At 72.7% G+C, this 55,413-nt stretch carries 54 protein-coding genes (2 of these 54 only partly in view); 18 read left to right on the top strand and 36 right to left on the bottom strand.

The window, feature by feature from the left end; genetic code table 11:
- The 18 genes from ABZ887_RS16745 to ABZ887_RS16660 form a co-directional block, all read right to left on the bottom strand.
- Positions 1-1,168: the 5' portion of a ketosynthase chain-length factor gene (locus ABZ887_RS16745; RefSeq protein ID WP_361289239.1), read on the bottom strand. Its footprint begins 41 nt before the window's first position; only the first 1,168 of its 1,209 coding nucleotides appear in the window; the start codon lies at positions 1,166-1,168; the stop codon falls past the left edge of the window.
- Positions 1,165-2,439: a beta-ketoacyl-[acyl-carrier-protein] synthase family protein gene (locus tag ABZ887_RS16740; protein ID WP_361289236.1), complete on the bottom strand. Its 1,275-nt coding sequence runs from the start codon at positions 2,437-2,439 to the stop codon at positions 1,165-1,167. Before ABZ887_RS16740 ends, ABZ887_RS16745 begins: the two co-directional genes overlap by 4 nt.
- Positions 2,436-2,765, bottom strand: coding sequence for a TcmI family type II polyketide cyclase (locus ABZ887_RS16735; protein WP_361289233.1), 330 nt, complete (start codon positions 2,763-2,765; stop codon positions 2,436-2,438). Before ABZ887_RS16735 ends, ABZ887_RS16740 begins: the two co-directional genes overlap by 4 nt.
- Positions 2,766-2,911: 146 nt before the next feature.
- On the bottom strand, positions 2,912-4,369 hold the full coding sequence (locus tag ABZ887_RS16730; RefSeq protein WP_361289230.1) for an FAD-dependent monooxygenase: 1,458 nt from the start codon (positions 4,367-4,369) through the stop codon (positions 2,912-2,914).
- Between the two features lie 62 nt (positions 4,370-4,431).
- Positions 4,432-5,382: a hypothetical protein gene (locus tag ABZ887_RS16725; RefSeq protein ID WP_361289227.1), complete on the bottom strand. Its 951-nt coding sequence runs from the start codon at positions 5,380-5,382 to the stop codon at positions 4,432-4,434.
- A 5-nt stretch (positions 5,383-5,387) separates the two neighbouring features.
- Positions 5,388-7,157 carry a biotin carboxylase N-terminal domain-containing protein gene (locus tag ABZ887_RS16720; protein WP_361289224.1) on the bottom strand — a complete coding sequence of 590 codons (1,770 nt, stop codon included), beginning with the start codon at positions 7,155-7,157 and terminating at the stop codon, positions 5,388-5,390.
- 1 nt (position 7,158) lies between these two features.
- Positions 7,159-7,731, bottom strand: coding sequence for a flavin reductase family protein (locus tag ABZ887_RS16715; protein WP_361289221.1), 573 nt, complete (start codon positions 7,729-7,731; stop codon positions 7,159-7,161).
- 38 nt (positions 7,732-7,769) lie between these two features.
- Complete coding sequence (locus tag ABZ887_RS16710; RefSeq protein WP_361289218.1) at positions 7,770-9,485, bottom strand: FAD-dependent monooxygenase; 1,716 nt, start codon at positions 9,483-9,485, stop codon at positions 7,770-7,772.
- 160 nt (positions 9,486-9,645) lie between these two features.
- Positions 9,646-10,566: a MarR family transcriptional regulator gene (locus tag ABZ887_RS16705; RefSeq protein ID WP_361289330.1), complete on the bottom strand. Its 921-nt coding sequence runs from the start codon at positions 10,564-10,566 to the stop codon at positions 9,646-9,648.
- A gap of 166 nt (positions 10,567-10,732) precedes the next feature.
- Positions 10,733-12,202 (bottom strand): MFS transporter, encoded by a 1,470-nt coding sequence (locus ABZ887_RS16700; protein ID WP_361289215.1) that lies wholly within the window; start codon positions 12,200-12,202, stop codon positions 10,733-10,735.
- A 66-nt stretch (positions 12,203-12,268) separates the two neighbouring features.
- Positions 12,269-12,934 (bottom strand): hemerythrin domain-containing protein, encoded by a 666-nt coding sequence (locus ABZ887_RS16695; protein ID WP_361289212.1) that lies wholly within the window; start codon positions 12,932-12,934, stop codon positions 12,269-12,271.
- Between the two features lie 151 nt (positions 12,935-13,085).
- Positions 13,086-14,390, bottom strand: a complete 1,305-nt coding sequence (locus ABZ887_RS16690; protein WP_361289208.1) for a cation:proton antiporter — start codon at positions 14,388-14,390, stop codon at positions 13,086-13,088.
- Positions 14,391-14,663: 273 nt separating this feature from the next.
- Positions 14,664-15,254, bottom strand: a complete 591-nt coding sequence (locus ABZ887_RS16685) for an NAD(P)H-dependent oxidoreductase (RefSeq protein ID WP_361289205.1) — start codon at positions 15,252-15,254, stop codon at positions 14,664-14,666.
- Positions 15,251-15,661 (bottom strand): nitroreductase family deazaflavin-dependent oxidoreductase, encoded by a 411-nt coding sequence (locus ABZ887_RS16680; protein ID WP_361289202.1) that lies wholly within the window; start codon positions 15,659-15,661, stop codon positions 15,251-15,253. The genes ABZ887_RS16685 and ABZ887_RS16680 overlap by 4 nt, the downstream gene beginning before the upstream one ends.
- A 100-nt stretch (positions 15,662-15,761) precedes the next feature.
- Positions 15,762-16,748, bottom strand: a complete 987-nt coding sequence (locus ABZ887_RS16675) for an ester cyclase (RefSeq protein ID WP_361289199.1) — start codon at positions 16,746-16,748, stop codon at positions 15,762-15,764.
- A complete protein-coding gene (locus ABZ887_RS16670) occupies positions 16,745-17,116 on the bottom strand; it encodes a dehydrogenase (RefSeq protein WP_361289196.1) in 372 nt (123 codons plus the stop codon). The genes ABZ887_RS16675 and ABZ887_RS16670 overlap by 4 nt, the downstream gene beginning before the upstream one ends.
- A gap of 366 nt (positions 17,117-17,482) precedes the next feature.
- Complete coding sequence (locus ABZ887_RS16665; protein WP_361289193.1) at positions 17,483-17,761, bottom strand: hypothetical protein; 279 nt, start codon at positions 17,759-17,761, stop codon at positions 17,483-17,485.
- A complete protein-coding gene (locus ABZ887_RS16660; protein ID WP_361289190.1) occupies positions 17,761-18,384 on the bottom strand; it encodes an OvmZ protein in 624 nt (207 codons plus the stop codon). Before ABZ887_RS16660 ends, ABZ887_RS16665 begins: the two co-directional genes overlap by 1 nt.
- Positions 18,385-18,783: 399 nt before the next feature.
- Between ABZ887_RS16660 and ABZ887_RS16655 the strand changes: the two genes are divergently transcribed.
- Entirely contained in the window at positions 18,784-19,365 is a 582-nt protein-coding gene (locus ABZ887_RS16655) for a TetR/AcrR family transcriptional regulator (RefSeq protein ID WP_361289187.1), read from the top strand.
- 10 nt (positions 19,366-19,375) lie between these two features.
- Here ABZ887_RS16655 and ABZ887_RS16650 read toward each other — a convergent pair whose 3' ends face one another.
- Positions 19,376-19,984 carry a ScbR family autoregulator-binding transcription factor gene (locus ABZ887_RS16650; protein ID WP_361289184.1) on the bottom strand — a complete coding sequence of 203 codons (609 nt, stop codon included), beginning with the start codon at positions 19,982-19,984 and terminating at the stop codon, positions 19,376-19,378.
- A gap of 373 nt (positions 19,985-20,357) precedes the next feature.
- Complete coding sequence (locus ABZ887_RS16645) at positions 20,358-21,155, bottom strand: response regulator transcription factor (RefSeq protein WP_361289181.1); 798 nt, start codon at positions 21,153-21,155, stop codon at positions 20,358-20,360.
- A 465-nt stretch (positions 21,156-21,620) separates the two neighbouring features.
- On the opposite strand from ABZ887_RS16645, the gene ABZ887_RS16640 reads away from it, so the two are divergent.
- From ABZ887_RS16640 to ABZ887_RS16625, 4 genes are all read left to right on the top strand, one after another.
- A complete protein-coding gene (locus ABZ887_RS16640; RefSeq protein ID WP_361289178.1) occupies positions 21,621-22,577 on the top strand; it encodes a ScbA/BarX family gamma-butyrolactone biosynthesis protein in 957 nt (318 codons plus the stop codon).
- 27 nt (positions 22,578-22,604) lie between these two features.
- Positions 22,605-23,534, top strand: coding sequence for an NAD-dependent epimerase/dehydratase family protein (locus tag ABZ887_RS16635; protein WP_361289175.1), 930 nt, complete (start codon positions 22,605-22,607; stop codon positions 23,532-23,534).
- 228 nt (positions 23,535-23,762) lie between these two features.
- The gene (locus ABZ887_RS16630; protein ID WP_361289172.1) at positions 23,763-24,722 is read left to right on the top strand and encodes a D-2-hydroxyacid dehydrogenase family protein; all 960 of its coding nucleotides are present in this window, start codon (positions 23,763-23,765) and stop codon (positions 24,720-24,722) included.
- Positions 24,723-24,844: 122 nt separating this feature from the next.
- On the top strand, positions 24,845-25,147 hold the full coding sequence (locus ABZ887_RS16625) for a chaplin (RefSeq protein WP_361289169.1): 303 nt from the start codon (positions 24,845-24,847) through the stop codon (positions 25,145-25,147).
- Positions 25,148-25,224: 77 nt separating this feature from the next.
- Here the strand turns inward: ABZ887_RS16625 and ABZ887_RS16620 are convergent, their stop codons facing one another.
- The 8 genes from ABZ887_RS16620 to ABZ887_RS16585 form a co-directional block, all read right to left on the bottom strand.
- Complete coding sequence (locus ABZ887_RS16620; protein ID WP_361289167.1) at positions 25,225-26,091, bottom strand: tyrosinase family protein; 867 nt, start codon at positions 26,089-26,091, stop codon at positions 25,225-25,227.
- The gene (locus ABZ887_RS16615; protein WP_361289163.1) at positions 26,075-26,554 is read right to left on the bottom strand and encodes a tyrosinase family oxidase copper chaperone; all 480 of its coding nucleotides are present in this window, start codon (positions 26,552-26,554) and stop codon (positions 26,075-26,077) included. Before ABZ887_RS16615 ends, ABZ887_RS16620 begins: the two co-directional genes overlap by 17 nt.
- A 124-nt stretch (positions 26,555-26,678) precedes the next feature.
- On the bottom strand, positions 26,679-27,203 hold the full coding sequence (locus ABZ887_RS16610) for a hypothetical protein (RefSeq protein WP_361289327.1): 525 nt from the start codon (positions 27,201-27,203) through the stop codon (positions 26,679-26,681).
- Between the two features lie 188 nt (positions 27,204-27,391).
- Positions 27,392-27,976, bottom strand: a complete 585-nt coding sequence (locus ABZ887_RS16605) for a vitamin K epoxide reductase family protein (protein WP_361289160.1) — start codon at positions 27,974-27,976, stop codon at positions 27,392-27,394.
- Positions 27,976-28,476, bottom strand: a complete 501-nt coding sequence (locus ABZ887_RS16600; RefSeq protein WP_361289157.1) for a DUF5949 family protein — start codon at positions 28,474-28,476, stop codon at positions 27,976-27,978. Before ABZ887_RS16600 ends, ABZ887_RS16605 begins: the two co-directional genes overlap by 1 nt.
- 156 nt (positions 28,477-28,632) lie before the next feature.
- Positions 28,633-28,923 carry a hypothetical protein gene (locus ABZ887_RS16595; RefSeq protein ID WP_361289154.1) on the bottom strand — a complete coding sequence of 97 codons (291 nt, stop codon included), beginning with the start codon at positions 28,921-28,923 and terminating at the stop codon, positions 28,633-28,635.
- 127 nt (positions 28,924-29,050) lie between these two features.
- Positions 29,051-29,722 (bottom strand): hypothetical protein, encoded by a 672-nt coding sequence (locus ABZ887_RS16590; protein WP_361289151.1) that lies wholly within the window; start codon positions 29,720-29,722, stop codon positions 29,051-29,053.
- Between the two features lie 179 nt (positions 29,723-29,901).
- Positions 29,902-30,141, bottom strand: a complete 240-nt coding sequence (locus ABZ887_RS16585) for a chaplin (protein WP_359222408.1) — start codon at positions 30,139-30,141, stop codon at positions 29,902-29,904.
- A 250-nt stretch (positions 30,142-30,391) separates the two neighbouring features.
- Between ABZ887_RS16585 and ABZ887_RS16580 the strand changes: the two genes are divergently transcribed.
- From ABZ887_RS16580 to ABZ887_RS16540, 9 genes are all read left to right on the top strand, one after another.
- Complete coding sequence (locus ABZ887_RS16580; protein WP_361289148.1) at positions 30,392-31,489, top strand: DUF3344 domain-containing protein; 1,098 nt, start codon at positions 30,392-30,394, stop codon at positions 31,487-31,489.
- A 57-nt stretch (positions 31,490-31,546) separates the two neighbouring features.
- Positions 31,547-32,680, top strand: coding sequence for a glycosyltransferase (locus ABZ887_RS16575; protein WP_361289145.1), 1,134 nt, complete (start codon positions 31,547-31,549; stop codon positions 32,678-32,680).
- The gene (locus ABZ887_RS16570) at positions 32,677-34,098 is read left to right on the top strand and encodes an exopolysaccharide biosynthesis polyprenyl glycosylphosphotransferase (protein ID WP_361289142.1); all 1,422 of its coding nucleotides are present in this window, start codon (positions 32,677-32,679) and stop codon (positions 34,096-34,098) included. Before ABZ887_RS16575 ends, ABZ887_RS16570 begins: the two co-directional genes overlap by 4 nt.
- 2 nt (positions 34,099-34,100) lie before the next feature.
- The gene (locus ABZ887_RS16565; protein WP_361289139.1) at positions 34,101-35,396 is read left to right on the top strand and encodes an O-antigen ligase family protein; all 1,296 of its coding nucleotides are present in this window, start codon (positions 34,101-34,103) and stop codon (positions 35,394-35,396) included.
- A gap of 80 nt (positions 35,397-35,476) precedes the next feature.
- The gene (locus ABZ887_RS16560) at positions 35,477-37,096 is read left to right on the top strand and encodes a lipid II flippase MurJ (protein ID WP_361289136.1); all 1,620 of its coding nucleotides are present in this window, start codon (positions 35,477-35,479) and stop codon (positions 37,094-37,096) included.
- 85 nt (positions 37,097-37,181) lie between these two features.
- Complete coding sequence (locus ABZ887_RS16555) at positions 37,182-37,871, top strand: polysaccharide deacetylase family protein (RefSeq protein WP_361289323.1); 690 nt, start codon at positions 37,182-37,184, stop codon at positions 37,869-37,871.
- A 1-nt stretch (position 37,872) separates the two neighbouring features.
- A complete protein-coding gene (locus tag ABZ887_RS16550) occupies positions 37,873-39,012 on the top strand; it encodes a glycosyltransferase (protein WP_361289133.1) in 1,140 nt (379 codons plus the stop codon).
- On the top strand, positions 39,009-39,650 hold the full coding sequence (locus ABZ887_RS16545; RefSeq protein ID WP_361289130.1) for a lipopolysaccharide biosynthesis protein: 642 nt from the start codon (positions 39,009-39,011) through the stop codon (positions 39,648-39,650). The genes ABZ887_RS16550 and ABZ887_RS16545 overlap by 4 nt, the downstream gene beginning before the upstream one ends.
- A complete protein-coding gene (locus ABZ887_RS16540; protein ID WP_361289127.1) occupies positions 39,647-40,768 on the top strand; it encodes a GNAT family N-acetyltransferase in 1,122 nt (373 codons plus the stop codon). The genes ABZ887_RS16545 and ABZ887_RS16540 overlap by 4 nt, the downstream gene beginning before the upstream one ends.
- Here the strand turns inward: ABZ887_RS16540 and ABZ887_RS16535 are convergent.
- Complete coding sequence (locus ABZ887_RS16535; protein WP_361289124.1) at positions 40,765-42,258, bottom strand: glycosyl hydrolase; 1,494 nt, start codon at positions 42,256-42,258, stop codon at positions 40,765-40,767. The genes ABZ887_RS16540 and ABZ887_RS16535 overlap by 4 nt on opposite strands.
- 161 nt (positions 42,259-42,419) lie before the next feature.
- On the opposite strand from ABZ887_RS16535, the gene ABZ887_RS16530 reads away from it, so the two are divergent.
- Positions 42,420-43,775, top strand: a complete 1,356-nt coding sequence (locus ABZ887_RS16530) for an ATP-grasp domain-containing protein (protein ID WP_361289121.1) — start codon at positions 42,420-42,422, stop codon at positions 43,773-43,775.
- Complete coding sequence (locus tag ABZ887_RS16525; protein ID WP_361289118.1) at positions 43,775-45,034, top strand: FAD-dependent oxidoreductase; 1,260 nt, start codon at positions 43,775-43,777, stop codon at positions 45,032-45,034. Before ABZ887_RS16530 ends, ABZ887_RS16525 begins: the two co-directional genes overlap by 1 nt.
- A 48-nt stretch (positions 45,035-45,082) precedes the next feature.
- On the opposite strand, the gene ABZ887_RS16520 is transcribed toward ABZ887_RS16525, so the two are convergent.
- The 3 genes from ABZ887_RS16520 to ABZ887_RS16510 form a co-directional block, all read right to left on the bottom strand.
- Positions 45,083-46,015, bottom strand: a complete 933-nt coding sequence (locus tag ABZ887_RS16520) for a chaplin family protein (protein ID WP_361289115.1) — start codon at positions 46,013-46,015, stop codon at positions 45,083-45,085.
- Positions 46,016-46,195: 180 nt separating this feature from the next.
- A complete protein-coding gene (locus tag ABZ887_RS16515; RefSeq protein ID WP_361289112.1) occupies positions 46,196-46,423 on the bottom strand; it encodes a chaplin in 228 nt (75 codons plus the stop codon).
- A 296-nt stretch (positions 46,424-46,719) separates the two neighbouring features.
- Positions 46,720-47,136, bottom strand: a complete 417-nt coding sequence (locus tag ABZ887_RS16510; RefSeq protein WP_361289109.1) for a rodlin — start codon at positions 47,134-47,136, stop codon at positions 46,720-46,722.
- 269 nt (positions 47,137-47,405) lie between these two features.
- Between ABZ887_RS16510 and ABZ887_RS16505 the strand changes: the two genes are divergently transcribed.
- Positions 47,406-47,822 carry a rodlin gene (locus ABZ887_RS16505; RefSeq protein ID WP_361289106.1) on the top strand — a complete coding sequence of 139 codons (417 nt, stop codon included), beginning with the start codon at positions 47,406-47,408 and terminating at the stop codon, positions 47,820-47,822.
- Positions 47,823-48,054: 232 nt separating this feature from the next.
- Positions 48,055-48,468 (top strand): rodlin, encoded by a 414-nt coding sequence (locus ABZ887_RS16500; protein WP_361289103.1) that lies wholly within the window; start codon positions 48,055-48,057, stop codon positions 48,466-48,468.
- 80 nt (positions 48,469-48,548) lie between these two features.
- Here the strand turns inward: ABZ887_RS16500 and ABZ887_RS16495 are convergent, their stop codons facing one another.
- From ABZ887_RS16495 to ABZ887_RS16480, 4 genes are all read right to left on the bottom strand, one after another.
- Positions 48,549-50,459 (bottom strand): AMP-binding protein, encoded by a 1,911-nt coding sequence (locus ABZ887_RS16495; protein ID WP_361289100.1) that lies wholly within the window; start codon positions 50,457-50,459, stop codon positions 48,549-48,551.
- A 139-nt stretch (positions 50,460-50,598) separates the two neighbouring features.
- On the bottom strand, positions 50,599-52,122 hold the full coding sequence (locus ABZ887_RS16490) for a von Willebrand factor type A domain-containing protein (protein WP_361289097.1): 1,524 nt from the start codon (positions 52,120-52,122) through the stop codon (positions 50,599-50,601).
- A gap of 157 nt (positions 52,123-52,279) precedes the next feature.
- Positions 52,280-53,143 carry an ABC transporter permease gene (locus ABZ887_RS16485; protein WP_361289094.1) on the bottom strand — a complete coding sequence of 288 codons (864 nt, stop codon included), beginning with the start codon at positions 53,141-53,143 and terminating at the stop codon, positions 52,280-52,282.
- On the bottom strand, positions 53,140-55,413 hold the 3' portion of the coding sequence (locus tag ABZ887_RS16480) for a CocE/NonD family hydrolase (RefSeq protein WP_361289091.1). Its footprint extends 372 nt past the window's final position; the window shows 2,274 of its 2,646 coding nt (coding positions 373-2,646); the start codon falls outside the window, past its right edge — the gene reads right to left on this strand; its stop codon occupies positions 53,140-53,142. Before ABZ887_RS16480 ends, ABZ887_RS16485 begins: the two co-directional genes overlap by 4 nt.

The following is a 55,413-nucleotide window of genomic DNA, read 5'->3' as shown; positions in this document are numbered from 1 at the left end:
CGCGGGCCAGCACCAGTGCCGTGCGCACCTCCGTCTGCCGCGGCTCCCCCACCACCAGGTCGAGGTCGTAGCCCGCCTCCGGCGAGACGTTCACCGTCGCCGGCACCACCCCGTCCCGGGCGGCGAGCAGCGCCGTCGCCACGTCCAGCGGCGCCGCCCCCGAGTACAGCCGCCCGGTCATCGTCTTCGGCGCGGTCACCGGCACCCCGTGCGGCCCGAACACGTCGCTCAGCGCATCGGCCTCCACCCGGTCCAGCTCCGGCACGGCCGCCGCGTCGGCGAACACCACGTCGACGTCGGCCGCGTCGGCGCCCGCGTCCGCGAGGGCCAGCTCGATCGCCTTGCGCAGCCCCGGCGGCCGCCCGTTCCCCGGCGCCGGGTCGAACGTCGCGCCGTACCCCGCGATCTCGCCGTACACCCGGGCGCCCCGCCGTACGGCCGTCTCCTCGGCCTCCAGGATCAGGATCGCCCCGCCCTCGCCGGCCACGTGCCCGGCCGCCGCGGAGTCGAACGGCAGGTAGGACCGGTCCGGCTCCTCCGACGTGGAGAGCCGGTCGCTGGCGAGCTGGGCCACCCACCCCCACGGGCAGATGGACGCGTCGATCGCCCCGGAGACGATGAGCTGTGTGCCCTTGCGGATCTGCCGGCGCGCGTGGGCCAGGGCCTCAAGGCCGCCGGCCTGGTCGGAGACGACGACCCCGCTCGGGCCCTTCATCCCGTTGCGGATGGAGATCTGGCCGCTGTTGACGGCGTAGAACCAGGCGAACGACTGGTATGCCGAGACGAACTGGCTGCCCTGGCTCCACAGCTTCTGCAGCTCGCCCTGCCCGAACTCGAAGCCGCCGGAGGAGCTGGCGGTGACGACGCCCATGTCGTAGGCGGGCAGGTCGGCCGGGCTGACGTCGGCGTCGGCCAGCGCCCAGTCGGTCGCGACGAGCGCGAGGCGGGTCATGTGGTCGGTCTGGGCGAGCAGCCGGCTCGGCAGGTGCTCCCCGGCGCTGAACCCGGGCACCTCGCCGGCGAGTTTCGCCGGGTACCCGGACGGCTCGAACCGCGTGATGCGGCCGATCCCGCTCTTCCCGGCGCGGGCGGCGGCCCAGTAGTCCGCCGTACCCAGGCCGTTGGGCGCGGCGATGCCGAGCCCGGTCACCACGGTCCGTGCGCTCATGCGGCCGCGCTCCTGTCGGGTCGGGCGAGCACCATCGCGCTCTGGAAGCCGCCGAACCCGCTGCCCACGGTGAGCACCGCGTCGGTGCGGTGCTCGCGGGCGGTGAGCGGCACGTAGTCCAGGTCGCACTCGGGGTCGGGGGTGTGCAGGTTGGCCGTCGGGGGCACGACGTTGTGCTCCATGGCGAGGACGGACGCGGCGATCTCGATGGAGCCGATCGCGCCGAGCGAGTGCCCGACCATCGACTTGATCGAGGAGACCGGGGTCCGGTAGGCGTGGTCGCCGAGGCTCTTCTTGAACGCGGCGGTCTCGTGCCGGTCGTTCTGCTTGGTGCCGGAGCCGTGCGCGTTGATGTAGTCGATCGCCTCGGGGGCGAGCCGTGCCTCGTCGAGGGCGACCGTGATGGCCTCGGCCATCTCCGCGCCGTCGGGCCGCAGTCCGGTCATGTGGAAGGCGTTGCAGCGGGAGGCGTACCCGGCGATCTCGGCGTAGATGTGCGCGCCCCGCCGCTTCGCGGCCTCCAGCTCCTCCAGGACGAAGACGGCCGACCCCTCCCCCAGCACGAACCCGTTGCGGGTGCCGTCGAAGGGGCGGGAGGCGTGCTCGGGGTCGTCGTTGCGCGGGGTGGTGGCCTTGATGGCGTCGAAGCAGGCCAGGGTGATCGGGGAGATCGGGGCGTCGGTGGCGCCTGCGATCATCGCGCAGGCCGAGCCCTCCCGGATCAGCTCGACGGCGTGGCCCACGGAGTCCAGGCCCGAGGTGCAGCCGGTGGACACGACCGTGGCCGCGCCCTCCGCCCCCACCGACCAGGCGACCTCGGCCGCGAAGGAGCTGGGCACCAGGTAGTTGTAGAGGTGCGGGACGGCGTAGGTGTGGTCGACGAGGTCGAGCCGGCCGCCGTCGCTGACCACCCGGTACTCCTGGTCGAGCCCCATGGTCGCGCCGACGGCGCTGCCGATGGTGACCCCGACCCGGTAGGGGTCGGCGCCGGACAGGTCGAGCCCGCTGTCGGCGAGGGCCTCCCGCGCACTGACGACGGCGAGTTGCGCCGCCCGGTCCATCCGGCGTATCTCCTGCGGGCTCAGTCCGTGCTCCTCCGGGTCGAAGTCGACCTCGGCGGCGACCCGGGACCGGAAGGAGGACGGGTCGAAGAAGGTGATGCCGCGGGTCGCGGTGCGGCCCTCGCTGAGCAGGTTCCAGAAGTTCTTGGTGCCGACACCGCCGGGGGCGATGACGCCGACCCCGGTGATGACCACTCGCCTGGCGTTCACGCCCGGCCCTCCCAGTCGTAGAAGCGCGTGGCGACCGCGTCGGCGGGAGACCGCCAGGTGGCGGGGTCGTACGCCTGGATGAACGGCTTCAGGTCCTCGCTGATCCGCACGAACCGCGGGTCGCTCTTGGCCTCCTCGATCAGCTCACCGCCGTTGTCGGTGTCGAAGTGCTGGAGGTGGAAGTACAGCCCGCGGTAGGCGAAGAGCTCACGGCGCCGGGTGCCCATGAGGTGCGGCATCTCGCTCCGGTCGAACTCCCCGAACAGCCGGGCGACTTCCTGGCTGCTCCCCGGTTCCATCCGGGCCACGATCAGAGTGCTGTGCATGAAAACTCCTCAAGGAAGAGCGCCCCGTCAGGGACGCGCGAACGTCTCGATGGGCGCCGGCGACAGCGCCCCGAAAGGGGTGCGGGGAACTGGGCGACCAGCCACGACGGCGGGGCAGCCGCACGACGACAGATCCCGGCACCGCCTCAGCTCGCAGGCCCGAACCACTTCTCCAGGGCCATCGGCAGATCCGCATGACTCCCCGGCGCCACCCACGCCACATAACCGTCGGGCCGCACCAGCACAGCCGTGGTACCGCCCAGCGAGCCCTCGGCCGCCACCGCCGTCACCACGTCCACCCGGTCCCGCCAGGCCCAGGCCCGCTCCCGCAGCCTCTCGTTGTCGGCGAGGTCGAGCAGCACCCCCCGCCCGCCGCGCAGCGCCTCCGTGCTGGAGGCCACCCGCTTGTGCCCGGTGAGCGGCACGTTCGGCAGCCGCCGCCCGAGCAGCGCGCCCGCGCCCCCGTCGACGTCGTAGTGGATCTCAAGCCCGGACACCATCGCCGCCAGGTGCCTGCCGACCTCCGGATACCGGATCAGCTCGTTCAGAACATCCCGCAGCGGCTGCACCTCGGGCCCGGACAGGAACAGCAGCCCCTGTGCCCGGGTGTTCATCATCAGCCGCTCCCCGACCGGGTGCCGTTCGTCGTGGTACGTGTCGAGCAGCGCCTCGGGCGCCCGCCCCCGCACCACCGCCCCCAGCTTCCAGCCGAGGTTCACGGCGTCCTGGATGCTGGTGTTCATGCCCTGGCCGCCGGCCGGGAGGTGGATGTGCGCGGAGTCGCCGGCGAGCAGGATCCGCCCCCGCCGGTACTCGGTGACGAGCCTCGTGCCGTCGCCGAACGACGACACCCACACCGCCTCGGCGTGCGCGATGTCGTCGCCGGTCAGACGCTGCCAGGCCGCCGCGGCCTCCGCCCAGGTCGGCGGCTTCTCGCGGCGCTGCGGCGGGGTGCCGCGCTCGCAGATGATCAGCCGGGTGATGCCGCCGGGCAGCGGACCGACCATGACCATCCCGCCGGGCAGGGTCTCCCCGATCATCCGGGGCTCCAGCTCGATGCCCTTCACGTCGGCGAGGTACATCTCCAGCGTCGACGGTGTCCCCGGGAAGTCGAACCCGGCGGCCTTGCGGATGGTGGAGCGACCGCCGTCGCAGCCCACGAGGTACTCGGCGCGCAGCCGGTGCACGCCCTCGGGGCCGCGCACCTCGACCTCGACGCTGTCCTCCTTCTCCTTGACGGACAGCACCTCGTGGCGGCGCCGGATGTCCGCGCCGAGCCGGCCGGCCCACTCCTCCAGGACGGTCTCGGTGACCGACTGCGGGATCGTTTTGGCGGCCTGGTGGGCGCCGTCGAGGACACCGAAGTCGACCGGCAGGCCGCCGAAGTGGCCCACGTTGCTGACCTCGATGTCCCCGAAGCGGGGCAGCAGTCCGCGCTGGTCGAAGACCTCCATGGTGCGGGCGGTGAAGCCGAGGCCGCGCGACTCGCCGGTGCGCGCGGGCAGCTTCTCCAGGACGATGACCTCGGCGCCCGCGAGCCGTAGCTCGCCCGCGAGCATCATGCCGGCCGGCCCGGCGCCCACGACGATGACTTGTGCGTCCATGACACTCCTCGGGAACGGTTCCGTACGGCCCCGTCGGGGAGACCGTCGGCGAAGACGAACTGTCAGCGGTACAGGCGCCCGATCGCCCGGTTGGCCGCGTGCGCGGCCGCCGCGTGCCGCGGGTCGGGCGCCAGCGCCTCGTGCCGTACGGCGACTTCGGCGAGCTTGATGGCGTGCTCGTCGCCGATCCGGACGGCCTCGGCGAACAGGTCGGCCGGGTCGGAGGCGTCCGGCAGCGGGGCCGCGGGCCGGGGCACGGCGTGGAACCAGTCGAGCATCGTGCGGCTGACGGCCCGCGCCACCCGGTACGACGGCCACCGCTGGTCCTGCGGCAGGTGCTCCACCACCAGCCGTACGGCGGCGGGCCCGGTGACCGAGTGGATCAGCGGGATCGGGTGCGGGAGGGAGAGCGTGGCGTAGATCCCGGAGAACTCGGCGACGAGCTCGTCCAGCGCCCGTACGACGCCACCGCCGTCGCCCTCGCCCTCTCCCTTGCCCACCTGGACCACGACTCCGCCCTCCGCGTACCGGGCCGCCCAGTACCCCAACCCCTGGGCCAGCTCGGCCAGTTGCAGGCGGTGGTCGGGCCCGGCGGTGACCACCGCCCGGACCGCGTGGGCGGTGCGGATCACCCCGTGCGTGAGCACCCCGGACATGCCGGGCAGCAGCCGGGGCCACCAGCGGGCCAGGACGTCGGTCCACGCGCCCTCGGCCAGCTCGCGCTCGAACAGGGTGGTCCAGTCGGCGACCCGGCCGAACGCGCCGAGCGCCTGCCGCCAGTCGGCCTCGTCGGCCGGGTCGAGGGTGAACCGCCGCTCGGGCACGTCGTGGAAGGTGTGGCTGCGCAGATGGCCCTCCACCCAGCCGGGCACCTCCTCGGCGTACCCCATGTGGGCCAGGGCCTCGGCGGCCATCGGGGCGTGGTTGACGAAGCTGCGCCCGTGCTCGTACCCCACGGAGCGCAGCCGCTCCAGGGCGCCGTTCATGGCGTCGGTGTAGGTGAGTGCGGCCAAAGCGATCAGTCCTTGATGTCGCAGACCGTGGCGCCGGCGGCGAGGGCCTGCCCCACCTCGGCGGCGATCCCGGTCACGGTGCCGGAGCGGTGCGCGGTGAGCGGCTGCTCCATCTTCATGGCTTCGAGTACGACGACCAGGTCGCCCTTCTCGACCGGCTGCCCCTCGGCGACGGCCATCTTGACGACGGTGCCCTGCATCGGAGAGGTGAGCGTGTCCCCGGAGGCGGCGGGCGCCGAACCGCCGGCGTTGCGGCGGCGGGACCGGGGCGCGGCGGCGGCCCCCACGAGCGGCCGGTCCGGTACCCGGCCCAGCACCGTCGGCAGCGAGACCTCCAGCCGGTGCCCGCCGACCTCGACGACCACCGTCTCCCGGCCGGCCTCCGCCGTCTCGGAACCGGCGGCCGGGGCCGCCGTGAAGGCTTCGATGTCGTTGACGAACTCGGTCTCGATCCACCGGGTGTGGACCGTGAACGGCCCCTCGGCCGGGGCGAACGCCGGATCGCGTACCACCGCCCGGTGGAACGGGATCGCCGTGGCCATCCCCTCCACGCGGAACTCGTCGAGCGCCCGCGCGGCCCGCTGCAGCGCCTCCGCGCGGGTGCGGCCGGTGACGATCAGCTTGGCGAGCAGCGAGTCCCAGGCCGGGCCGATCACGCTGCCCGACTCCACGCCGGCGTCCAGCCGTACCCCCGGTCCGGACGGCGGCTCGAAGGCCGTCACCGTGCCCGGCGCGGGCAGGAAGCCCCGGCCCGGGTCCTCGCCGTTGATGCGGAACTCGAAGGAGTGGCCGCGCAGTTCGGGGTCGCCGTAGCCGAGTTCCTCGCCGTCGGCGATCCGGAACATCTCGCGGACCAGGTCGATGCCGGCGACCTCCTCGGTCACCGGGTGCTCCACCTGGAGGCGGGTGTTGACCTCCAGGAAGGAGACCGTGCCGTCCTGCCCGACGAGGAACTCGCAGGTTCCCGCGCCGACATAGCCGGCCTCGCGCAGGATGGCCTTGGACGCCCGGTACAGCTCGGCGGTCTGCTCCGGCGTCAGGAACGGTGCCGGAGCCTCCTCCACCAGCTTCTGGTGGCGGCGCTGCAGCGAGCAGTCACGGGTCGATACGACGACCACGTTGCCGTACCGGTCCGCGAGGCACTGCGTCTCGACGTGCCGCGGCCGGTCCAGGTAGCGCTCCACGAAGCACTCGCCGCGGCCGAAGGCGGCCACCGCCTCACGCACCGCCGACTCATAGAGCTCCGGCACCTCCTCCAGGGTCCGGGCGACCTTCAGCCCGCGCCCGCCGCCGCCGAAGGCCGCCTTGATGGCGATCGGGAGACCGTGTTCCTCGGCGAACGCCACGACCTCGTCGGCGCCCGCGACGGGATCCGGGGTGCCGGCCACCAGCGGGGCACCGGCGCGCTGGGCGATGTGCCGGGCCGCCACCTTGTCACCGAGGTCGCGGATGGCGGACGGCGGCGGACCGATCCAGGTCAGGCCCGCGTCCAGGACCGCCTGCGCGAACTCGGCGTTCTCGGACAGGAACCCGTAGCCGGGGTGGACGGCGTCCGCCCCGGTCTCCCGGGCGGCCCGCAGGACCTTCGCGATGTCCAGGTAGCTGGTGGCCGGGGTGTCACCGCCGAGGGCGAAGGCCGCGTCGGCGACCCGGACGTGCAGGGCGTCCCGGTCCGGGTCCGCGTAGACGGCGACGCTCGCGATCCCGGCGTCCCGGCAGGCTCTGGCCACGCGTACGGCGATTTCGCCTCGGTTGGCGATGAGCACCCTGCGCATGTCAGGACGCCTGCCGGGTGTGCTGGAAGCGGTCCGCGCCGGTCTCCAGCGGGCCCAGGGAGCCGTCGAAGAAGATCAGCGGCTCCAGGCCGTGTTCGGGGACGCCCAGCTCCACCACCTCGCCGATGACGATGTCGTGGTCGCCGGCGCTGTGCACGTCGACCGTGGTGCAGGTCAGATGGGCGAGGGCCTCGCTGAGCACGGGCAGCCCGTCCTCGGTGAAGTGGTGCGGGACGCCCTCGAAGGCCGTGGCGGTGCCCGTGGCCCGGCGCCCGGCGAAGTGCCGGGCCAGCGGCTGCTGCCGGCCGGACAGGAAGTTCACGGTGAACCCGCCGCTCTGCTCCAGGAGCGTGTGCAGCCGGGACTGCTGGTGCAGACAGAACAGCACCAGCGGGGGTTCCAGCGAGACCGAGGTGAACGAGTTGACGGTGGTGCCGTCCGCGTCGCCGTCGGGGCCGGTGGTGATGACCGTGACGCCGGTCGTGAACAGGCCGCACACGCGGCGCAGATCCAGCGGTTCGACGGGCCGGGTCTCTTCTTCGGCGCGGGTCAGCGACCGCGCTGCTGCGGACATGCGCATGCCTTTCTGGCGTTGTCTGGCAGTGGCAGTGGTCAGAGGAGCTTGCGGACCTTCGCGCCGGCCTTGAGGATGCCGAGCAGGAACTCGCGGCCGACGCTGTTCATCTCGGCGGGGGCCTCGACGGAGGCCCAGTACAGGAAGCGGGCCATGGTCAGCGTGGACGGGTAGATGAACCGCCGCTCCTCGTCCTTCCATCCGAAGACCGGGTTGACGACCGGGGAGTCCTTGAGCAGTCCGAAGACGATGTCGGCGGCCTCGTCGCCGGTGAGCGCGCCGGCCTCGTACTTCTCGCAGGTCTCGGCGGTGCTCTCCAGGATCCGCTTGAAGGAGTCGCTCTGCGGCCACCACAGGCCGGGGTGGGCCACCTTCTCCAGCTCGTCGAAGTGGCGGGTGTCGTGGTCCTTGAAGTGCTTGAGGCGGGCCCGGGTCAGCCGCATGGTGCCGGGGGTGATGAAGGAGCCCCAGACCCGGAAGACCGCGTTCCAGAGCCGGAAGTGGGAGAACGCGATGAAGGAGCTGTTGACCAGGTCGTCGTTGTACTGGAGCAGGCCCTGCTCGACGCGCTCGACGTAGGCGAAGCGCTCGGCGGAGAAGTCGCCGTCCTTGAGGGCGGGGATCAGCCGGGAGGTGAGCGCGTCGACGACCTCCATGGTGTTGGACAGACCGCGGGAGAACAGCGGGTCGAGGAAGCCGGCCGCGTGCGACATCAGGCACCAGCGGTCGCCGATGGTCTGCTTCGAGCTGTACTGCAGCCGGTCGGTGGAGATCCACTCGCGGACCCGGGTGGCGCCGTCGAACTGCCGCTTCACCGCCGGGTACTTGTCGAGGAAGGACTGGAACTCCTGCTCCGGGGTGAGGTCCTTCGGCTTCGGGTAGGTGCGCTCGTCCATCGTCAGGCCGACGCTGCACAGCGGGTTGCGGGACTTGGGGTGGTTGTCGAAGGGGATGATCCAGAACCAGCCGCGCTCGATGAGGTGGTGCATGGTGCCGGTGTGCCAGTCGGCCGGCGGGCGCAGCTCCTGGGGGTGGCCGCTGACGTCGTCGAACCGCTTGATGCCGACGTAGTGCGTGAACATCGAGCGGGAGTGGTGCTTGAAGCGGGCGGTGGGCTTGTCGCGCAGGTCGAACTTGTCGGCGAGCGGGGAGCGGAACCCGGAGGCGTCCACCAGGTACTTGGCCCGGTACAGCTCGGGTTCGGCGCCGGGGGCGGCGCTGCGGCCGAGGACGGTGACGCCGTCGTCGTCGAACTCGACCTCGTTGGCACGCCAGTTCTGCCGGGGGGTGCAGCCGTATTTGATCGCGACGTGGAACATGAAGGAGTCGCTGTCCTGCCGGAACATGTGGCTGTTCTGGTGGAATATCTTCGGCAGGGCGAGCTGGGTGGCCTCGCGTGGGTTCGGCTCTTTTCCGACCTCGTGCTTCATGAATCCGAAGTGTGCCTTCGTGCCGAAGGTCGGGCCGATGTCACGGGTGGAGGCCTCGACGCTGGCCAGGCTTTTCAGCTCGGGGATGTCGTGGCGTTCGGAGAGGATGTGGATCCATTCCACGAGCTGCGGGGTCATGGACTCGCCGATGGCGAAGCGCGGGTGCGCGGCGGCGTCGACCAGCAGCACCTTGGCGCCGTGCCTGGCCAGGACGGCACCGGTGACGGAGCCGGCGAGGCCCGAGCCGAGGATGATGACGTCGAAGGTCATGTCCTCGGGTGTGCGCGCCGGTTCCGGCGCGCCGTCGGTCTTCTTGGCGACCATGACTGTCTCCTTCGTCGAGGGGCGGTGCGCAACGGGAAATCAGCATGAAAAAAGGCCCCTCGCGGCCCTTCCTGAAGGAAATCGGAAGGGCGGTGCGAAGAGCCTGGAAAAGGGCGCGGGATATCCGCTGAATTAAGCGTGACATCCTTTGGCCAGAGGGTCAACCCCCGGCGGGAACGGATGACTTGGTGTTCTCGGCGAATGCCGGGCCGGAATGCGTCGGGGCGAGGAGTTTCAGCAGCAGTTCCCGCAGTTCGTCCTCGCCGCCGGGGCCGAGCATGGCGGAGACGTCCGCGGCGAGCCCCGCGACGGCCCGGGCCACGACACCGAGCTGCTCACGGCCGAGGTCGGTCACCTCCAGGGCGTACCGGCGCCGGTCGTGCGGGTCGCGCCCCCGGCGCACCAGGCCCAGCTTGACAAGTTCGTCGACGAGCTGGGAGGCGGCGGGCCCGGTGATGGCGAGCAGTTCGGCGAGCCGCTGCTGGGAGATGGGCCCGAGGACGTCGAGGGCGGACAGCGGGCCGTAGTGGCGCACCCGCAGACCGGTGCCGGCCAGCTTGTCGTCGCCGTGCTTGCGCAGCCGGTGGTGGGCCTGGGCGACCAGGTACTCGGTGCCCTGCACCAGCGGCTGCGCCGACTCGGGCAGCAGCCGGCCGAGCAGCCCGTCGAGCCGGGCGGTCTCCTCGTCCGTCAGTACGGCGGTGAGCCGGGCGTCCCGCTCGGCGACCGCCCGCCGGCTGGCCCCCACGGCCTCGCGTCCCCGGTCGGTCAGGGAGAGCACGTACTGGCGCCGGTTGTCGGGGTTGCGGGTGCGCCGGACCTCGCCGCGGGCCTCCAGCCGGTCGATGACGCCGACCATGATGGTGCGGTTGATGCCGAGCCGCTCGGCGAGGTCGAGCTGGGACTCCCAGTCGCGGCCGGTGAGCGCGTCGAGGACCAGGAAGTCGCGGGGGTCGCTGTCGCGGCCGTCGTCGGTGGCGGAGAACTGCGCGTAGACGCGGCGCAGGAGGTAGCCGATGAAGTCCGTGAGCGCGTCCGGGAGGACTCCGGGGACCTCCGCGGTCTGCTCGGTCCGGGTCACCGGTCCGCGATCGTCGTCGCTCTCGTACCGCAAGACAGCACCTCCTGCCCGAGTATATCGACGGCCTCCCGACCAGTACCGGCACCGGCACCGGCACCGGCACCGACCCGTACCGGGGAACCGGCGACCCCGCCCGGAGTGGGCAGGGCGGGGCCGCCGGGGTCGGTCACAGGGCGACGGGCGGGTGCTCGGCGTCCTGCTGCTGGGGGCGGGTGCCCGGGAGGGTGGCCAGGGCCACGACCAGGGCCAGCACGTAGAAGCCGCCGCCGAGCAGGAACCCGTACGAGTAGCCGGTGGTGAGGGCGTGCGGGACGCTGCCCGGCAGTTCGTGGTTCGTGATGGCGGTGGCCGCCGCGGCGAGGGCGGCCAGGCCGATGGCGCCGCCGATCTGCTGCGCGGTGTTGACCAGGCCGGAGGCGGCGCCGGTGGCCTGCGGGGCGACGCCGCGGACGCTGACGATGGTGACGGCCACGAAGACCATGCCGAGGCCGAGACCGACGACCAGCTGGGCCGGCAGCAGCGCGGCCCACGGGGTCTGGCCGGGCTCGATGAGGCTGAACCAGACCATGCCGACGGTGCCGATCAGCAGACCGAGGGCGATCACGTTGCGCTCGGGCAGCTTGGCGAGCAGCTGCGGGCCGAGGCCGCCGGCCGCGATGCCCATGCCGAGCGCGAAGGGCAGGTAGGCGACGCCGGTGACCATCGGGGCGTAGCCCTTGACGAGCTGCATGTAGAGGGTCAGGAAGTAGAAGGTGGCGAGCATGCCCGCGCCGACCAGGAACATGATCAGGTTGGCGCCGACGCGGCTCCTGTCGGCGAGCACCCCGCTCGGGATCATCGGCGCCCGGCTGGCGCGCTGGATGAGGACGAAGGCGAGGATCAGGACGAGCGCGGCGCCCAGGCCGATCAGGGTGACGCTGTCACCGAAGCCCTTGTCGCCGGCGCGGTTGATGGCGTAGACGAGCGAGCCGAAGCCCAGGGTGGCGGTGAGCGCGCCGGGCACGTCGACCTTGCCGCGCTCGCGCTCGCCCTCGACGAGGACGCCGGTGCCGAACAGGACGGCCAGGGCGATCGGGATGTTCACGAACATCACCCAGCGCCAGCTCAGGTACTCGGTGAGCGCGCCGCCGAGCAGCAGGCCGACGACCGAGCCGAGGCCGCCCATCGCGCCGTAGACACCGAGCGCCTTGTTGCGGGCGGGTCCTGCCGGGAAGGTGGTGGCCAGCAGGGACAGCGCGGTGGGGGCGGCGATGGCGGCGCCCGCACCCTGGATCACGCGGGCGGCGATGAGCAGTTCGCCGCTCTGGGCGAGGCCGCCGAGCAGCGAGGCGGCGGTGAACAGGACCAGTCCGGTGCGGAAGACCCGGCGGCGGCCGAAGAGGTCACCGGCGCGGCCGCCGGCCAGCAGCAGACCGCCGAAGGCCAGGGCGTAGGCGGTGACGATCCAGCCGAGGCCGGACTCGCTGAGCCCGAGGGCGCTCTGCATGCTGGGCAGGGCGACGGCGACGATCGTGTTGTCGAGGACGAGCATGAGCTGGGCCGCGGCGATCACGAGTAACGCCAGTCCGAGTTTGCCGTCCTGCTGCGGCGGGGCCGCGGCCTTGGGGACGGCCTGAGTGCGGTCTTGCAGCGACATGGGATGTCTCCGTGTCTGTCTCAGGGTTGGGGGGTGTCGAGCGGAGCGGAACCCCTCGGGATCCGGTCAGCGGCTGGTGGAGGTGGAGGCGGTCTTGGGGGTCCAGATGTCGAGGTCCTCGTAGGCCTTGCGCCAGTCGTTCTCGTAGGCGTTGCGCAGCGGCTCGGGCATCTTGCCGAGGATGTTCGCGACCTTCGCGGCGTCGATGTCGTCGAGCATCCAGGGCAGGTAGCGGGCGGAGTCGTCGCCGACCCGGGTGCGCTGCTCGGCGGAGAAGTCCTGCCACTGCTGCTGGGAGAGCGTGATGTCCATCAGCTGCAGGGCGTCCCGCTCCTCGTGGTCGAGGTGGGCGCCGAGCTTGGTGTAGAGGGTGTCGGTCAGGCCGGTCAGGCGCTCCGGGCCGGAGTCGCGGTCGGCCAGGGCCGCGTCGATGTCGGCGAGCAGGGGGTCGATGACGCCGTGCTCGGCCTCCATGTCGGCGAGCAGCGCCAGTTCGGAGTCCCGGCCGGCCAGCGCCGCCTCCATGACCGGCCAGATCCGCACGTCCTCGGAGGTGTGGTGGATGGTCAGGAACTTCTTGAAGAGCTCCCAGCCGACCGCGGTGCTCAGTACGTGCCGGGGGTCCTCGTCGACCCGTGCGGTGATCCGGGCGATCCGCTCCAGCTCGCGGCGGAGCGCGTCGTGGATCGCGAACATCATCGTCATGTCGAGGTTCTTGAAGTCCTGGCTCATCGTTCTCTCCCTCACTGCTTCGTCGTCGTACTGCGAGAGTATCGTCAACCTACTTATCTATCAAGCTTCCAACTAGCAGTCTTCCAACCATCAGGGCCAGAACTATTCGCCGGTCGTGGGCTGACGCCACTGCCGCGCCCGAAGGCGCAGGTCAGTGGGTTCTCGCGATCTCCAGGGCGGGTTCGTCTTGGCCGGTTCCGGCCGGTTCCCGTCCGAGGTCCTCGTCGATCCCCTTGCGGATCCGGGTCAGCGCGGGGCTGGTCATGGCCGTGGTGAGCAGCGCCATCAGCACGAGGACGGTGAACAGCTCGGGCCCGATGACACCCAGCCCCAGGCCGATGTTGAGCACGATCAGCTCGGTCAGGCCCCGGCAGTTCATCAGCGCGCCCAGCGACATGGAGTCCCGCCAGTCCCGGCCGGAGAGCCGGGCCGCGAGCGTGCCGCCGCCCCACTTGCCGGCCACGGCGACCGCGAGCACGGCCCCCGCCCACAGCCACTGGGTACCGCTGCCGCCCAGCAGCCCGATGTCCGTCTTCAGCCCGGTACTGACGAAGAACAGCGGCAGCAGCACCGGCACGGCGAAGGCCCGCGTCCGGGCCGCGGTGGCCTCGATCCGCCGGCTGCCGCGCGGGGTGACCACGCCGAACAGGAACGCGCCGAACAGCGCGTGCACCCCGATCCGGTCGGTGGCGTACGCGGCCAGGCTGAGCCCGCTGAACAGCACGACCAGCACGACCCCGTCGGCGTACCGGCGTTCCGCCCGCGCGGCCCATCTGGCCAGCAGCGGCCGTACGACGAGGAACATCACGGCGGTGAAGACGAGCGCGTACCCGGCCGTGGTCAGGGCCTCCAGGGGCGAGTTGCTCTTCGTCACCGCCACCACCGCGGCCAGCAGGCACCAGGCGCTGACGTCGTCCACGGCCGCGCTGGCCATGGCGAGCGCGCCCACCCGGGTCCGGTACAGGCCCCGGTCGGTCAGGATGCGGGCCAGCACGGGGAACGCGGTGATGCTCATCGACACCGCGATGAACAGCACGAACGGCAGCTTCCCGGTCCCGGGCGGCGCGAAGTCGCCGTACATGCCGAGGGCCAGCAGCGTGCCCAGCAGGAGCGGCAGCGCGATCCCGGCCTGGGACACGGCGACGGCCGTTCTGCTGTTGCCGCGCAGGGACTTGAGGTCGAGTTCGAGTCCGACGAGGAACATGAACACGAGCAGGCCGATGTTCCCGAGCACGCCGATGTAGGGCAGCGCCGACTGCGGGAACAGCCACGTCTGGGCGCCGGGCCAGACCCAGCCCAGCAGGGACGGGCCGAACAGGATGCCGACGAGGATCTCGCCGACGACAGCGGGTTGCCCGAGCCGCTTGAGCAACTGGGCGCCGGCCCGGCAGGCGAGGATCACCACGGGCACGGCGACGAGCAGAGGGGTGAGCGGATCGGGGACGGCGGCAGCCATCGCGTTCTCCTATGCAGGGGGATGAGGTGACGCGCCCCGTCAGGGGCGCTGGGGGCACCCCCGGCCGAAGGCTGGGGGAGGAACTGCGCGACCGGCCACGACGGCGCTGCAGCCGTCCGACAACCGCACCCGGCAGGGCGATGCGCAGGAGGTGCCGCGATCCGTGGTGGACCGTCCACAGGTCCGATGTGGCTGATCGCGCAGTTCCTCCCCCAGCCTTCGGCCGGGGGTGCCCCCAGCGCCCCTTTCGGGGCGCTGCACTGGGCGGCGTCTTCAAGTCCCGTAGGGACGCGTCGCCTTGGCGTCGCGCAGCGCTGTCGCCCACCATGTGAGCTGGTCCAGCATCAGCTTGGCCGCGGACTCGGCCCCCTCCGGCTCCGCCGGAAACGTGCCGTCGGCGGAGTAGTGCTCCAGCACCCGCGGGAACGTCACGACGTCCTTCATCCCCACGCAGTGGAACTCGGCGAAGATCTGCCGCAGATGCTCGATCGCGCGCACCCCGCCGGCCATGCCGAGGCCGTAGCCGACGAACCCGACCGGCTTGGCCTCCCACTCGGTCTGGAAGCTGTCGATGAGGGTCTTCAGCGGTCCCGGGACGCTGCGGTTGTACTCCGGTACGACGACCACGTACGCCTCCGCCCCGCCCAGCCGGGGCCGCAGCGCCGCCGCCCGCGGGTCGGCCTCGTCGAGGCTCGCCGGCAGCAGGTGCTCGGCCACGTCGACGACGTCGAGGACCAGGTCGTCGCGGCGGGCGGCGACCCGCGCGAACCAGCCCGCGACGTCCGGCGCGAGCCGCCCGTCCCGGGCGGAGCCGACCAGCAGCGCCACCCGGACCGGCCGGGTGACCGGGCCGGCGGCGGTCACGGCCGGGCCGCCCGCACCCGCGCCGGTGCCTCGACCGGCGTCAGTGCGAGGAACTCGGTGGCCTCGACCCGGGAGAGGATCCGGCGGGTCAGGGCGGGCATCTTCGTCGTACCGTCGTCGGTGAAGACCACCGGCCCGGTGACCCGGATCCGGCGGCCGCGCGTGGTGATCTCGCAACCGCCCGCCGCCAGCACGTTCTTGACCCAGTCGGAGCCGGGCCCGTACGGCAGCGTGATGACGATGTCCGCGCCGCGCCGGAACAGCTTGACGGGCGTGGCGAACTCGCGCCCCGACTTACGGCCGCGGTGGTGGACCTTCCCGAAACCGGGCAGCCGGCTGAACAGCGGCCCGACGAAATGGTTGGCGAACCGCCTGTTGAAGCGGGCGACTTTCCTGTCGATCGGCATGTCTCACGTCCCTTGCTCCGTAGGGCACTTCGATGAGAAGGCCGCGCGGCCCGGCCCCCGCCGCCGTCAGCGGGGGCCGGGCCGCGCGGCCGGGCGCGGCTCAGGCCGCGGGCTTGCCCGCCGGAGTCAGCGGGCCGACCGGCCTGCCGCCGGACTGGAGGAACTTCTGCAGGGCGAAGTTGTCGACGATGCCCCAGCGTTCGGCGATCCGGTCGCCCTCGAAGCGGAACCAGATGATCGCCTGGTGCTGCACCTGGAGCCCGGTCGGCTGGATGCCGATGAACGGGCCGGTGTGGCGGCCGTGCATGACCCAGCGGATGGCGGCCTTGTCGCCCATCGCTATGAAGTCGAGGATCTCGTACTTGATGTCGCTGAACGCGGACTGCTGGATCCTGATGGTGTGCTTGAACGCCTCCGGGCCGCGCATCGAGTCGTCGTGGCTGCCGTGGTTGCGGAAGTCGGCGGTCAGGTAGCGGTCGGCGGCCGACAGGTCGCCCAGGTCCAGGCCCTCGTGGAAGACCTTCTCGATCAGTTCCTTCTGCTGGTCGGCGGTGAGCGTGGTCGGCATGGGTGCGTTCTCCTCTGCTGAAGTGGGCGGGTTGCCGCGGGTGTCGAGGGTCTGTCGGTCGACCTGGGTCACTCCCCTGGGCACGGCGCCGGTGGTCCACACGATCCGCAGCCGCAGCCGGTCGAAGCGCCAGCCGTCGGGGGTGCGCCGGGCCGTGCCGGTGAACCGGCCGCCGAGCTGGAAGTACTGGGTGGGGTCCGGCGGCAGCGGCGAGCCGTGGTGCACGTGGGAGGCGATCAGGCTCCAGCTCAGCTCGGCCAGGTCGCCGTCGACGTCGACCTGGGTCTCCGAGCCGTGGTGGTGGGTGCGGCCCCAGCGCGCCATGATCCCGGTGGTGAAGCCGGCCACCCCGGCGAGGCCCCGGTGGCTGCCCACCGGGAACGTCATCTCGACGTCCTCGGTGAACAGGGACCTCGCCCAGGTCTCGTCGAAGCCGCCCTCGTCGAGGCCGGCCAGGTAGCGCCCGGCGAGGTCCCGCAGGCTCAGCACGTCGGTGAGCCGGGCGAGTTCGGCCGTCATGACACCCGGCGCGCTTCGGTCCGGGCGTCCGTCGCGTAGATCACGACGTCGTCGGGGCCGTGCACGACGGCCTTGCCCTCGCCGGTGAGCGCGTCGCCGTCGTGCCGCGCGGCGATGTCGATCTGGATGTACGCGGCCCGGTGGCCGTTGGGGCTGATCTGGGTGACGTCGAGGTTGAAGTCCTCGCGCAGGGAGAACTCCAGCACGTCCTCGCCGGTGACGGTCCAGGCGCCGGTTCCGGTGCTCTTGCGCGTGGTGACCGAGAGCGAGCCGTCCGGGGCGAAGTCGACGGTGTACTCGTCCACCTCGCCGTCGTGGGTGACCGTACCCGTCCATTGACCGACGGGTGTCCAGGTGGAAACAGGCATGGACCACACTTCCTCAAGTCGGGGCGGAGGGAAAACAAAAAATCCGCGCCCCCGATGGGGACACGGATTTCGAGAAGGGTGCCACGGGCCCGAATGCAGAAGCCCGGGAGAAGCGCCGCCGCCGTCAGGGCATGGGGGCGCCGGAATGAGTGTGACACCCCTGTTCGGATGCGTCAACTTTCCTTTTGCTAAAGCGAGTTGATTGTCAGTCAACCGAAGCAGCCCCCGCGGCAGGGGGGTGGCCGCGGGGGCTGCTTCGCACCGGATCCCCGCACGGATCCGGTTTCTTGCGGGTGGTGGTCGGTGAATTCCGTGCGGCGGCGCGGAGTTACTCGAATTCACTCCGGTTACAGGGTCTCGCGCCGCTTATTCGGTCTCGCCCCTGCGGGCCAGTGCGAAGAGTTCGTCGAGGTCGTACTCGGCTCGTCGCGGGCCGCCGTGCCGGGTGAGTTTGCCGCGGCTCGCCCATTTCCGGATGGTCGCCTGGGTGACGCCCATCGCGAGGGCCGCCAGCTCCGTCGGGACCGTGCGCGGCTTCGACTTCGGCGTCGGCCGGCTCGGCTCGGTCACGCCGGTCGCCTCCCTCCCTCTCCCCTCGTCCGCCTCGTCCGCCTCGTGCCGCTCGCCCTCCTCGCCGGTCCGCATCAGGCCGCCTCCCGGATCCTGCTCGCGACCAGCAGCCACTGGCGCGGCGGCAGCGCGTGGCCGGCGTCACAGGTGACCTGGTCCGGCACCCGGTCGCCGCCGTCCGCCGGCAGGACGCCGTGGAGCGTCCCGGCGCACTCCGGCCTGGTGCACGGGCCGAGGGCGAACCGGCGCACCGGGCCCGGGCCGAACAGGTGGCGGAAGTCGGCGAGGAGTTCGGTGAGTTCCTCGTCGAGGTCGGCGCCCGCCGGGTGCCCCGCGAACCAGGACAGCTGTCCGCGCAGGAACCCGACCAGCGCGTCCACCCCGCGCCCTGCGGGCCGGGCGCCGGTGCGCTCGTCCACGACGAGCCGCGCCCACAGCGCCATCACCTCACTCGCCCGGGTCCGCAGGGCCAGCGCCCGTTCGTCGAGCACGATGCCGACGGTGGCGCGGCTGCCGCTCACCCGCTCCCGCAGTACCGGCGCCCCGGGCGCCAGCGCCTGGTCGCTCTCCCGGTACAGGTCGAGCAGGGTGCGCAGGCCGCCGTCCATGCGGTCCAGGCAGCGGACGCAGATCCGGCCGCAGCGCCTGCCGCAGTCGCGGCCGACGTGGTCGTCCGTGAGTCGCTCCGGCTCTACCATTCGGATCCCCCGAATCCTCGGTCCGTGTGGAACTGCGTCCAGTCTCACGGGGGCCGCCGGGCGCTTCAACGCACGGCGGTTCAGGGTTCCCACAATCCTCCGCAGCTCTGTCAGCGGAGTGTCAACCCTGTGTCAAGTGGCCGGATTTGAGCACTGTTACAAACAGACCTGTCTGATTGAGGATCAACCCGAACGTTCGCTCGTCGCGCATGTTTCCAGACAACCACCCCTGCAGCCTGGGAAGTTGGGATCCTGTGGAGATCACGAGGAGGTACGCCCTCACCGGGGTCCCCCCATGAAACAGGCATGGTTGTATGATTCTTTCCACCATTGGCACCGGTGCCCGCAGGCAGTGCATGTACCGGGCACACTGTTGGCAGGGAAGGCAGGTACGACCTGATGCAGGCGCGATCCGAGCAGACGCGTCAGGCTCTCGTCCACGCCACCGCCGAGCTCATCGCCGACGGCCGGCTCTCCGACGCGGGCCTGGTCAACATCTGCCGCCGGGCCGGGGTCAGCAGGGGGGCGCTCTACCACCACTTCTCCTCCACCACCGCCCTGACCGCCGCCGTGTACGAGGAGGCGAGACAGCGGGTGGAGGCGCTGACCGAGGAGGCCTTCGCGGGCCCGGTGGCGGACGCGCCCGAACGCTTCCTGTTCGCGCTCGGCGAGGCCATGCGCACCGAGAAGGTCGTCCGGGCGGGCATGCAGCTGGCCGCGGACGGTTCGGCCGGGCCGCCCCGGCTGCGCGACGACCTGCTGGCCGCGGTCCACGAGCGGGTCGCGGAGGCACAGCAGGAGGCCGAGGAGCCGGCCGAGGACCTCGCGGACCTGACCGTGGTGATGGCCGCGGGCATCGAGACCCTGGGGCACTCCGACCCGGGCTGGTGGGACGGCGAGATCACCCAGCGCCTGTGGCGGCTGCTGCGTCCGCTGTTCGACCGGGACCGGCCGGGACCGGCCGGCGGGCGCGGGATCTGAGCGAGACCCGTCACCCCTCGGGCGGCGTCGTGCGCAGCCGCCCGACCAGGCCCGGTGTGGCGAGGCCGGGCAGCAGGAACTTCCAGAAGACACTGGTGCGTTCGGGCAGGTCGGCGCGGCCCGTGTAGGCCTGGGACATGATCTGCAGGCCGGTGAAGGAGCCGACGATGAGCGAGGTGACCTCGCGCACGTCCACCCCCGGCAGGATCTCGTCCCGCTTCTCGGCTTCCTGGAGCAGCGTCAGGATGGTGTCCATGGACTGCTCGTAGGTGGTCTGCGGCGGGCAGTCGAACGACGTCTGCTCCGTGGTCAGCCGCACGCTCGCGCGCAGCACCGCGTCGTGCTGGAGGCGCCGGGCGAACTCCAGGGTCAGGTCGATCACCGACTGCAGCCGGACCGGCCGCTCGGGCACTTCGAGGGCCTCGGCGTGGGCCTGCACCAGGGCCAGCGCGATGGCTTCCTTGGAGGGGAAGTGGTGGTAGAGGGACCCCCGGGTGAGTCCGGTGCGGGCCAGGATCTCGTTGGTGCTGGCGGCGTCGTAGCCGCGCTCGTCGAAGACCTGGGCCGCCGCCTCCAGGATCGACCGCCGTGATCGCTTGCCGCGTTCCTGCTGAGCCATGCCAGATCCTTACGCTCTCCTACCGAATTCAACAGACTGGTCTGTATCGTAAGCCGCATGGAGGGCCTACGGTCAGTACCGCGGCGGGAGTTGTCAGAAAGCGGTTCCGGGGCCGGGCCCCGGAACCGGGCGTGACCTCGGAGAACGCGCCGGGGGCCTAGGGGCTGTCCGGCGGATCAAGTCGCAGGAAAGCGACAGCGACTGATCGGCCGAGGTGAGCGGGGTCTGGTGCGTCCAACTGCAAGGCGGAGGAGGGAGTCGACGCGGTGCGGGCACCTCCCGGCCGAAGGCTGGGGGACGTCGGGGACCGACGACAACGCCGCAGGTGGGCGTGCCAGACCCCGCGTCTGCGGCATGATCCGCCGGACAGCCCCTAGGGACCGCCGATCCGGAATCCGACCCCCCGGACCGTGACGATCCAGGCACTGGAGCCCAGTTTGCCGCGCAGGGTGCCCACATGGGTGTCGACCGTGCGGCCGCGCGGCGACCACGCGTCCTCCCACACCTGGGCCATGATCTGGCGGCGCGGGACCACCGTGCCGGGCTGCGAGGCCAGCAGGTGGAGGAGGTCGAACTCCTTGCGGGTCAGGTCGAGCGGCCGGCCGTCGAGGGTGGCCGCGCGGGCACCCGGGTCGATGCGCAGCGGCCCGTGGGCGACCACCCGGCCGGCGGCCGGGCCGGCCGCCGGCTGCACCCGCACCCGGCGCAGCACCGCCTCCATCCGGGCCAGCAACTCCCGGAACCCGTACGGCTTGACGAGGTAGTCGTCGGACCCCGCCTGCAGGCAGAGCACGCAGTCGAGCTCCGAGCCGCGCGCGGTGACGGCGATGATCGGCAGGTCGCTGACCGCCCGGATGCCCCGGCACACCTCGAGCCCGTCGAGGTCGGGCAGGTCCAGGTCGAGCAGTACCAGGTCGGCCTCGCGGTGGCCGCGCAGCGCCTGGGCGCCGGTGGTGGCGCCGTGCGTGGCGTAGCCGTGCCGGACCAGGCCCTGCCGGAGGGTGTCGGCGGCCCGCGGGTCGTTCTCGACGACCAGGACGTTCAGCGCTCCCGCCCGGGGCGCGCCGTACGCGGGGGCCGGGCGGGCCGGGTGACCGGCCGGGACGAGCGGGCCGTGCGAGCGGTGGCGCCGCGGCGACGGCGCCACGAGGTCCGCGTACTGGCGGTTCATCTGCTCCCCCTGAGGCACATCCACGTCATCTCGGACTGCGGGTTCACCACCCGACCGTACCAAACAGACTTGTCTGATTGTCAACCGCCAAGGTCGGGCGGCGCGGCGCCGAGGCCACCTCTCGCCGCCCCTACCGTGAGCTGCAATTTCGTCGGAATACCGGACAAGTGGGAGGCGATGCTCCGTTAAGTCGCCCCAAGGAAAGACTTGACCAAGGATCATGCACCTTCAACGAACCATACAACCTTGCACGTTTCCAGGTTGCATTACCGGCAAAGCGGTCACCTGACATCGATGGCAAGCCTCCAGGGCACCCCGACTCACCCAAGAAATCGCCTCGCCTCTTGCAGAACCGGACCGACCTGTCTGTATCTTGTGGTGCAGAACGTCGGCCACGGGGGGTGACAGCCGACGTACGGCCTGTTGCCCCCTCCTTTCCGTCACACCGACACAGGAGCGCTGCACATGCCGCACCTCACCGACCGGGCCATCGCCCCGAAGCCCCTGCTTCCCGGACTGACCACCACTGTGCCGCGTGAGTACGTCCACCGCGCGGCGGTCTCCGAAGTCCTGCTCACCGGCTGGGAGCGCGACGAGTCCCCGGGCGCCGACGGCTTCGACGGCTTCGTCGTCCGGGCCCAATGGCCGCGCAGCCACGCGCTGTTCGCGCCCGACGCGGGCTACCAGGACCCGATGCTGCTGATCGAGTCCGTCCGCCAGATCGGATCCCTGCTCGCCCACGCCGAGTTCGACGTCCCGTTCGGCCACCAGTTCCTCATGTCTGACATGTCCGTGACCGCCGAACCGGACCTGCTGGTCACGGACGCGGTCCCCACCGACGTCGAGATGCACACGGTCTGCCGGGACGTCGTCCGCCGCGGCGGCCGGCTGCGGGAGATGCGCTACGACGTCACCGTGGTGCGCGAGAACGGGGCCCGCGCCACCGCCTCGGCCGCGTTCCGCTGCATGAGCCCGGACGTGTACCGCAGGATGCGCGGAGAACGCCCCACCACCACCGACCGCACCCCGCCGCCGGCCCTCGACCCGGCCGTCGTGGGCCACGCCGGCACCCGGCACGTCGTCCTGTGCGAGCCGGCACCCGGCACGTACGACAGATGGGAACTGCGGGTCGACACAGCGCACCCGACCTACTTCGACCACCCGGTCGACCACATACCCGGCATGTTCCTCCTGGAGGCCGCCCGGCAGGCCGCGCACGCCCGCACCGGGGCGCCCTGCGCCCTGCTGCTCGGCATGCGCAGCGAGTTCACGCGGTACGCCGAACTGGACGCGCCCTGCTGGATCACGGCCGAGCCCGAGCCGTACGGCAGCAGCGGCGACCTGCTGGTACGGGTGTGCGGCAGCCAGCGGCAGGAGACCGTCTTCACCGCCGAACTCGTCCTGCGGCCCCGTGTCCGCTGACCCCGACCGTTCCCCGGGAGAGTCCCCGTGCCCGTCCTTCTCATCACCGGCGCGTCCGGGTTCGTCGGCACCCACGTGACGCGCGAGGCACAGCGCCGGCGGGCCGACCTCAGGCTCATGAGCCACCGCCGGTCGCTGCCCCGGTCCTGCTCCGGAGCGCGGACCGTGCACGCCGACCTCACCGACCCCGGCTCGCTGCGCGGGGTGTGCGACGGCGTCGACGCACTCCTGCACTGCGCGGCACAGATCGGCGGCAGCGCCACGGCCAACGAGGCGGTCAACGCGCGCGGCACGGCGGCGCTGGTCGCCGAGGCGCGGCGGGCCGGAGTGCGCCGGATCGTCCAGCTCAGCACGGCCTCGGTGTACGGCCGCGGCACCTTCCGCGGCGACCGGCCCGAGGAACTCACCCGCAATCCGGTCTCCGTCACCTCCCGGACCCGCGCGGTGGCGGAGGACACGGTCCTGGCGGCCGGCGGTGTGGTGATCAGGCCCCATCTGGTCTTCGGAGCGGGGGACATGTGGGTCGGCCCGAACCTGGCACGGCTGCTGCGGGCCCTGCCGGGGGTGGTGGCCGACTGGCCGTCGCTGGCGTCGGTGATCGGGGCGCCGGACCTGGCACGGCTGCTGGTCGCCACGGCGCTGGCCCCGGACGGCGTCCTGTCCTCGCGGGTGTACCACGCCGCGGATCCGACGCCGGTCACCGTCGGCAGCGCGCTGCGGGCGGTCGCCGACTGTGCCGGGATCACCTGGCCGCGTGACAACCTCACCGTCGAGGGGGCCAAGGCGATCCTCGCGGCCAAGGGGGTACCGCCGGCCGCGCTCGACATCCTCACGACGGACCACTTCTTCGAGGCCGACGCCCTCTGGGCGGATCTCGGTCAGTGTCCGGGGGGTGGCTTCGCCACGTGGTTCGGCCGTGCCGAACAGTGGTACCGCTCGACGCTTGTGACGAACTGAATCTCCGCCCGGCACCCGCTGCGCCCGGTACCGGGTCCGGTGGCCCCACCCACCGGACCCTTTTGCCGCCGCCCTGTCGAGGGGCGGCTTTTTTGTGCGGCTATTTGCTGTGCGCCGACGGGGGTGCCGGGGCGGGTTGTCGGGCGAGTGCCGGTGGGTGGGGGCTGATCGCGCAGTTCCCCGCGCCCCAAAAAAAGGGGGCGTTAAGGCGGCCGGTACTGTGACGCAATGCGTCTTCGTTGTGCTCTGATCGACGACTTTCAAGGGGTGGGCGGGGAGTTCGGCGACTGGGCCTCCCTCTCCGGGCAGGTCGAGGTCGTCTCCCTGCCGGACCATCTCGGCGGCGAGGACGAACTCGCGGCCGCCCTCGCCGACTTCGACATCGTCGTCACCCTGCGCGAGCGCGTCGGCTTTCCCGGGGCGCTGCTTCGGCGGCTGCCGCGGCTGCGGCTGCTCGTCGCCTCCGGGATGCGGAACAGCGTCATCGACTACGCCGCCGCCGAGGCGCTCGGGATCACGGTGTGCGGTACGGAGAGTTCCTCGGCCCCGCCGGTCGAGCTGACCTGGGCGCTGCTGCTGGGGCTGGCCCGGGGGCTGGTCCGGGAGAGCACGGCGCTGCGGGCCGGCGGGCCCTGGCAGTCCACCGTCGGTGCCGATCTGCACGGGCGCCGGCTCGGGCTGCTCGGGCTCGGGAAGATCGGCAGCAGGGTCGCGCAGGTCGGGCTCGCCTTCGGGATGCGGGTGAGCGCCTGGAGCCAGAACCTCACGAAGGAGCGTGCGGAGGAGGTCGGCGTCGACCTCGCGCCGAGCAAGGAGGACCTGCTCGCCACCAGCGACTTCGTCTCGGTCCACCTGGCGCTCGGCGACCGCACCCGGGGGCTGCTGGGCGCCGCCGAGCTCGCCCTCCTCAAGCCCACCGCCTACCTCGTCAACACCTCCCGCGCGGCGATCGTCGACCAGGACGCGCTGCTCGCCGCGCTGCACGAGGGCCGGATCGCCGGGGCCGGCGTCGACGTCTTCGACGTGGAGCCGCTCCCGGCCGACCACCCCCTGCGCACCGCGCCCCGCCTGCTGGCCACCCCGCACCTCGGCTATGTCTCCTACGCCAACTACACGACGTACTACGGCCAGGCCGTGGAGAACATCCGGTCCTTCCTGGCCGGTGCCCCGGTACGACAGCTGCCCTGACTCCGGCCCTTGGAGTGATCGTCCCGTGATCGGCGTGACCAGCCGCAGGTCGGGGCGTTGAACGGGGAGTGCGGTGGCTGGTCCGGCCGCCGCACTCCCCGAGCAACAAGAAGGAGAACGTGATGTCTCGCATCGCGAAGGCCGCTGCCGTCGCCCTCGGCACCGGCGCTGTGGTGATCGGCGGGGCCGGCCTGGCCCTGGCCGACGCGGGTGCCAACGCCGAGGCCGTCGGTTCGCCCGGCGTGCTGTCCGGCAACGTCATCCAGGTCCCGGTCAACATCCCGATCAACCTGTGCGGCAACACCGTCGACCTGGGCGGTCTGCTGAACCCCGCGTTCGGCAACACCTGCGTCAACGCCGGCGGCCACCACAAGGACGGCGACCACAAGGACGGCGACCACAAGGGCGGCGGCTACGGCCACTGAGCCACCCTCCGCGGAAGAGCCCCGGCGCACTGTGCACCGGGGCTCTTCCCGTGTCCGGGGGTGGGTCAGGGGGTCGGTCAGGCGTACCGGTAGATCCGGCTCACGTCCTCCAGGGACTGCGGGGTGACGTCCCACGGGGGCAGCTTCTCGCCCCGGGCGACGACCCGTTCGTGCTGCGGGTCGGTAACCCCGGGCGGCCGCGCCGGCAGGTAGCGCTGCCCGCGGTGCCGGGCCTGCCAGCGCTCCCACTGCAGGTCGATGAAGGCGTGGTGGAACCAGAAGACCGGGTCGTTGACGGAGGCGCCGCCGAGCATCGCCCCGCCGACCCAGCGGTGCACCCGGTTGTGGTTGTGCCAGGACGCGCTGCCGCCGCCGGTCCCCCAGCCCTCCAGCCGGTTGCGGAAGCCCCGGGTGACGGTCGAGTCCCAGGGCGGGACGTCGTACACCGGGTCGGCGAGCGCCCGGTCGAGTTCGGCCCGGGTGGGCAGGTCGATGGGGTCGCGGGCCCGGCCCAGGTCCCGGGTGAGGAACTCGCCGTCGGTGATGCCCTCCTTGATGGTCCAGTGCCCGCCCGTGTAGGCGAACGGACCGGTCATCACCTGCTGGTCGCGGGCCCGGCCGTTCCCGCCGAGCAGGTCCTTCGTCCAGGGGACGGAGGACCTCGTGCGGTCCCGGGTCCAGTCCCAGTACGGCACGGTCACCGACCCGTCCACCCGGCGCAGGGCACGCTCCAGGTCCAGCAGGAAGCGGCGGTGCCAGGGCAGGAAGGAGGGCGCCATGTGGGCGGTGCGCAGCCCGTCGTCGCCGTCGGAGGTGTAGTACTCGATGTGCATCCGCACGAACTCGTCGTACTCGCCCCGCCGTTTGACCTCCAGGAACGCCTTCACGAGCCGTTTGCGCTCGCCGACCGTCAACCGGCCGGCGTCCTTACGCACGTACGCCATGGTCTCCCCCCATGTGCAGGTGTCCCCCGCTCATCGGCCCCGGCGCCAGGTCGCGCAGCCGCTGCCCGGGCCCGATCTCGTCGACGGCCGCCCGGGTCGCCTCCAGCGGGGTCGGGTACGAGCTGTAGTGGTCGACCATGCTGAGCCAGGTGCCGTCGGCCCGCCGCATCAGGTGCAGCGGCCGGCCGTCCACGGTGACCTGCCACTCGCCCTGGCCGGCGGCCCGTCCCGCCGTCGGCACCAGGACCCCGTGGATACGGCGGCCCCGGTAGGTCTCGTCGAAGGACGCTCCGACCGGCCCGTCCGCCGAGGGCACCGGGCGGGAGGCGGCGACGACCGGCGCGAGCGCCGTGGCGGCCGCGGCGGCGAGCAGCCCCCGTGTGACCTCGCGGCGGGTCGGTCTGCCCGCCCCTGCTCTGCCCGGCTCCGCGCCCACCGCCACACCACCGAATCCGACGACCATGCTCACTCCTCGTACGGTTCACCGTTCGCTGTCGGTACCGGTAACCGCCCGAGGGGCCGCCCGGTCACCGCCGGGCCGCCATCCGGTGCACGGGCGGGCCGAAACGGCCGTCCCGCGAGGGGAGTTACAGACCGGGGCCGGCGCCCAGGTCGCCGCCGGCGACGGTCTGGACGACCGGGGCGAGCACACCCGCCCTGGGGAGCTGCAGGCCGGGCAGGCCGAAGTTCTTCGGGTCGGGCGCGGTGAGCGGGGCCTCCACCGACAGGCCGGGGGCGAGGGTGCGCAGGTCGCCGGCGGGGGCGTCGACGCCGACGTGGTCGAAGTCGTCGCCGAGGACGTGCGGGAGTGGGGCGCGCAGGCCGAGGCCGGGCAGTCCGCCGCTGATCGGCAGCTGGGGCAGGGCGCGGTCCGGGAGCAGCCGGCCCTCGACGTAGCGCGGCCCGTCGGGGGCGCCGGGCATCAGCAGCGGCAGCTCCATGCCGAGCCTGGGCACCTCCGTGTTGAGGGACTTCTCGACGCCGTCCAACGGCACGGGGACGGGGACCGTACCGGCCGCCGCGGCGGGCACGGCGGCGGCGCCCACGGCTGCCACGGCGGCCGCGACTCCCGTCACTGCGGCGGCAAGGGTTCCTCGGGTGGTCGGCTTCATCTCAGGCACGGGCCCTTTCAGGATGCGGGGGGAGCGACGTCCGTACCGGGTAACGAGCCTGAAAACGGCATCAGTTCACAATTCGCCCGGGTGCAGCATTTGTCGGCTGGTCACTCATCGGTTCGTCACTCATCCGCTCGTCCGGAAGTCGGCTGGTCCTGAAGTCGGCTCGTCCGGAAGTCGGCTGGTCAGCTCGTCCAGAAGTCCCACCAGCGGGTCAGGACCAGCATGCCGACGATCCCGATGTGCAGCAGCGGGAGCACCCAGGTGAACTCGCCGAGGAACGCGCGCAGCCACTGCGGCGCGGGCAGGAACCCCCGGCGTACGACGTGCGAGGTGACGTACCAGAACAGGAGGATGGTGGCGACCCAGGCCAGGCAGCACCACAGGCACAGCGCGTTGATCCGGTACAGCGACTCGAACTGCAGCCAGGACACGAAGCCGACGCCGAACAGGCAGCCGGCGTCGAAGGTCAGCCAGTACCAGGCGGGAAACCGGGCGCCGGCCAGCAGGCCCATGCCGGCGCAGATCACGATGCCGTAGGCCACCAGGCCCAGCATCGGGTTGGGGAACCCGAACGCCGAGGCCTGGTCGCTCTTCATCACGCTGCCGCAGGACACCACCGGGTTGAGGCTGCACCCGGGCACGAAGTGCGGGTTCTCCAGGAGCTTGAACTTGTCCAGGGTGATGACCCAGGAGGCCAGCAGCCCGGCCGCCCCCACGATCACCGTCAGCAGCGCGAACCCCCGCCCGGCACCCGCGGCCCTGACCATCAGCCGCGCAGCCTGCGGGCCGGCAGCACGACGTGCGCGGCGGCCGTCAGGGTCTCCTCGGCCCCGGCGAAGTCCCTCAGCGCCTCGGGGGTGACGGGTTTGCCGGGCTCACCCTCGGGCCACGGGCGGGTGGTGAACACCAGGTAGGCGTAGCCGCGTGCGCCGACCGCGGCGAGCCACTCGGCGGGCGCGGGGCACTGGGCGTTGAGGGGGGCCAGGTTGAGGACGGCCTGGCCGGCCTCGACAAGCAGGGTGACGGGCAGGCTGGGCCGGGCGGTGCCGTCGACGACGTCGCCGCCGACCGGCAGCCCGTTGTTGGCGAGCAGCGCCTCGACCGCGGCCGAGGTGGCCTCCGGGCCGCCTTCGGCGTCGCCGAGGGAGTAGGCCAGCAGGTACGGCATGTCGCTGCCGTCGGGCGCCTCGCCGCTCCAGGCCAGCACGACGAGGGTGCCGAGGTCGGCGACGCGGAAGGGGCGGGTCTCGCTTGGGGTTGAGGTCACCGCGCGACCGTATCGCCGGGCCGCCGGGCGGCCGGGCGTCCGCTCACCCGACCGGCGGACGCCCGCGGGGCTCCGCCACACGAACGAGGGACACCCCTCGATATCACTCGAACGGTGTCCCTCGGACGGCCGCCGGAGATCCCCGGTCGGCGTCGCTCAGCCCTGCAGGGGCAGTCCGCCCAGCAGCGGGTTGTGCTGGTTGAGGCTGCCGGCCGCGCCCTTGACCGTGCTGAGCACGGAGTTCTTGTTCTCGGTGTCGAGCGCGTTCGACTGGTGCTGCAGCGGCATCGCCTGGTCCAGGTCCAGGGGGCCCTTGGTCAGCGTGTTCACGGCGCCGTTGAGGCTGGTGGGGGTGAGGTCGGCGGTGTTGTAGGCGAACGCGGGCGCGGCGACGCCGGCGAGAGCCACGGAACCGGCAACGACGGCGACGGCCTTCAGGGACTTCATCGTGTTCCTTCCTTTCCTTCCTTCGGCGACTTTCGGCGTGCCTAACGATGTCCTGGCGGGCCGGAAACCCCGTGCACGGAAGACATATGAGATCAAAGTCCTGAAAAGGCCTGCTCGGAGGACCCGGTCAGGACGGAGGCAGCGACAGCGGCGTGGTCGCCGCGAGGCCGGGCAGCGCGGGGAGGCCGGCGAGGTCGGGTGCGGGCAGGCCGCCGCCGAGCAGGAGCGCGGCGAGGTAGTCGACCAGGCCGGTCAGGACGGCGGTGACGGCGGGGGCGACCTGGCCGGCGTCGCCGGAGGTGACGGCCTTGACCAGGTTGTCGACCGCGGTCTGCAGGGCCTTCAGGGCGTCCCCGGCCAGGTCCTTGGCCGCGGGGGCGTCGCCGAGCCCCTTGGCCTGGGCCGCCGCCGCGGCGGCGGCCGCGGCCGACAGCGCCGGGGCGCTCGGCAGCGCCGGGGTCGAGGGCAGGGCGGGGGCCGGGGCCGCCGCGGTGAGCCGGGCGATCGCCGTCCTGGCCGCGTCGGCGAGCCGGGTGGCCCGGTCGGGGGCCAACTGGCCGTTGTCCGCCTCGAGGGCGGCGGCGAGCAGGTCGGTGACCGGCTTGAGCACGGCGGCGAGGCCGCCGAGCGACCTGGTCCGGCCGAGGAGCGCGTCAGCCCCGGGGACGGGCGCCTGCGACATCGCACGGGTGCGCTCGCGGGCCGGGTCGGCGGCCACGGCCGCCGGGCCGGTGACCCCGGCCAGAAGGGCGGCGCAGAGCGCGGTGGACGCGAGACGCCGTGCGGGCAGAGCGCGCATGGGTGTTCCTTTCGGTGTGCGTCGGATCCTGCTGCCCACCGTGAAATCACCTGTGATGGCCCGCAACCGCTCGTCCGCGCACCGCCGCCCGTCCGGGGAACGCCCGTACGGACGCAGGCCGGCCGCCCGTCCGCGGGGTGCGCGGGCGGGCGGCCGGCCGAAAGGGAACAGCCCCTGCGTCAGTCGTTGACGCAGGTGTTGCCGAACGCGGGGTTCAGCAGGCCGATCACGTTGATCGTGTTTCCGCAGACGTTGATCGGCACGTGGATCGGAACCTGGATCACGTTGCCGGACAGCACGCCCGGGGAGTGCGCGGCGACGCCGTTCGCGCCGCTGTCGGCGGCAGCCACACCGGCGCCGCCGGCGACGGCCGCGACGGCGGCGGTGGACAGGACCAGGCCCTTCGCGATACGCGACATGGAGAGATGCTCCTTGGGGTCGAAACAAACATCCGGGCGGATGCCCAGCGCTGTGTCAACGCGTGGCACCGGCCCGGGTTGTGCCGCCAAAGGAGTGATCTCCACGGAGCCCTCCTTCACCAATCCGACACACTTGACCGGTTTCGCCGGATTATTACGGATAGAGACTAGAGTTGCGCATCTCCCGACTTGCCCGTATTGCCATCACATCGCACTCTTTCTCCCACTCCCCGAAAGGGCGAAGCCGGTCATGCGCAATCCTCTCGGCCCGCCGCTGCTGCGCCGCGCGTCGGTCGGCGCACTCGCCCTCGCCGCGATCTGGGCACCGGGCACCGCCGCCCGGGCGACCGCCCCGCCCGCCCCGGAGTCCGCGCGCATCCCGTTCGCCGAGCGCTACCACGCGGTACAGCACGGCGGTTTCGCCCGCGCGGCCAACACGTCCGTCAGCTGCCGCACCAAGGCCACCGTCCCGGCCGAGCCGCCCTGCCCGGCCGCCCGGGAGGGCCAAGTCCCGGCGGTGAACGGGAACTTCGACATGTTCTACGTCGACGTCGACAGCGACCCCGACACCTACAACTCCTCCCGCGCCGAGCTCCGGCTGCCGGCGGGCTCCCGGGTGACGTACGCGCGGCTGTACTGGGGCGGCAACCTGCTGGCCGGCGAGCAGAAACCGGCGCGGGACGACGGGCGGGTGCTGATCGCCGAACCCGGCGGCTCCTACAAGGAGTTGCTCGCCGACACCGTGGTGGGCCACCGGGTGGCCGGCGGCGCGGACGCCTTCCAGGCCTCGGCCGACGTCACCCGCCTGGTCCGGTCGAGCGGCTCCGGGCTGTGGACGGTCGGCCAGGTGAACGTGGCGATGGGGAAGTCCCGGTCCGGCGCCTGGGGCGGCTGGACGCTGGTCGTGGCGTACGAGGACCCGGCGCAACCGCGGCGCACGCTCTCCCTCCAGGACGGCTTCGACACGCTGGACCGACCGGCCGAGATTCGGCTGAACGGGCTACACGCCCCGCGTGGCGCCGGAGGTCAGGTGGGTCTGGTGGCCTACAACGGCGACCGGGGCGGTACCGGCGACTCGCTCACCTACACCACCGCCGGCCACGCACCCGTCCCCCTCCAGGACTCCGCGGACCCGGCCGACGACGTACTCAACTCCACGATCAACGAACCCGGCCCGGTACGCGCCCGGCGTGAGCCCGCGTACGTCAACACGCTCGGCTACGACTCGGATGTGTTCGATCTAGGTACTGGTCTCGCCCAGGGCGGTGACCAGCTGACCTTCAGGCTCGTTTCCCAGCGCGACGCGGCGTGGGCGGGCGCGCTCTTCGCCGCTGTGGACGCGCCGTAGTGCGGCGCGTTCCGGCCCGCAGTCCCGAGCGCCCCCCGTGAGCGAGGAAATCCGCGTATGCACCGATCAGCAACCGACCCTCGGCCGCGGGTCCTCCATCTGACGCAACCCGTCGGGGGCGGAGTGGCCCGGGTCGTCCTGGACCTGACGAAGGCCCAGCTCACGGCCGGTCTGCGGGTCACGGTGGCCTGCCCCGGCGGAGAACTGGCCGAAGGCGCGCGGGCCCTGGGCGCCGAGGTGCGCGGGTGGCGCGCCGACCGCTCCCCGGGCGCCGGTCTCCCGGACGAGGTCCGACGCCTCACCCGGCTGCTCGACGAGGTACGGCCCGCACTGGTGCACGCGCACAGCGCGAAGGCGGGGCTCGCCGGCCGGCTCGCCGTACGCGGCCGCGTCCCGACCCTGTTCCAGCCGCACGCCTGGTCCTTCGAGGCGGTCGGCGGTGCCACCGCCGCGCTGGCACTGCGGTGGGAACGGTGGGGCGCGCGCTGGGCGCACCGGGTGGTGTGCGTCAGCGAGGCCGAGCGCGCGACCGGCGTACGTGCCGGAATCCGCGCCCGCTACACCGTCGTACCGAACGGCATCGACACCGGGCACTTCACCCCGGGCAACCGCCCCGCAGCGGCTCCCCTGGTCGTCTGTGTCGGGCGGCTGTGCCGGCAGAAGGGCCAGGACGTGCTGCTGCGGGCCTGGCCCGAGGTACTGCGCCGGGTACCGGACGCCCGGCTGGCCCTGGTCGGCGACGGGCCCGACGAGGCCGCGCTGCGCCGGCTCGCCCCCGCCTCGGTCGAGTTCGCGGGCGCCGTCACGGACGTCCGCCCCTGGTACCGGGCCGCCGACCTGGTGGTGCTGCCCTCCCGCTGGGAGGGCATGGCCCTGGCCCCGCTGGAGGCGCTGGCCTGCGGGCGGCCGGTGCTGGTCACCGATGTCGACGGCGCCCGCGAGAGCCTGCCGCCCGGCCACGCGGCGCACTGCCTGGTCCCGCCGGGGCGGCCGGGCGCGCTCGCCGGGGCCGTCGCCGCGCTGCTCCTGGACCCGGAGCTGCGCGCGTCGCTCGGCGGCCAGGGGCGCCGGCACGTCCTGTCCACGCACGATGTGCGGCGCACGGCGGAGGCGGTCGCGGAGCTGTACCGCGAACTCCTCGGCGGGCGGCCGCTGGTGTCCTTCGAGTGCAGGGAGTCCATCCACTCGTGACCGCGGAAAGCACCGTCCCCTCCCCCGGGCCGCAGCCCCGGGACCACGGACTCGCGCCTGTCTCGGTCCTGCCGCCGCGCACGGCCGGCGGCTTCCGGTTCCCGCTGCGGCGGCCGCCCGCGCGGCCCGCCTCCCCGATGCCGCTGCTCGCCGCCGACCTGTGCGCCGCGCTGCTCGGCGCGGCCGTGCTCGACGAGACCGTCCACCGGCCCGTCCTGGTCGGCCTGCTGCTGGCCGGCGCGATACTGCTGCGCCCGCAGACCATCCGGCGGATGACCGGGATCCTCGACGAACTCCCCGTCGTCTGCGGCCGGATCGCCGTCGTCTGGCTGGGCCTGGCCGCGGCCGTCGCCGCCTGGGACCCGGACCGGGCGCTGACCGGCCGCGCCCTGCTGCTCGGCTTCGCCCTGCACGCGGCGACGGCCGCCGCCGGCCGCGGCCTGGTGCACTGGCGGCGGCGCCTCGCCCTGCTGCGCCGGCCGCGCGCCGCCCTGGTCGTCGGCCCGGCCGCCACCGCCCAGCGGGTCGCCGCCGCCGTGCTGCGCCACCCCGGCTGCGGGGTGCGCCCGGTGGGCGTCGTCGCCGACCACCCCGAGGGCCCCGAGGGCCTGCCCGTGCTGACCACCGGCGAGGAGGTCGAGCGGGCCCTCATCCAGAACGGGGTCCGGGCCGTCCTCACCGTCCACCCCGCCGTCCGCACCGAACAGGGCCCGCTGCTGCGGGCGCTGGCCGAGTCGGGCTGCGTGGTGTGGGAGGTCGACGCGGACTCACCGGCGTACGAGATGCGCGACCAGCTCGCCGGGTTCTCCTGCCGCCGCCTGGAGATGGGCTCGCGGCGGCGCGGCACCGTCGGCAAGCGGATCCTCGACATCGCCGTCTCCGGAGCGGCACTGGTGCTGGCCGGCCCGCTGCTGCTGGTGTGCGCGGCGGTGCTCCGCCTCACCGACGGACCCGGCGTCGTCTTCCGGCAGGAGCGCATCGGCAAGGGCGGCCGCCCCTTCACCCTGCTGAAGCTGCGCACCCACCGCCCGGTCGACGAGCACGAGGCCGCCACCCGGTGGAGCGTGGCCGGCGAGGTCCAGATGAGCCGCTTCTGCCGCTTCCTGCGCCAGACCTCGCTCGACGAGCTGCTCCAGCTGTGGAACGTGCTCTGGGGCGACATGAGCCTGGTCGGCCCGCGCCCCGAACGACCGTACTTCGTCGGCCAGTTCAGCCAGGCCTACCCGGGCTACGCGGCCCGCCACCGCATGCAGACCGGCATCACCGGGCTCGCCCAGATCCACGGGCTGCGCGGCGACACCTCCATCGAGGACCGGGCCCGCTTCGACAACGCCTACATCGACAACTGGTCGCTGTGGCAGGACGTCTGCATCCTGCTGCGCACCGCGGCCTCGCTCGTGCGCTCGACGGGGAGCTGAGGATGAGCTTCGCACTGTCACCGGCCAGGCCGCTGCGGCTGCCGCCGGTGCTGGCCGCGGTCGCGGTCCTCGCGGTCCTCGCACTGCCGCTCGCCCCGGGCGGCGGGGAGGGCGGCGCGGGGCCCGCCGACGCGGTGTCCGCCCTTGTGGTGCTGTACGCCGCGCTGCGCACGCTGCGGGCGCGGCGGCGACCGCTGTCCGCCACCGCCGTGGCGGTGCTCGGCATGCCGGTCGTGGGGCTGGCCGTCGCCGCGATGGGCGCGGCCTCGCCGGGCGCCGGGCTGACCGGCCTCGGCCGCTACCTCCAGGTGTTCGTCCTGGTCCCCGCCGCCGTCGTGCTGCTGGTCCGGGACCGCGCCGACTTCCGGCTCCTCGCCTGGTCGTTCGTGGGGCTCGCGGTCTGGCAGGGCGCGGTCGGGGTGCACCAGTACGTCACCGGGACCGGGGCGTCGTACCAGGGCGAGGAGATCCGCGCGGTCGGCACGTTCGGGCCGCAGGACGTGATGGGCATGGCGACGGTGGTGTCCTTCGGCCTCGTGTGCGCGCTCGGGCTGACGCTCGGGCGGGCGCCGGTACGGCAGCGGGTGGCGGCGGGCGCGTGCGCGCTCGGGCTGCTGCTGCCGCTGGCCGTGTCCTTCAGCCGGGGCGCCTGGATCGCGACCGTCCTGACCTGCGGTGTGCAGCTCGTCCTGGCCGGGCTGCGGCGGGCGCTGAAGGTGGCGGCGGTCGCGGCCGCGGCCGGTGTGGTGCTGGTGGGCGGCTTCGGGGTCGGTACGGCGATGCTGCAGGAGCGGATCAGCAGCATCGGGCAGGTCACGGACGCGCCGGACCAGTCGGTGGTCGACCGGTACACGCTGTGGGCGGCGGCGACGGGGATCTGGCGGGAGCACCCGGTGACCGGCGTCGGCCTGAAGAACTTCCCGGCGTACCGGGACGCGCACGCCTCGCTGGCGCTGTCGTCCGGGAGCGACACGGAGGGCGCGGGGACCGCGTACCGGAAGCAGCCGCTGCTGTCTCCGCACGACATGTATCTGCTGGTGCTCAGCGAGCAGGGGCTGCTCGGTCTGCTGGCGCTGGCGGGCAGCTGGCTGGCGCTGCTGGCGTGCGGGCTGCGGGGGCTGTGGCGGGTGCGGGGCGGTGACGGCCTCGACTGTGCGCTGGTGGGGTGCGGATTGCTGATCTGGCAGCTCGTCGACTTCGCGTACGGCGACATCGGGGGGCCGTCGACCGTGCTCACGGCGGTGGTGTTCGGGGTGGTGGCGTGGTGGGCGTTGGTGGGGGCGGAGCGTGCGGGATGACTGCGGCGCCGGGGGTGGAAGGGCCGGATGTCGACTCCGGGTCGGTGGGGGCTGATCGCGGCCACGCGGCGGAGCCGCACATGTCACAGCCCCGCGCCCCCAGACAGGACACTGCCGGCGCCGGAGTCGAAGGGGCACCCCCCACTCGTGGAGTCCTCGCCAAGGCCGCTCTCGTCACCGCCGTCTTCTCCGTGGCGGGGGCACTGCTCGGGCTCATCCGGGATCAGTCCCTCGCGCGGCTCTTCGGGGCCGGGCGGGACACCGATGCGTTTCTCGTCGCGTGGACCGTTCCCGAGTTCGCCGCGACGCTGCTCATCGAGGACGGGTTGGCCTTCGCGCTCGTTCCCGCGTTCAGCATGGCCCTCGCGCGCAGGGCGCAGGGGGCGCCCGGCGACCCCGTACGGGCCCTCGTCGCCGGGACGCTGCCCAGGCTGAGCCTCGCCTTCGCCGCCGTCGGCGCCCTGCTCATCGGCGGTGCCCCGCAGCTCGTCGAGGTGCTCGCGCCCGGTCTGCGCGATCCCGCGCTCGCCGTCGGCTGCACCCGGCTCACCGCCACCTGTGTGCTGACCTTCGGGCTGGCCGGGTACTGCAGCGCCGCCCTGCGCGCGCACCGGAGCTTCCTCGCGCCGGCCGCGATCTACGTCGCCTACAACGCCGGCATCATCGTGGCGATGTTCGCGCTCGGCGGCCGCTGGGGCGTCCGGTCGGCCGCGTTCGGGGTGGCGGCCGGGGGCGCCCTGATGGTCGTCGTGCAGCTGCCCGCGCTGCTGCGGCGGCTGCGGCACCGGCCGAAGACGCGGGAGAGCGCGGCCGTCGCCGAGGAACGGCCGCTGAACGTGGCGCTGATGGCCACCGTGCTGCTGTTCGCGCTGTGCCGGCAGTCGCAGGTGCTGATCGAGCGGTTCCTCGCCTCGCACCTGCACTCCGGGGCCATCTCGCACCTGAACTACGCGCAGAAGGTCGCGCAGATCCCGATGACGATGTCGATGATGCTGTGCACGGTCACCTTCCCGGTGGTGGCCCGGGCGCTGGCCGAGGGCGACACCGAGCGGGCCCGGAGCCGGGTGGAGCGGGATCTCTCGGTGGCCGCGAGCGTGGTGCTGCTCGGCACCGCCGTGGTCGTGGCCTGTGCGCCCCAGCTCATCCGACTGCTGTTCCAGCGCGGGGCGTTCACCGCCGCGGACACCGCCGCCACGGCCGGGGTGATGCGGGTCTACGCGCTCGGGCTGCTCGGGCAGACCCTGGTCGGCGTGCTGGTCCGCTCCTACTTCTCGGCGGGCCGCGCCACCTGGTACCCGGTGGGCGCCATGGCCGCCGGGATCGTGGTGACCTCCTGGATCGGCGCCCTGACCGTGGGCCCGTACGGCGTCACCGGCATCGCCGCCGCCAACGCCACCGGCATCACCGCCACCGCCGTGTTCCTGCTGGCCGGCATGGGCCCGCGCAGCGTCCCGATCCGCACCCGGCGGGTGCTGGTCGAGCTGAGCCGGCCGGTGCGGGCGGCCGTGGTCGCGGCGGCCGTCGGGATCTTCGTCGCCGCGCGTCCGGCGGACCCGTTCGCCGGTCTGGCCGCCGGTGCCACGGCCGTCACCGTCGTCTTCGTCCTGCTCGGCTGGGCCCTGGACGCCCAGGGCTTCGCACCCGCACTCCGTTCCGTAGCCACCGTCACCCGAAGGCTCGCGCATGCCGTCTTCCATTGAGTCCACCAAGTCCACCGAGTCCACCGAGTCCGGCGAGAAGGCCGAGAAGGCCGGACACGTCACCGGCCCCGTCCCCTGGGTCGCCATGTACCACTCCGTGGGCGACTGTTCCGACGATCCGTACCGCATCACCGTCACCCCCGAGCGCCTGGAGAGACAGCTGGGCTGGCTGCGCCGGCGGGGGCTGCGCGGGGTGTCGGTCGCCGAACTGCTCGCCGCCCGGGCCCGCGGCGAGGGGCGCCGGCTGGTGGGGCTGACCTTCGACGACGGGTACGCCGACTTCCTCGACCACGCGCTGCCCGTCCTCGACCGCTGGGGCTGCGGCGCCACCCTCTTCGTGCTGCCGGGGCGGCTCGGCGGCGACAACGCCTGGGACCCGCTGGGCCCGCGCAAGCCGCTGCTCACCGCCGACGGCATCCGGCGGGCGGCCAGGGGCGGTGTGGAGATCGGTTCGCACGGGCTCACCCACGTCGACCTGACGAAGGCCGACGAGACGACCTTGCGGGCCGAGGTAGCCGACAGCCGGGCGCAGTTGGAGGAGCTGGTCCAGGCCCCCGTCGGCGGCTTCTGCTACCCCTACGGCACCGTCGACCAGCGGGCCGTCGACGCCGTACGGGACGCCGGGTACGGGTACGCCTGCGCCATCGACCCCGGGCCGCTGAACGGGCCGCACGCCCTGCCCCGCGTGCACGTCGGGCAGAACGACAACGCCCCGCGCCTCTTCCTGAAGTACCGGCTGCACCGGCTGCGCCGCCGTCCCGTCGAGGGGCTGTGAGATGAAGGCCCTCCACGTCATCACGGGCCTCGGGGTCGGCGGTGCGGAGCAGCAACTGCGGCTGCTGCTGCGGCACCTGCCGGTCTCCTGCGACGTCGTCACGCTCACCAACCCGGGGTCGGTCGCGGACGGGCTGGCCGCGGACGGGGTGCGGGTGGTCCACCTCGGGATGGCCGGGAACCGGGACCTGTCCGCGCTGCCGCGGCTAGTCCGGCTGATCCGCCGGGGCCGCTACGACCTCGTCCACACCCACCTCTACCGGGCCTGCCTCTACGGCCGGATCGCCGCGCGCCTCGCGGGGGTCCGGGCCGTCGTCGCCACCGAGCACTCGCTCGGCGACTCGCAGCTGGAGGGACGTGAACTGACCTCGGGGGTAAGGGCGTTGTACCTGGCCGGTGAGCGGCTCGGGCGGTCCACGGTGGCCGTCTCGCCGACCGTCGCCGAGCGGCTGCGCCGGTGGGGGGTGCCGGGGCCGCGGATCGAGGTCGTCCCCAACGGCATCGACATGGAGCGGTTCCGCTTCGACCCCGCCCGGCGGCAGCGCGTCCGCGACCGCCTCGGCATCCCGGGGGACGCGTGGGTCGTCGGTGCCGTCGGACGGCTCGCGCCCGGCAAACGGTTCGGCGTCCTGATCGAGGCTCTGGCCCGACTGCCCTCCGACTCGCGGCTGCTGCTGGTGGGCGGCGGCCCGGAGGAGGACGCACTGCGGCGCACCGCCCGGGACGCCGGGGTCGCCGACCGGGTGCTGTTCGCCGGTGAGCGGCCCTACGCCTCAGACAGCGACCAGGACCCCGACCTGCCCGCCCTCACCGCCGCCATGGACGTGTTCGCCTCACCCTGCACCGAGGAGGCGTTCGGGCTCGCGGTCGTCGAGGCGCTGGCCGCCGGGCTGCCCGTGCTCTACAGCTCCTGCCCGGCGATCGAGGACCTGCCGCCCGCCGCCGCCCCGGGCGCCCGCCGCGTCGAGGGCGGTGCGGACGCCTACGCCGGGGCGCTGGCCGCCGCCCGCGCCGCCGGACCCGGCCCGCGCGGCGCACCGGACGCCGCCCGTCACTACTGCATCACCCGCAGCGCCGCCCAGCTCATGGACGTCTACGCGGCCGCACTCGCCACCACACCCCAGGGAGCCAGTACGCCATGACCGAGAACCCCATCCGAGCGCCGCGCCCGTTCGCCCGCGCGGTCCCGCCCTGGTCGCTGCTGGCGGCCGGGGTCATCGCGGGCGGGCTGCTGGGCGGCGCCTACGGCGTGCTGACGCCGCGCAGCTACTCGGCGACCAGCTATGTCGTCGCCGTGCCCGCCGACAAGACCGACACCGCCTCCGCGCAGGGGTTCGCGCAGGCCTACGGCCGGGTCGCCACCCAGCTCGCGGTGCTCGACGACGCGCAGATGTGGGCCGGGGTACCGGTGAGGACGCTGCAGAACAGCGTGCAGACGGAGACCTCGCCGGACGCGCCGATGATCGCCGTCTCGGCCACCTCGCCGCACGCCCTCCAGGCCACCGACATGGCGAACGCGGTGGCCCGCTCGCTCATCCGGCACGCCAACGAAACCAAGGGCGACACGAACGTCGAACTCCTCCAGTTCTCCCGGGCGTTGAAGCCGGCCGCGCCCGCCTCGGCGTCCCCGAAGGTGACCGGTCTGGTGGGCGCGAGCGCGGGCGGGCTGCTGGGCGGCCTGGTGCTCCTTGTCCGCCCCCGGCGCCGCCCGGAAGACACTGCCGTGCAGGCCTCGGTGCCCGGTCCGGCCGTCGCCGCCGACGTACACGGACAGCTGTGACGACGACGGCCCACCCGACGCTGGCCGCGTACAGCACCGAACTCGTCACCGACGAGGCCGCCTTCGCCGGGCTGGCCCCGGCCTGGGGCCGCCTCTACCGGCGGTGCGGCACCGCCACCCCGTTCCAGAGCCACGCCTGGCTGCACTCCTGGTGGCGCTCGTACGGGATCCCCGGCCGGCTCCGCCTCGTCCTGGTGCGCTACGGCGGTGAACTGGTCGGTGCGGCCCCCTTGATGCTGGTGCACCGCCCGCTGCCCGCACTGGTACCGCTCGGCGGGGCGATCTCGGACTACGCGGACGTGCTGCTCGCCGACGCCGACGACGGCCGGGTGGCGGGCGCGCTCACCCGGGAGCTGGCGGAGGCGGCCCGGACGGCGCTGATCGACTTCCGCGAGGTGCGGCCCGGCGCCGCGGCGGAGCGGGTCTACGAGCGCTGGCACGGGCCGCGCCGGAAGGTGTCCGACTCACTGTGCCTGGAGCTGCCGGCCGTGTCGATGGACGAGCTGGTCGGCCGGCTGCCCTCGAACAAGGCCCAGCAGCGGGTCCGTGCCAAGCTGCGCAAGCTGGGCTCGCTCGGGGTGCGCCGGGACGCCGTACCGCCCGACGGGGTGGACGCGGCGCTGCGCCGCCTCCTCGATCTGCACCGGCTGCAGTGGCAGGGACGGAAGGTGACCACCGAGCACCTCCAGTCCCGGTTCCAGGAGCATCTGGTGCGCTCGGTGGGGCCGATGGTGCGGTCCGGGGACGCGGTGGTCACCGAGTTCCGGCTCGACGACGAGGTGGTCGCCGTCGACCTGACCCTGCTGTCGCCGAGCCTCGCCGGCGGCTACCTGTACGGGGCGCATCCCCGGCTGCGGGAGCGCAAGGCGGACGTCGCGGTGATGCTCCTGGACGCCTGCACCCAGCACACCGGTACCGGCGAGCGGGGCGCGCTGAGCCTGCTGCGCGGCGACGAGCCGTACAAACACCACTGGCGGCCCCGGCCGGTCGTCAACCAGCGGCTGCTGCTGGCCCGGCGGCGCACCGCCCCGCTGCTGACGGCGGCGCTGTGCGACGCCGCCGCCCGGCAGCGGATCAAGGAGGTGCGGTACCGATGGAAGGAACGCCGGCAGGACTAGGGGGTGCCCGGCGTGCGCGACCACCAGTCGAGGCGGATGCAGAGCTTCCCGCCGAGCCAGTACTCGACCCAGGCGCCCAGGTCCATCGGCGTGCAGTTGGCCGGGGGTGTGGCGCCCGGCTTCGGGCTCGCACTCGGGCTCGTGGCCGGAGCCGGGGCCGAGATGCCCGGCTTCGGAGTCGGGGTCGCGGTTGGGGTTGGGGGCACTGTCGGCGTCGGTGCCGGGGCGTCGGGGCGGCCGAAGAGGACCGCGCGGTAGACGTGTGCGGAGAGCGGGTTGGCCGAGCACTGCCAGACACCGTGCGGGCAGTAGTCGGTCAGTGTGTTGTACAGCGGCTTGTGCTCGTCCATCCACGCGAGCATCCGCCGCATGTACTCGGCGTTGTCACCGTTGCGGAAGAGACCCCATTCCGGATAGGAAATGGGTTTCCCGTGGGCCTTCGCGAAATCGACGTGCTGCTGAAGTCCGTAAGGCTCCCGCACCTGTTGGTCGAAGGAAAGTCCGGTCGGCTGGTCGTACGAATCCATACCGACGATGTCGACCGTGTCGTCCCCGGGATAACACTCCGTCCACGGTACGGCGTCGCGACCCCGGCTCGGCGTGAAGTCGAACCGGAATTTCTGGCCCGGCACCGCCCGCATGGTGGTGACGATCCTGTTCCAGTATTTCTTCCAGGCCTCCGGGTCCGGCCCGCAACGATGGGTGTAGGTAGTGCCGTTCATCTCCCAGCCGAGCACGATCACCGTGTCCGGCACCCTCAGGTCCACCAGCCGCTCGGCCAGGGCCCGGAAGTGGTGATCGAACTGCCCGGCCGCACCCTGTCGCAGCAGCGCGCGGACATCGTCGTCCCCGATGCCCTCCTCGTTGCGCTCCTGCATGGGCACGTTGAGGACGAGGGTCCGCTCGGCCCTCTCCCGTCGCCAGTGCGCCCAGACGTCCAGGAAACCGGGGGCGCCCTCGATGTCCGACCAGCGGTTGCCGGGCAGATACGTGTGCGCGACCTTGAGTTCGGTGCCGCCGAGCCAGCTGCTCAGCTGGGCCATGCGGGCGACGCCCAGCGGCCCGGAGTCGAGGAACGCCCCGAAGGCCGGGGGCGCCGCCATGGCCGGCACGGCGCCGCCCGGTCCGTGGGCGGCCGGGACCGGCAGCGGTGCCGCCGATGCCGGGACGGAGGTCGTGGGCATCGGAACGGCCGTCGCGGGCTTCGGGAGGCTCGCCGCCGGTGTCGGTGCCGGGACGCTCGCCGTGGGTCTCGGGACGGTGGTCGTCGGTGCCGGGACGGTCGTCGTCGGTGCCGGGACGTTCGTCGTGGGTCTCGGGACGTTCGTCGTGGGTGTCGGAGCCGGTGGGTCCGTGACCCGCGCCGCCCCCGCACCCGCGGCGAATCCCGGACCGGTCGCCAGGGTCGCCGAGGCGACGACGACGGCCGCCGTGACCACGACCGGCCGGTACCACCGGGACCTCGGCCGCTTTCGCTGCTGTGGGGCCATGCCTGCTCCTTTCTCCACCAGTTCTCGTCCGTTTGCAGAATCCCTGAGGAAGTGCCAGCTACTGACACTCAGTCATATCAATATGAATTCCGCCAGTGCGGTTGCGGCTTTCGGGTGCCCCGAACGCCCGCACGGGTGAACCGACGCAAAGGAAAAGGTCCGTGTCGCTGCTAGACATCCGGGTCCCCGCGGTTCTGCTGCGGATCGACCGGAATCCCTTTCACCACGGCACCTTGGGGGCCGTGCGTTCGCTCGGCAGAGCCGGGGTGGACGTCCATGTGGTCGCCGACTCCGACGGAAGTCCGGTCCGCAAGTCCCGTTTCGTACGGCAGCTGCATCCGCCGCCGGCGCCGGGCGCGTCGCCCGCCGAGATCGTGGCCGTGCTGCGGCGGGTGGCGACACGGATCGCCCGCCCGGCGGTACTGATCCCGATGGACGACGCGAGCGCCATCGCGGCCGGCCGGCTCCGCGAGGACCTCACGCCCGCCTACCTGCTCCCGCAGCAGCCCGGCGCCCTGCCCGAACGTGTCGCCGACAAGGCCGAGCTGGCCGAGGTGTGCGCGGCGGCCGGGATCCCGCACCCGGTGACCCTGGTCCCGGACAGCGCCGAACAGGCCGCCGCCGCCACCCGGCGGCTCGGGCTGCCGGTGATCGCCAAGTGGAGTCGGCCCTGGCTGCTGCCGACCGGGTCCGGGCTGCGCAGCACGGTCGTGGTGCGCTCGGCGCAGGAGGCACGGGAGCTGTTCCTGCGCGGCGGGGAGGCGGGCAGCGCGCTGCTGCTCCAGGAGTTCCTGCCGCCGGGCCCGGACCGCGACTGGTTCTTCCACGGCTACGCCGACCGCACCGGGACGGTGCGCGCGGGCGGCCCCGGCCGCAAGCAGCGGGCCTGGCCGCGCGGCGCCGGACTGACCGCGGTCGGCCTGTGGACACCCAATCCGCAGGTCCAGGGACTGGCCGAGCGGATCACCGGCGAGCTGGGCTTCCGGGGCATCTTCGACCTGGACTTCCGGCGCTGCGGCACCACGGGCCGCTACCACCTCCTCGACTTCAACCCCCGTCCGGGCGCCCAGTTCCGGCTCTTCACGGACAGCGCGGGCCTGGACGTCGTACGCGCGCTGCACCTGGACCTGACCCACCGTCCGCTGCCGGACGGGGCGCCGCTGGCCGGTCGGGCCTTCGTGGTGGAGAACTACGCGCCGCTGAGCGCGCTGCGCCCGGCCCCGCGCGGGCGGGAGCTGGCCTGGTCCGCGCCGGACGACCGCGGGCCGGGCCTCGCGATGTGGGCGCTGTGGTGCCGGCACGTGGCGGGCCGGCTCCTCGACCGGCTGCACGACGGCGGTGCCGTGCAGGTATCGCCCCCGCACTCCCCCGTGCCCGCCGCCCGGGGCGAGGAACTCACCGGTGTGGCCGGTGTGCCCGCCGCACCCGGAGCACCCGGAGCCTCCGGCCTCCCCGGCCTCTCCGGTCAGCCCGACCGGTCCGACCGGTCCGACGACGAGAAAGCGAGCAGCTGCTGATGTACGACCTGCTGGTGGTGGGCGCGGGCCCGTACGGCCTGTCCATCGCGTCCCACGCCGCGGCGGCGGGCCTGAACGTGCGGGTCTTCGGCCGCCCGATGGCCTCCTGGCGGGACAACATGCCCCGCGGGATGTTCCTCAAGTCCGAGCCCTGGGCCTCCAACCTCTCCGACCCCGAGGCGCGTTGGCGGCTGGACGTCTACTGCGCGGGCCGCGGTGTGGAGGCCCGGCACGGGGAGCCGATCCCGCTGGACATGTTCGCCGAGTACGGCCTGTGGTTCGCCCGCAACGCCGCCCCGCCCGTCGACGAACGCATGATCACCCGCGTCGCGCCGGGCGCCGGCGGCTTCGAGGCGACGACGGCGGACGGCGAGGTCCTGCGCGGCCGGACGGTCGCCCTCGCCGTCGGGGTGCTGCCGTTCGTCGAGATCCCCGCCGCCCTGCGCGGCCTCTCCCCCGACCAGGTCTCGCACAGCAGCCACCACGCCGACCTCGACCGCTTCCGGGGCCGGGACGTCACGGTGATCGGCGGCGGTCAGGCGGCCCTGGAGACGGCCGCGCTCCTCGCCGACCTGGACAGCCGGGTACGGGTGCTGGTGCGCGCGGACCAGCTGTTCTGGAACGACGTGCCGCCGCCCTGGCAGCGCCCCTGGTGGCAGTCGGTCCGCTCCCCGCACAGCGGTCTCGGCCCCGGCTGGCGCAACTGGTTCTACTCGGAGCGGCCGGGCCTGTACCGGCGGCTCGCGGAGCCGACCCGGGCGCGGATCGCGGCGACCGCGCTCGGTCCGGCCGGTGCCTGGTGGGTGCGGGAGCGGGTGGAGGCCGGGGTGGAGGTGCTGCTCGACCGGGAGGTGACGGCGGCCCGGGCGACGGCGGACGGGGTACGCCTGGACATGGCGGGCGCCGGGGGCCGCACGGCCACCCTGGAGACCGAGCACGTCATCGCCGCCACGGGGTTCCGGGCGACCCGGGACCGGCTCGGGCTGCTCGCCGGCGAGCTGCGCTCGACGCTGGTGACGGCGGCCGACGGGGCACCGGAGGTGGGCCGGGACTTCGAGTCCTCGTACCCCGGGCTGTTCCTGGCCGGTCTGATCACGGCCGCGGGCTTCGGTCCGGCGATGCGCTTCGTGCACGGCGCCGGCTTCACCGCGGGCACGCTGGTGCGCGGGGTACGGCGGCGGCTGCGCTCCGGGCCGGCCGGCTGGGGCATCCCGGCGGGGCGCCGGGAGTCGGCGGCACCGGACCCGGTCCGCAGCTGACGGAACGGAGGGGTGCCGGGCGTTCGCGGCGTCCGGCACCCGCCTCCGCTACGACCGACGGGAGCCGGTCCGACCGCGCCGGTAGAGGATCGTCCCACCCGCGATCAGCACGGCACTGGCCGCCGAGGTGGCGACCATCGCCTCGGCACCGGTGTGCGCCAGGGCGGGCGGCGCCCAGTGGTGCTGACCACCGGCGGGCGGAGTGGCCTGACCGGGCGGAGCCGACTGACTGGGCGGACCCGACTGGCCGGGCGGCGTCGAGTGCCCCGGCGGGGTGGACTGCTGGGGAGGGGTCGACTGACTCGGAGGAGTCGAGTGCTCCGGCGGAGTCGGCTGACTCGGAGGAGTCGAGTGCTCCGGCGGAGTCGGCTGACTCGGAGGAGTCGAGTGCTCCGGCGGAGTCGCCTCACCCGGGGGCGTCGAGTGACTCGGAGGTGTCGAGTGGCCCGGAGGCGACGAGTGGCCCGGTGGGGACGAGTGGCCCGGTGGAGTCTCATGGCAGGGGGGCGAGTTGTCGCCTCCGTGCGCGGGCGGAGTCTCGTGGCCGTAGGACGGCGGAGCCTCGTGGCCGTACCCGGGCGGGGTCGTCCGGCCGTAGGGCTGGGGGGTCTCGCGGGGGCCGGGTGGGGTGGAGGTGCCGTAACCCGGGGTGTCGTAGCCCGAGTTGCCGTAACCCGTGTTTCCGTAACCGGTGTCCCCGTAACCGGCGTTGCCGTAGGGCGAGTCTCCGTGGTCCAGGTCTCCGTAGGCCGAGTCGCCGTACGGTGTCCCGTGGGTGCGGGCGTGCTTTCCCGGAGGGGACACGTTCGCACAGGAGTTGCCGAAGGCCGGGTTCAACGCGGCTGCGGCGTCGACCGAGTTGCCGCAGATGTTGACCGGCACGTTCACCGGGGCCTGGACGTTGTTGCCGGACAGGACACCCGGCGAGCCTCCCGCGGCCCCGGTCGCGTCCGTCTCGGCGAACGCGGGAGTGCCGTACATGGACAGAATGCTCGTCGCAGCGGCGGCCACGACCATTCCCCTGCTGAGGGTCTGTCGCAATCTCGTTGTCTTCCTGCTTGAAGAAGTGGGAAAGCCGGCCTCGGAACGCGGATGCGAAGGATCGCCGGTCCGAGGCCGGCCGTGACGCAGCCGGTGGGGCTTGTGCGCTGCGTGGTGTCGTCAGTCGTTGACGCAGGTGTTGCCGAACGTCGGGTTCAGCGCCGCGATGAGGTTGAGGCTGTTGCCGCAGACGTTGATCGGGATGTGGATCGGGACCTGGATCACGTTGCCCGAGAGGACACCCGGGGAGCCGATGGCGGCACCGTGGGCACCGGAGTCCGCGAAGGCCGGGGCGGCGCCGCCCAGGGCCAGGATCGCGCCGGCGATGACAGCAGCGGTCTTCTTCATGAGCTTTCCCTTCTCTGCGGTCATGCCCGTGTGACGGCCGAAACCGAGCGAGCACAGCATGGACGGCTCGCACCATGACCGGCAGGCTGTAGAACGAGGAATAGACGGCGAGGAAACTACGGAACGCGTGCCGTCCGGTAATTCACTCGATCGCCCTCACGGAATTGACGCAACAGAGGGGAAACGGTTCTTCTAAAAGGCGTCGCCGGAGGGGCAGCGGGAATTGCGACGAAAGCCGCCCGGGCGACGGCGCATGAGCACACGCCGTCGCCCGGGCAGACCTCACGAGGCCGGGATCACTGGTTGGCGATGCCGTTCGCGGAGAGAACCGCGATGTCGTCCACCAGGTGCGACAGCGGCTCGTCACCCTTGGCCTGGGTGGAGTTCTCGGCGCACTGCTGGTTCTGTGCCGCGGAGAGGATCGGCACGTCCTGCAGGACCCCGACGGAGGCGAGGACGGAGGCCACGCTCTGGACGTTCGCCGTCGCGGGCAGACCGACGCAGAGCTTGTTCAGCGAGCCGCCGACCAGGGTGGCCTGCGGGCTCATGTTGCCCTTGGTCACCGCGTTGCCGAACGCCTCGTGGGCGCCGTTGCCACTCGCGGAGGTGGTGCCGTTGTCATTGCCGGTGGCAAGCGCCTGGGGAGTGGCCGCCGCCGACACACCTACGACGGCCGCGGCGACCGCCGCCGCGGCCATTGCCTTCTTCAGCATTTCGCTTTTCCTTTCCCGGCTTTACGCCAAGACGGACGTTCCTGCCCGGCATCAACCGCCCCCATCCGGAATGGTTGCGGCACGGGCGCAGTACGTCACCCGATCGGACCGGCGGTTCGGCCGGAATTCCCCGTGAACACCGGGCAGGCGACGGAATCGAGGCTTGCCGGGCCGTGGGCCATTGGGGTGAAGGGGAGCAACCAACCGGATCACAGGCAGTTGACCAGAGCGCTCCGGTGGACGGGGTGTCCTCAGAAGGGAATTGACAAGTGATCAAGAAGATTCTGGCCTCCGCCGCTGTCGCAGCCTCCTTCGTCGGTGTCTCGGCCGCGGCCGCAACGCCGGCCCTGGCCACCGGTAACGACCACGGCACCACCTCCGCGAGTGGCAACGGCGCCTTCCAGTCGTTCGGCAACTCCGCCACCTACGGCAACATGAGCCCTCAGATGGCGCTCATCCAGGGCTCCTTCAACAAGCCGTGCATCGCCCTCCCCGCGAAGCTGAACCTCCAGAGCGTGGCCGCCGTCGGCGCCGCTGTCGGCGTGCTGCAGGACGTGCCGATCCTCTCCGCGCCGCAGAACCAGCAGTGCGTCGAGAACTCCACCCAGGCCAAGGGCGACGAGCCGCTGTCGCACATCCTGGACGACATCGCGATCCTGGCCGCGAACGGCGCCAAGAACCGGTAGTCAGGGCGCACCCCGAACACCTCCCAAGGACCCTCGGCCGACGGGCCGCCGACTTCCCGGCGGCCCGTCGGCCTGTGAGGCGCCATCCCTCGGTTACGGGCGACCGGGGCGTTTGTCGAGTTATCGGACTGAGCTACTCCAATCGGGGCAAAGGACGCAACCCCGGCAGGTCCACAACCGTTGATGATCACGCAGCTCCTCCCCGGAGTCCGCCTTTTCGAAGGGAACAAACATGAAGAAGCTGTGGGCAACCGCGGCTGTCGCCGCCACCGTTGCCGGTCTCGCCGTCACGGCTGCCCCGCAGGCCCTGGCGACCGGCAACGACCACGGCACCACCTCGGCCAGCGGCAACGGCGCCAAGTCCGAGTTCGGTAACTCGGCCACGTTCGGTGACCAGAGCCCGCAGCTCTCGCTGGTCCAGGGCACGCTGAACAAGCCGTGCATCGCCCTGCCGGTCAAGGCCAACATCCAGAGCGTGGTCGCCGGCGCCGCCGCCGTCGGCGTGCTGCAGGACGTGCCGATCCTCTCCGCGCCGCAGAACCAGCAGTGCGTCGAGAACTCCACCCAGGCCAAGGGCGACGAGCCGCTGTCGCACATCCTGGACGACATCGCGGTCCTCTCGGCGAACGGCGTCGGCAACAAGTAGTCCGAACGCTCCGCGGGCGGCGGGTCACCGGTCTTCCGGTGACCCGCCGCCTTCGTCGTGCTCCGTGCGGCTACTTGCGGCTACTTGCGGTAGAGCGCCTCGATCTCGGCCGCGAAGCGGGCCGTGACCGCGTGCCGCTTGACCTTGAGGGACGGCGTGAGCAGCCCGTTGTCCTCGGTGAACTCGCCCTCGACCAGGGCGAAGGCGCGGATCGACTCGGCCCGCGAGACGGCCTGGTTGGCGTGGTCGACCGCCTTCTGCACCTCGGCCCGCATCCGGTCGTCGCGCACCAGCTCGGCGAGCGGGGTGTCCCGCGGCAGCCTCCGCACGGACAGCCAGTGCGCGACCGCCTCGGGGTCCAGGGTGACCAGGGCGGCGACGAACGGCCGGTTGTCGCCGACGACCAGGCACTGGCCGACCGGCGACCGGCTGCGCAGCCGGTCCTCCAGGACGGCCGGGGAGACGTTCTTGCCGCCGGAGGTGACCAGGATGTCCTTCTTGCGGCCGGTGATGGTGAGATAGCCGTCCGCGTCGAGCGCGCCGAGGTCACCGGTCTCGAACCAGCCGTCGTCCGGCAGTACTTCGGCGGTCGCGGCCGGGTTGTTCCAGTACGCCCCGAACACCACCGGCCCCTTGATCAGTACCCCGCCGTCGTCGGCGATCCGGACCGCCGTCCCCGGGATGGGCTGCCCGACCGTGCCGGGGCGGGGCGCCAGCGGCGGCACGATGGTGGCGGCCGCGCTGGTCTCGGTCAGGCCGTAGCCCTCGTAGACGACGATCCCGGCCGCGTGGAAGAACAGGTTGAGGTCGCGGTCGAGCGGTGAGCCGCCGCTGACGGCGTACCGCATCCGGCCGCCGAGCTCCTTGCGGATCCGGCGGTAGACCAGCAGGTCGTACAGCGCCCAGGCGGCGTACAGGCCGGGCCCGGGGCCCTTCCCCGTGCCGAGGAACCTGTTCAGGTAGGCCTCGGCGAAGCGCACGCCGATCCGTTCCGCCCGGTCGAAGGAGGCGGCCCTGCCGATCTTCTCGGCCGTCGCCCGCCCGGTGTCGTGGATCTTCTCGAAGAGGTACGGCACCCCGACCAGGAAGGTCGGCCGGAACTCCCGGAGCACGGGCCGGAGTTCGTCCGGCTTCACGCTCGGGAAGTGGCCCATCTCGATCCGGCCCAGGAGGCAGGCGATCTGGAGCGTACGGCCCAGGATGTGGGCGAGCGGCAGGAACAGCAGGGTGGAGGCCGTCTGGCCGGTCACCGCCTGGAAGACGGGGTGCAGCAGCTCGACCGTGTTGGCGGCCTCGGCGTGCAGGTTGGCGTGGGTGAGGACGCAGCCCTTGGGGCGGCCGGTGGTGCCGGAGGTGTAGCAGACCGTGGCGACGGCGTCGGGGGTGAGGGTGCCACGGCGCTTGGTGACCTCCTCGTCCGGGATCTCCTGGCCGAGGAGGGTGAGGTCGGTGAGCGCGTCACCGTCGAGTTCCCAGATGCGCGGGGGATGGGGGTGAGCGGCCGTGCCGGTGGTGACGGTCGCCGTGTTCTCCGGGGTCTCGGTGACGACGTGCCGGGCGCCGGAGTCCCGGACGATCCACTCCACCTGGTCGGCGGAGGAGGTGGGGTAGACCGGGACGGTCACACCGCCGGCCGCCCAGATGGCGAAGTCGACGACCGTCCACTCGTAGCGGGTGCGGGACATGACGGCGACGCGGTCGCCTGCGGCGAGGCCGGCGGCGATCAGCCCCTTCGCCACGGAGGTCACTTCGGCGGCGAACGCGGCTGCCGTAACCGTGCTGTCGCTGCGGCGGATCGCCGTGGCGTGGGGTTCCTCCGCCGCGTTCGTGTAGGGGAGGTCGGCGAGGGAGCCGGTGGTGAGCGGGGCGGCGAGGGGCGGGCGGCGCGCCTCCCGCACGACCCCGGCCTCGTCCCTGATGACTTCGACCTTGCCCCGGTCGGCCAAGTCAGTGCGCTGACGTGCTCGTTTGAGGTCGCTGCGTACGCTCATGGGGCGTCAACTTACTCGTAAGTAAGGGGAGGTCAATGGGTTCGGACGGTTGAGTTTCGGGTGGCGGTGGGTGGGGGCTGGTCGCGCCCACGCGGCGGAGCCGCATAGTGATACAGCCCCGCGCCCCTGACGGGGCGCTTCAGTCACCGGCACTTGAAGAGCTCGCCTCCCGAATGGCCGTCGCCAGGTCGGCTACGTCCTTGTCCTCGGTCACCCTTGCCAGAGTTGTTGCCCGGGACTGGAGTTTCGTCAGGCTCGGTGCGCCCGGGATGTTGTAGTCGCCCCCTGCCAGCGCGTCCGCGAAGTAGGCGGCCACCGCTGTCACTTGGAAGCGGGGCGATGCCGTCCAGACCGAGCCGTGCAAGGCGTTGGTCTCCATCGAGCCCGTGTTTTCGTGCGGGGTGCGGGTGTCGGGGTCCAGCCAGCGGACCGTGGCGGTGGCGAGGTGGCCGTCGGAGCCGGGCCTGGTGCGGACCGCGTAGAGGGCGGTCACCGTGTGGCCGGGGCCCACCTCGCCGCCGTCCACCGCGTCGTTGCGGAAGTCCTGGTCGGCGACCTTGCGGTCCTGGTAGCCGATCAGGCGGAAGTCGGCGACCGTGTGCGGGTCGAAGGCCACCTGGGCCTTGGCGTCGCGGGCCACCAGGTCGATGTTCTGCGGGAGCTGGCGGCAGAAGACGTCGTCGGCGGTCGCGGTGTCGGCGACGTACACGGTGTGGCCGTCGCCCTTGTCGGCGAGGCGTTCCATGAGGGCGTCGCCGTAGTCGCTGCCCACCCCGACGCCGAACAGGGTGATGCCGTACTCGCGGCGGTCGCCGTCGATGCGCTCGAGGATGGCGTTCGGGTCGGTCTCGCCGTCGTTGGCGAGGGCGTCGGAGATGAGGACGACGCGGTTGGTGGCGTTCCTGCGCAGGCCCTCGACGGCGGTGGCGTAGCCGGTCTCGACGCCCTCGCCGAGGTTGGTGGAGGAGAGGGCTTCGAGGCCGTCGACGGCGTCGTGGATCTCGGCGCGGTGGCCGCCGAGGCGGGTCATCGGCAGGACGGTCTCGGCGTGTTCGCTGAAGGTGACGAGGGCGACCGAGTCGTCGTCGCGCAGCCGGTCGGTCATCGTGTCCAGGGACTTCTTGGCGAGGTCGAGGCGGCCGGGTTCGCCCATGGAGCCGGACGTGTCGATGACGAAGGTCAGGGCGGCCGGCGGGCGGGTGTCCGTGTCGTCGGCGGGGCGGGTGGTGAGGCCGACGCGGACCAGGGACCAGTCGGGGTCGCTGGTGCGGGCGCCGTCGACGGTGACCGTGAAGCCGTTGTGCTCGGGGGTTCGGTAGTCCTGGCGGAAGCTGTTGACGAACTCCTCGGGCCTGATGGTCGAGGGGTCGGGGCGGCCGCCGTCGGCGAGGGTGCGGCGGGCGTAGCCGTAGGAGGCGGTGTCGACGTCCAGGGCGAAGGTGGAGAGGTGGTCGTCGGAGGCGGGGGCGGAGGCGGTGGGGGTGGCTTCGGCGGAGTCGTAGCCCCGCGCGGAGGAGGGGGCGGGGGCCGGGCCGCGGGTGTGGTCCGGGCCGTTGTAGTGGGTGCCGCCGTCGGCCGCGCAGCCCGCCAGGAGCAGGGCGCCGGCCGTGGTGACGGCGAGCAGCGCTCCGCACGTTCCTCGTCGTGTCCGGTGTCGGTCCATCGCGTGTGCCCCCTGTGCCGGTCGGAGTCGACTTCCTGACTTGTCGTCGACTGTGACGGCGCGGGGGGCCGGAACGTGCGCCCCGATGCGTTGCGGATGGATCTCGAAGAGGCCACGGACCTGGGGTGTCGAGGCCGGAGGGAGACCGTCCGGTGACCTAGGAGACCACGTCCTTGCTGGCGAAACCCCGGAAGGCCAGGGCGAACAGCACCAGGGCGTACGTTATCGAGACCGCGGTGCCCTGGATCATGCCCGACCACTCCAGGTTCGGCTGTACGGCGTCCGCCCAGGCGAACTGCCAGTGCGCGGGCAGGAAGTCCCGCCAGTGGCCGAGGGCGGTGACGGCGTCCAGGACGTTGCCGACGATGGTCAGGCCGACCGCGCCGCCGACCGCGCCGAGCGGCGCGTCGGTCTTCGTGGACAGCCAGAACGCGAGGCCCGCGGTGACCAGTTGGGACAGGAAGATGTACGCGATCACGATCGCGAGACGCTGGGTGGCGGTGCCGGTGTCGAGTGCGCCGCCGGTGGGGATCTGGAGCGGGCCCCAGCCGTAGGCGGCGGTGCCGACGGCCAGGGCGACCAGCGGCAGCAGGATCATCGCGGCCAGGCTGAGGCCGAGCGCGACGACCAGTTTGGACCAGAGCAGGCGGGCCCTCGGCACGGGTGCGGCGAGCAGATAGCGCAGGGAGGACCAGCTGGCCTCCGAGGCGACCGTGTCCCCGCAGAACAGGGCGACCGGGATGACCAGCAGGAAGCCCGCCGAGACGAACAGGTTGACCGCGGCGAAGTTGGCGCCGGACGCGGTGGCCGTGTCCAGGAGGGTGACCTGGCCGTTCTGTTCGCCCGGGCTGCCGCCGATCGCGAACGCGATCAGCAGCACGAAGGGCAGGGCGGCGAGGATGCCGCCCATCGCCAGCGTGCGGCGCCGTTTGAGCTGGCGGACCAGCTCGACGCGGAGCGGCAGGGTGCGGCCCGCCCGGTAGCCGGAGGCCACCGCCGCCTTCTGGGTGAGCGTGCTCATGCGGAACCTCCGATCAGGGTCAGGAAGGCGTCTTCCAGACGGCGGTGCGGGCCGACCGACGCCACCGGCACGTCGAGCCGGACGAGTTCGGCGACCAGGCGCGGGGCGCCGGCGCCGGGCTCCAGGCGGACGAGCAGGCCGTCGTCCGTGCTGGTCACGGAGGCCACGCCGGGCAGCGCGGCCACCTTCTCCACGACCGGCTCCTCCACCGGGGTGCCGGTGCCGACGAGAAGCGTGTCGCCGGAGCCGACGATCTCGGCGACCGGTCCGGCCTGTATCAGCCGGCCGCGGTCCATCACCACGAGGTGGGTGCAGGACTGCTCGACCTCGGCGAGGAGATGGCTGGAGACGATCACCGTACGGCCGGCGGCCGCGTAGCGGATCATCACCTCGCGCATCTCGCGGATCTGCGGCGGGTCCAGGCCGTTGGTGGGTTCGTCGAGGATGAGCAGGTCCGGGAGGCCCAGCATGGCCTGGGCGATGGCGAGGCGCTGCCGCATGCCCTGCGAGTACGTGCGGACCGCGCGGGCCAGCGCGTCGCCGAGCCCGGCGATCTCCAGGGCCTCCTCCATGTGGGAGTCCTCCGCCGGACGCCCGGTGGCCTGCCAGTACAGCTCCAGGTTCTCCCGGCCGGACAGGTGCGGCAGGAAGCCGGCGCCCTCCACGAAGGCGCCGACCCGGGAGAGGACGGGCGCGCCGGGGCGGATGGCGTGGCCGAAGACCCGGACCTCACCGCCGTCCGGCTTGATCAGGCCCATCAGCATGCGCAGGGTGGTGGTCTTGCCCGCGCCGTTCGGACCGAGGAGACCCAGCACCTGGCCCTTCTCGACGCGGAAGGACAGCTCCCGGACCGCGTACCGGTCCGTCGAACCCGCATAGCGCTTGCTCAGGTCCGTTATCTGGAGCGGGACTTCGGCGAGTGCCGGGGCGGGCGCCGGGCCGGCGGTGCGGCGGCGGCCGGTGAGCAGCAGGGCCAGCGCGGCCAGCGCGCCGGCCAGCGGCAGCCACCACACCCAGGCGGGCAGCGGCGCGGCGGCCGTGTCCACGCGGGGTGCCGTCGGCACGCTCAGGGGGCCCTTGAGGGAGACGGTGTAGGTGGCCGGGGCGGCCGGGGAGGCGTAGCCGAGGTCGGTGGAGGCGAGGACCAGGCGCAGCCGGTGGCCCTTCTGCACCTCGTGGTCGATGGCCGGGAGGGTGATCGTGACGTCCTTGCCGGCCTTGGCGCCCTCGACGCGGATCGGTGCGACCAGCTGGGAGGGCAGCACCTGCTGGGTGCCGTCCGGGCCGACGTCGTACACCTTGCCGAAGAGCACGGCGTCGTCGGTGGTGGAGGTGAGGTGGACGGTGGCCGTGGAGGTGCCGGTGATCTGCACGGTGTCGGTCATCGGGGCCGAGTCGAAGCGGGCGTACTGGCCCGGGAAGTCGAGGGAGATGCCGACGCCGAGGGAGGAGAGCTGGGCGAGGCCGCCACCGCCGAGGCCGGGGAGTGCGGAGACGCCGGGCGGGCTGGCGCCGGCCGGGTTGTCGACGCGCTGGGTGCCGCCCTTCAGGGTGATGCTCTTCCGGTCGCTCTCCAGGCCGGGGTAGCTGTCGGCGGTCGCGCCGCGCAGCTGTGCGGCGCCGTCGGTGGAGTCGACGCCTCCGGTGCGGGTGATGCGGAACGCGGGCCCGGTGCCGGTCGCCTTGTCACCCTTCAGGTACCGGTCGAACCATGCCGTCACCCGGCCCTCGACGCGGCTGGTCTCCAGGTCGCCGCCGTCGTGGCCGCCGGCGATCCAGTCGACGTCGACGGGTGCGCCGTTGGCCTTGACGGCCTTCGCGGCGGCGTCGGACTGGGAGAGCGTGAAGAGGGAGTCGGTCTGGCCCTGGAAGAGCAGGGTCGGCACGTCGATGCGGCTGCCGACGGCCGACGGTGACCGCTCCTCGAGGAGCTTGACCGCGGCGGCGTCCGGCTTGCCCGACTCGGCGACCCGGTCGTACATCGCGCACAGCTCGGACTCGAACTTGGCGCAGCCGCCGCCGGTGTTGAAGAAGATCCCGGCCCAGAGCTTCTTGAAGACGCCGTTCGGGAAGAGGGCGTCCGCGAGGTTCCAGTACGTGATGGAGGGGGCGATGGCGTCGACCCGGTGGTCGTAGGCGGCGGTGAGGAGGGAGATGGCGCCGCCGTACGAGGCGCCCGCCATGCCGACGCGCGGGTCACCGGTCTTGTCCAGCTGCACCTGGGGCTGTTTCGCCAGCCAGTCGATGAGCCGGGAGACGTCGGCGACCTC

The sequence above is a fragment of the Streptomyces sp. NPDC047061 genome (assembly GCF_040643955.1).
Classification (GTDB): Bacteria; Actinomycetota; Actinomycetes; order Streptomycetales; family Streptomycetaceae; genus Streptomyces.
This window is presented reverse-complemented; position numbering and strand designations above follow the sequence as displayed.

Coding starts and splice junctions, on each gene's coding strand:
- ABZ887_RS16735 (WP_361289233.1), bottom strand. CDS start 2,765: ATGCACAGCACTCTGATCGTGGCCCGGATGGAACCGGGGAGCAGCCAG.
- ABZ887_RS16730 (WP_361289230.1), bottom strand. CDS start 4,369: ATGGACGCACAAGTCATCGTCGTGGGCGCCGGGCCGGCCGGCATGATG.
- ABZ887_RS16720 (WP_361289224.1), bottom strand. CDS start 7,157: ATGCGCAGGGTGCTCATCGCCAACCGAGGCGAAATCGCCGTACGCGTG.
- ABZ887_RS16715 (WP_361289221.1), bottom strand. CDS start 7,731: ATGTCCGCAGCAGCGCGGTCGCTGACCCGCGCCGAAGAAGAGACCCGG.
- ABZ887_RS16710 (WP_361289218.1), bottom strand. CDS start 9,485: ATGGTCGCCAAGAAGACCGACGGCGCGCCGGAACCGGCGCGCACACCC.
- ABZ887_RS16700 (WP_361289215.1), bottom strand. CDS start 12,202: ATGTCGCTGCAAGACCGCACTCAGGCCGTCCCCAAGGCCGCGGCCCCG.
- ABZ887_RS16695 (WP_361289212.1), bottom strand. CDS start 12,934: ATGAGCCAGGACTTCAAGAACCTCGACATGACGATGATGTTCGCGATC.
- ABZ887_RS16690 (WP_361289208.1), bottom strand. CDS start 14,390: ATGGCTGCCGCCGTCCCCGATCCGCTCACCCCTCTGCTCGTCGCCGTG.
- ABZ887_RS16680 (WP_361289202.1), bottom strand. CDS start 15,661: ATGCCGATCGACAGGAAAGTCGCCCGCTTCAACAGGCGGTTCGCCAAC.
- ABZ887_RS16675 (WP_361289199.1), bottom strand. CDS start 16,748: ATGACGGCCGAACTCGCCCGGCTCACCGACGTGCTGAGCCTGCGGGAC.
- ABZ887_RS16670 (WP_361289196.1), bottom strand. CDS start 17,116: ATGCCTGTTTCCACCTGGACACCCGTCGGTCAATGGACGGGTACGGTC.
- ABZ887_RS16665 (WP_361289193.1), bottom strand. CDS start 17,761: ATGCGGACCGGCGAGGAGGGCGAGCGGCACGAGGCGGACGAGGCGGAC.
- ABZ887_RS16660 (WP_361289190.1), bottom strand. CDS start 18,384: ATGGTAGAGCCGGAGCGACTCACGGACGACCACGTCGGCCGCGACTGC.
- ABZ887_RS16655 (WP_361289187.1), top strand. CDS start 18,784: ATGCAGGCGCGATCCGAGCAGACGCGTCAGGCTCTCGTCCACGCCACC.
- ABZ887_RS16650 (WP_361289184.1), bottom strand. CDS start 19,984: ATGGCTCAGCAGGAACGCGGCAAGCGATCACGGCGGTCGATCCTGGAG.
- ABZ887_RS16645 (WP_361289181.1), bottom strand. CDS start 21,155: ATGAACCGCCAGTACGCGGACCTCGTGGCGCCGTCGCCGCGGCGCCAC.
- ABZ887_RS16640 (WP_361289178.1), top strand. CDS start 21,621: ATGCCGCACCTCACCGACCGGGCCATCGCCCCGAAGCCCCTGCTTCCC.
- ABZ887_RS16630 (WP_361289172.1), top strand. CDS start 23,763: ATGCGTCTTCGTTGTGCTCTGATCGACGACTTTCAAGGGGTGGGCGGG.
- ABZ887_RS16625 (WP_361289169.1), top strand. CDS start 24,845: ATGTCTCGCATCGCGAAGGCCGCTGCCGTCGCCCTCGGCACCGGCGCT.
- ABZ887_RS16620 (WP_361289167.1), bottom strand. CDS start 26,091: ATGGCGTACGTGCGTAAGGACGCCGGCCGGTTGACGGTCGGCGAGCGC.
- ABZ887_RS16615 (WP_361289163.1), bottom strand. CDS start 26,554: ATGGTCGTCGGATTCGGTGGTGTGGCGGTGGGCGCGGAGCCGGGCAGA.
- ABZ887_RS16610 (WP_361289327.1), bottom strand. CDS start 27,203: ATGAAGCCGACCACCCGAGGAACCCTTGCCGCCGCAGTGACGGGAGTC.
- ABZ887_RS16605 (WP_361289160.1), bottom strand. CDS start 27,976: ATGGTCAGGGCCGCGGGTGCCGGGCGGGGGTTCGCGCTGCTGACGGTG.
- ABZ887_RS16595 (WP_361289154.1), bottom strand. CDS start 28,923: ATGAAGTCCCTGAAGGCCGTCGCCGTCGTTGCCGGTTCCGTGGCTCTC.
- ABZ887_RS16590 (WP_361289151.1), bottom strand. CDS start 29,722: ATGCGCGCTCTGCCCGCACGGCGTCTCGCGTCCACCGCGCTCTGCGCC.
- ABZ887_RS16585 (WP_359222408.1), bottom strand. CDS start 30,141: ATGTCGCGTATCGCGAAGGGCCTGGTCCTGTCCACCGCCGCCGTCGCG.
- ABZ887_RS16580 (WP_361289148.1), top strand. CDS start 30,392: ATGCGCAATCCTCTCGGCCCGCCGCTGCTGCGCCGCGCGTCGGTCGGC.
- ABZ887_RS16575 (WP_361289145.1), top strand. CDS start 31,547: ATGCACCGATCAGCAACCGACCCTCGGCCGCGGGTCCTCCATCTGACG.
- ABZ887_RS16565 (WP_361289139.1), top strand. CDS start 34,101: ATGAGCTTCGCACTGTCACCGGCCAGGCCGCTGCGGCTGCCGCCGGTG.
- ABZ887_RS16560 (WP_361289136.1), top strand. CDS start 35,477: ATGTCACAGCCCCGCGCCCCCAGACAGGACACTGCCGGCGCCGGAGTC.
- ABZ887_RS16555 (WP_361289323.1), top strand. CDS start 37,182: ATGTACCACTCCGTGGGCGACTGTTCCGACGATCCGTACCGCATCACC.
- ABZ887_RS16550 (WP_361289133.1), top strand. CDS start 37,873: ATGAAGGCCCTCCACGTCATCACGGGCCTCGGGGTCGGCGGTGCGGAG.
- ABZ887_RS16545 (WP_361289130.1), top strand. CDS start 39,009: ATGACCGAGAACCCCATCCGAGCGCCGCGCCCGTTCGCCCGCGCGGTC.
- ABZ887_RS16535 (WP_361289124.1), bottom strand. CDS start 42,258: ATGGCCCCACAGCAGCGAAAGCGGCCGAGGTCCCGGTGGTACCGGCCG.
- ABZ887_RS16525 (WP_361289118.1), top strand. CDS start 43,775: ATGTACGACCTGCTGGTGGTGGGCGCGGGCCCGTACGGCCTGTCCATC.
- ABZ887_RS16520 (WP_361289115.1), bottom strand. CDS start 46,015: ATGTACGGCACTCCCGCGTTCGCCGAGACGGACGCGACCGGGGCCGCG.
- ABZ887_RS16515 (WP_361289112.1), bottom strand. CDS start 46,423: ATGAAGAAGACCGCTGCTGTCATCGCCGGCGCGATCCTGGCCCTGGGC.
- ABZ887_RS16510 (WP_361289109.1), bottom strand. CDS start 47,136: ATGCTGAAGAAGGCAATGGCCGCGGCGGCGGTCGCCGCGGCCGTCGTA.
- ABZ887_RS16500 (WP_361289103.1), top strand. CDS start 48,055: ATGAAGAAGCTGTGGGCAACCGCGGCTGTCGCCGCCACCGTTGCCGGT.
- ABZ887_RS16495 (WP_361289100.1), bottom strand. CDS start 50,459: ATGAGCGTACGCAGCGACCTCAAACGAGCACGTCAGCGCACTGACTTG.
- ABZ887_RS16490 (WP_361289097.1), bottom strand. CDS start 52,122: ATGGACCGACACCGGACACGACGAGGAACGTGCGGAGCGCTGCTCGCC.
- ABZ887_RS16485 (WP_361289094.1), bottom strand. CDS start 53,143: ATGAGCACGCTCACCCAGAAGGCGGCGGTGGCCTCCGGCTACCGGGCG.